A 57,137-nucleotide genomic window follows, 5' to 3' on the forward strand; every position below is an offset into this window, starting at 1 on the left:
CGCGAGCGGGAAAGTGGTCTCCGGCACAGGGGGCGTCTGCTACCTCTACTGGCCCGCGTACCCGACGGCCGGGCAGCGCAAGGCGCTCGCGGCCGTCGGCATCCGCTGAGCGGGCTGTCGCCACCCCGGGGCAGTGACGAACGTCTCTACCCCGGGAGCCCCGTGCGATGGCACCGTGGAACGGTCACCGGGGGGACCGTGCACCGCCACACGACCGAGTGAGTTCCCATGACCCTGCCTGCCACGACCGCCGACGACCCCCGAGCCCTGGCCGAACTCCGCGCCCGCACGGGCGGCCCCAAGGACGTGGGCCCGAAGGTCCTGGAACACGTCCTGGGCTGGACCCTGGTGGTGGTCATCGCGATGCTGGTGACGCAGACGGGCCTGATGTAGCCACTAGTACGCGAGCTCCAGGTCGGCCTTCCAGTGCCGCCGAGGAATGCCGACCAAGCCGTACAGCGCCCGCACCGGTGAGCGGCGGGTCAGCAGAACGACTCCCGCCAGGATGGCGAACACCGGGAGCCCGACCGCCCACCCCGCCAGCCGGACCAGCCCGCTCGCGGCAACCGCGCCGAGGAACGGCAGCCCGTAGACCCCCGCCGCCGCAATGGCCACCGCCAGGACCCGCGGCACCCCCCGGTCCTCGTCCGCCCCCGGCAGCTCCCAGCCCTCCATGAGCCAGCCGATCTCCGTGATCAGCATCGTGCCGATGACGGCGGCCCCCAGGATGAGCAGTGCCAGGAACGTCCCCGACGTCAGGAAGTGCAGCAGATTGTTGATCACGCTGTCCTTCGGCCAGTCCCGCAGCGCCCCGCGGCTCGTCGTGAGCAGCCGCCGGTAGCCGGTCCCGTCCCACCCGTGGACCAGCACCGCGAACAGCAGGAAGTGCGCGCCCACGCTCTGCAGATACGCCCAGTAGCCCGCACCCACCAGCACGAGCGCCTGCGCCACCAGAAATCCCAGCAGCGTCGCGACGACCGTGCCGCCCGCGTAGAGGAGCACGAACCCGGCCCAGATTCCCCGGTGGCCGCCGGCCACCTGCATGGTCGCCCACGACGGGTTCTGCCACATCATGAAAAGACCGGTGGGCACCAGGAGCACGGCCGCGAACAGCACGGTCAGCAGAAGGTAGGGGTTGGCGGCGCGGCTGCGGGTGCGTACCCCCTCCTCGTGCACCGAGCGCTGCCACCACTGGAGCTGGCGGGCCGCCGAGACCGCGAAGGTCGCCCCGGTTCCGTACGCCCAGAAGAGCGCGGCCTGGATCTGGATCACGATGCCCCCAGCGTCAGTCCGTTCGCGACGATGGAATCCGAGGTGACGAGGGCCTGTTCGGCCGTCACGTCGGTCATGAAGACGAAGGGCGGGACGATCGGCGGCACCGGCAGGGTGTTGGGGTCGAAGGTGATGCAGAGCAGCCCTTCGAGGCAGCCGCTGAACTTGGTGAGATAGAGCGTCACATGCCCGCTGAGATCCAACGAGCTGGCTCCCAGGGCGAGTTCGTCGTGGCCGTCGCGGGTGATGAGGCGGTAGTCGGTGAGCGAGGCCGAGTTCATCTTGAGGATCATGACCTTCAGGGAGCCGTGCGCGGTGGGCACGGTCGTCACCCCGGCGAGCAGGAAGCCGTTGGGGGAGAAACGGGTCGTGGTGACCGTCGGCGGCACCGCCGGGGCGGTCACCGAGCCGGGCCGCGGCGCCTGCTCGACGCGGTGCCCGCCGAGCGTGGCAAGGAGGGCGAGCGGCAGGGCCGCGGCGAGCGTGCGCTGGGTGCGTACGTTCGGTACCCGCCGCGTCGCCTCCTCCTTCGGCGTCCAGCCGAACCCCATCGCGCTGCCCGTGATGCCGAGCGCCATCCCGACCAGGAACCCGCCGAGGTTGGTGGCCGCGAAGGAAAGAACCGACAGGATCAGGGCGTTGATCGACACGTAGTGCCGGGTGTGCGGCAGGAACCAGAGGAAGAGTCCGGCCGCGACGAGGGCGAGTCCGATGCCGATCGCGGCGATCCCGCCGAGCCCGAGGCTGACCAGGATGGTCAGCGGCGACAGCGGCACCACGAGCAGTTCGAGACCGCCGAGGACGAGGAAGAGCCCCGCCCAGAACGGCCGCGTCCGCCGCCAGCCCCGTAATGCCCGCCGGGCCTCGGGCAGCGGCAGCCGTTCGTCGAGCGCCACAAACCGCACCCCGTTCTCGCCCGGCTCCCCCCAGGGAGCACGCCGCGTCTCGCCGGTACGGGGCCCCGTCCCCTCACTGGCGCGGGGCCCCGCACCCTGGCCGGTCCGCACGCCGGGACCGGGCCCGGCGTGCGGACCGACGTCGTCGCCCGGCCGAGGGGCTCGCGGACCACCCTGCACCCGGACCGGCGGCAGGGGCGGCGCGGCACCGTCGCGGGGGAGCCTGAGCAGCCCGAGCCGTCTCAGAAGCACTTCTTGCCGCCGATGCTCACATCGACCTTCATCCCCTTCAGCCGGAAGTTGCCGCCGGTCGCCGACCAGGCATGCGACTTCACGCCGTTGACCTCGATGTTCCCGGCCTGCAGCCCGAACTTGCCCGGCTCGCCCTGAACTCCCTTGACCGCGTCGAGGGTCGAGGCGTCCCGGCCGATCTGGGCCGTGCCGAACTGGGCGTCGCCGACCAGGTCCTCGCCGTCGATGACGAGGTTGCTGGCCGTCACCTCGCCCGCGTCGCCGCCCGCCGTCAGCTTGAACACGACGGTGCCGACGGGCGTGCCGACCGCGGCCGACTGGCAGATGTCGCTGAGCTTCGCGTCGCCGATGCCCAGCAGCGCCACCGGGTGGCCCTTGCCGTCGACGGACTTGTCGGTCTGCACGTACGAGGAGAGCCCCGAACTGGTCAGCTTCCCCGACGCGACCTGGAAACTGGTCCCGGAAACCGCGAACGACGCGGCCAGTGCGCCCTCGGCCATCACATTGGCCATGATCCCGACCGCGACGACCGCCGGCAGTGCGACGACCGCGGTCTTCTTCCAGGCGGTTCTGCCTTCGGCCAACGGCCGTTTGGCTGCGCTCACTTGATCCTCCCGTACGACACGTCGTCCAGCGGTGCAGGGGGAGTGCGAATGCAGGTCTGCCATACTGCGGGCATCCTGTGGCAGTTGGAGACTAGGGCCGAATTTGAATAATAGTCAACAGGGCGGTACGACCGAGAGATCCCAGGTCCGCCGCTCCGAACTCATCGCAACGGGCCGGAAGTTGTTCGCCGACACCTCGTACGACGCGCTGTCGATGGACGACATCGCCAAGCACGCCGGGGTCGCCAAGGGCCTGATCTACTACTACTTCAAGTCCAAACGGGGCTACTACCTGGCCATCGTCGAGGACTCCGTCGCGGATCTGGTGTCCCGCGCCGGGAGTGACACCGAGCTGCCCCGCGCCGAACGCGTCCACCGCACCATCGACGGCTACCTCCTGTACGCCCAGCACCACCAGGCCGCGTACCGGACGATCGTCACCGGTGGCGTCGGCTTCGACACCCAGGTGCAGGCCATCCGGGACGCGGTGCGCGAGGAGCTGATCGCCACCATCGCCGAGGGCGCCTACGGCACCCGGGAGATACCGGTGCTCGCCCGGCTCGCGCTGCTCGGCTGGCTGGGCAGCGTGGAGAGCGTCACGCTCGACTGGCTCGCCGCCGTGGAGCCGCCCCGCGACACCGTGCGCGAGCTCCTGGTCCGGATGCTGCGGCGCACCCTGGACACCATCGAGGAGTTCGAGCCGTCCTGCCCTTCTCCGGAGCCGGCCTAGACATGCCGAAGGGGGGCGGGCGGCCTCGCCGCCCGCCCCTCCAACTCCCTTGTTAGTGGATCGACTTGATGAGCTCCCCGTTGCTCGTGTCGCCGCTCAGCTCCCAGAAGAAGGTGCCGCCGAGACCCTGGCTGTTCTTGTAGGCCGTCTTCCCGGCGATGGTGGACGGGGTGTCGTAGCTCCACCAGTTGTTGCCGCAGTAGGCGTACGCCGTCCCCGCGACCGTCCCGTTGGCGGGGCACTTCGTCTTGAGCACCTTGTAGTCCTCGATGCCCTGCTCGTACGTTCCTGCCGCGGGCCCGGTCGCGGTGCCGCCCGGAGCCTTCTGGGTGACGCCTGTCCAGCCGCGCCCGTAGAACCCGATGCCGAGCAGGAGCTTGCCCGACGGGATGCCGAGGCCCTTCAGCTTCCGGATGGCCGCATCCGTGTCGAAGCCCTGCGTGGGGATCCCGCTGTACGAGGTCAGCGGGGAGTGCGGGGCGGTCGGGCCCTGGGCCGCCCAGGCGCCGAAGAAGTCGTACGTCATCGGGTTGTACCAGTCGACGTACTGGGCCGCGCCCGCGTAGTCGGTGGCCTCCATCTTGCCGCCCGCCGAGGCGTCGGCGGTGATGGCGGCGGTCACCAGGCTGGAGCCGCCGAACTTCGAACGCAGCGCAGCCAGCAGGTTCTTGAACGCCTCGCGCCCGCTGGTGTCGCAGGACAGACCGCAGGCGTTGGGGTACTCCCAGTCGATGTCGATGCCGTCGAAGAGGCCCGCCCAGCGCGGGTCCTTGACCAGGCCGTAGCAGGAGTCGGCGAATGCGGCTGGGTTCTTCGCGGCCTCGCCGAACCCGCCCGACCAGGTCCAACCGCCGAACGACCAGAGGACCTTGAGCCCGGGGTGCTTCTTCTTCAGCTCGCGCAGCTGGTTGAAACTGCCCGCGACCGGCTGGTCCCAGGTGTCGGCGGTGCCGTCCACGCTGGAGGCGGCGTCGTACGTCTTCTGATAGTCGGCGTACGCGTCGCCGATGGCGCACTTGCCGCCGGTCACGTTGCCGAACGCGTAGTTGATGTGGGTCAGTTTGGCCGCCGAGCCGGACGTCTCGATGTTCTTGACGTGGTAATTGCGCTGGTAGACGCCCCAGTCGGTGAAGTACCCGACGACCTTGGAACCGGCGGCGGCTGCCTGGGGGACCTGGGGAGCCCTTTCGGGGGAGGCGGTGGCGCTGCCCGCGCCGGCGAGCAGGGTGACGCCGAGCGCGGCGGTGCACACGGCGGCGATCAGGGCCTTGAACTTGGGGCGTGGGGGACGGGGTCCGAGCATCGTGATCTCCTCGTGGGGAGGGGAGAGGGGGGCCGTGCACGACTGCCGTGAGGGTCTCGTTTGACATGAACGCACTAAGACGTGGAACGGAACGCTAGAAGGACTAGACCAGTTCGGTCAATGGTTCGGACCAATTTCGGAGCGCTCGATTCCAGGACGATGCACGGCGCGGAGTCGGCTCGGAGAGCGGGTAAATCGTGATCTTGGGGCCAGTGACGGGACGCGTCCGATCGGGCATACTCACAGCGCCACGGCCGCCCGCCTGCTACTTCCGTGACCCGGAAGGGAAGGCATCGGCCGGAGAGCAGAGTCACCGGCGGCGCCGCCACACCCTGCGCGTGCGTCCGCCGAAGCGCCCGACAGGGAGGAGAGCGCCGCCATGCCCGACCGTGCCCCACAGCCGGTGGAACGACAGCTGCCCACCGAAGAGGCCCGGGACCTTGTCGCCCTTGTGCGCGACATCGTCCAGCGGGAGATCGCGCCTCGGGCCGCCGAGCAGGAGGACGCCGGGTACTTCCCGCGCGAGATCTTCACCCTGCTCTCCGAATCCGGCCTCCTCGGGCTCCCGTACGACTCCGGGTTCGGCGGGGGCGACCAGCCGTACGAGGTCTACCTCCAGGTGCTCGAAGAGCTCGCCTCGGCCCGGCTCACGGTCGGCCTCGGCGTAAGTGTCCACTCGCTCGCCTGCCACGCGCTCGCGGGCTACGGCACCAAGGAGCAGCAGGCCGAGCACCTGCCCGCGATGCTCGGCGGCGGCCTGCTCGGCGCCTACTGCCTCTCGGAGCCTTCGTCGGGATCGGACGCGGCCTCGCTGCGCACCAAGGCCGTGCGCGACGGTGCCGACTGGGTCATCTCCGGCACCAAGGCCTGGATCACCCACGGCGGGATCGCCGACTTCTACACCGTCCTCGCCCGCACCGGCGGCGAGGGTGCCCGCGGCATCACGGCCTTCCTCGTCCCGGGCGACGCCGAGGGGCTGAGCGCGGCGGTTCCCGAGAAGAAGATGGGCATGAAGGGCTCGCCCACCGCCCAGCTCCACTTCGACGGCGTACGCGTCCCCGATGCGCGCCGCATCGGCGAGGAGGGCCAGGGCTTCGCGATCGCGCTGTCCGCGCTCGACTCGGGGCGGCTCGGCATCGCGGCCTGCGCGATCGGCGTCGCCCAGGCCGCCCTCGACGAGGCGCTCGCGTACGCCACCGGGCGCGAGCAGTTCGGCCGGCCCATCGCCGACTTCCAGGGCCTGCGCTTCATGCTGGCCGACATGGCGACCCAGATCGAGGCGGGCCGCGCGCTGTACCTGGCCGCCGCCCGGCTCCGCGACGCGGGGCGCCCCTTCTCCCGCCAGGCGGCGATGGCCAAGCTGTTCTGCACGGACGCGGCGATGAAGGTGACCACGGACGCGGTCCAGGTCCTGGGCGGCTACGGCTACACGGCCGACTTCCCGGTCGAGCGCTTCATGCGTGAGGCGAAGGTCCTGCAGATCGTCGAGGGCACGAACCAGATCCAGCGCATGGTGATCGCCCGCCACCTCGCGGGCCCGGAAACCCGCTGACCCTCCCGGGAGCGGGGGGTGCCGGTGCGGGCCGGGGTGCCCGCCCGCTCAATTCCCCGCGCCCCTGGCCGGGTTGGCCTGTGCGGGGTGCGCATGCGCATGCGCATGCCGTCGGCTTGCCGACGATCGCGGGTGTCGGCCCGCTTCTGGCCTGTCCGGCGTTCGAGGGCGAGCGCCCCCCTTGCGCGGACGGGTGGGGAAGTCCGCCCAGGGGTCCCACCCCCGCTCGGGGTATGGCGAGGCGAGGCGAGCTGACGTACCGTCAGCTTCCGCTGATCCCACGGAGGTTGCCGATGGACCGCCCCATCCCCCTCGACGAGTACCCCATCCACCAGACCCCGCTCTCGATGAAGCACGTCGCGACGGGCGACCGCAACGCCTACGACCGCTGCATCTTCCACGTCTTCGACCACCAGGGCCGCGCCCTGCTCGTCGCGGGCCTCGGCGTCTACCCCAACACCGGGGTGATCGACGCCTACGCCACCCTGCGGGTAGGCGACCGACTGCACGCCGTCCGGGCCTCGGACGCCCTCACCGACGACCGTATGAACCTCGGCGTCGGCCCCCTGCGGATCACCGTCGACACTCCGTTGCGCCGCCTCACACTGCACTGCGCTCCCGATCCTGACGACCCGAATTCACTCTCGTACGAAATCGTCTGGAACGCGGACTTCCCCGCGCTGTGGGAACCCCATCATGTGCAGCGCCGGGGCGACCGGCTCACGCTGGAGGGGCGGCGGTTCGTGCAGGCGGGCCGGTGCACCGGGCTGATCCGCGTCGGCGGCGAGGAGATACCCGTCACGGCGGGGGAGTGGACCGGGACGCGCGACCGCAGTTGGGGGGTGCGCCCGATTCCCGGCGAGGAGGCGGGGCGCGGCGACGAGTACCGGCCCGAGGGCTTCCACTGGCTCTGGGTGCCCGCCCGGTTCGACGACCGGTTCGTCATGGTCATCGCCCAGGAGGACGCCGACGGCTACCGCACCCTCAACGAGGCCGTACTCGTGCGCGAGGGCCACCCCGACGCCCAACTCGGCTGGCCCCAGGCCGACATCACCTACCGACCCGGCACCCGCCACCCCGAACGCGCCGTCATCCACCTCACCGACCAGTCCCGCAAACCCCTCGAACTCGGCGTCGAGATCCTCGCCTCCTCCCCCCTCGCGGTCGGCGCCGGCTACCCGCCCGCCGACGGCTGGCAGCACGGCACCTGGCAGGGCCGCGGCTGGACCGACCGGCAGGTCTACGACCTGTCCGACCCGGCCGCCCACCCCATGGCCGCGTACGGCGTCACCGACCACGCCGCCCGCTTCACCCTCGACGGGCGGACCGGATACGGGATCTTCGAGCACGGCAGCTTCGGCCGCCACGACCCCAGCGGCTTCGCCGACTACACCTCCGTCGCTCCGTGAGAGCCGCCCGAGCCGCCCGTGAAGGGAGCACCGCCATGGCCACCGCGCCACGCCCCCGGACCTCCACCCGCGACCCCGAGGACCTCGGCCGCCGGCTCACCGCCTGGCTGGACGCCCGGCTGCCCGGCGCCCGCGTCACCGACATCCTGGTGCCGTCCTCCAACGGCATGTCGAGCGAGACCCTCCTCTTCGACATCGAGCACCCCGAAACCCCCGTCCGCGCCTGCGCCCTGCGGCTCGCCGCAGACCCCGCCGCCTACACCGTCTTCCCCGTGTACGACATGAGCCGCCAGCACCGCGTCATGCGCCTGGTCGCCGAGCACACCGACGTGCCCGTACCGCGGGTCCGCTGGCTGGAGGAGGACCCGGCGCCGCTCGGCGCGCCGTTCTTCGTGATGGACCGGGCCGAGGGGCTCGTACCGCCGGACGTCATGCCCTATACGTACGAGGGCAATTGGCTGCACGCCGCCACCGACGCCGAACGTGCCCGCCTCCAGGACGCCACCGTCGGCGTCCTCGCCCGGCTGCACGATCAATTCCCTTACCAGGAAGCCGAGTTCCTGCTGCCGGACCGCTTTCCCAAGGGGTCGGCCCTGAGTCGGCACGTCGCCGCCCAACGGGACTACTACGAATGGGTGGTTGACGGAGTTCCGCGCTCACCCCTCATAGAGGCGGCCTTCGACTGGCTCGACGCGCACTGGCCGAAGGACGAGGGCCCGTCGGTCCTCAACTGGGGCGACGCCCGCATCGGAAACATCATTTACGACGGTTTCGAACCGGCGGCCGTCATCGACTGGGAAATGGCTTCCTGCGGCCCCCGCGAGCTCGACCTCGGCTGGACCGTCTATCTGCACCGCTTCTTCCAGGACCTGACGGTGAGTTTCGGCCAGCCCGGCCTCCCGGACTTCCTGCGCCGCGACGACATCGAGCGCCGCTACGCCGAACTCACCGGCCACACCCCGCGCGACATGGAGTTCCACACCCTGTACGCGGCGCTGCGGCACGCGGTGGTCATGCTCCGGATCGCCTATCGCCAGCTGCACTTCGGCGAGGTCGAACCGCCCGCCGACCCGGACGCACTGATCATGCACCGGGACAGCCTGGAGGCCATGGTGCGCGGTACGTACTGGAGTTGAGCGGTCGTCGGCCGGACGCCCCCCTGCGGCGTCCGGCCCGTACGGAAGCTCTGGGCGCTCGGGTCAGGCGGCGCGGCGCATTCCCGGCACGCGCAGCGGGCGCGAGCCCGGGCCGCCGACGTGCGAGAACGGCTGGGTGCGCCAGTCGAGCCCCTGCGGGAGCGTGAGCAGCAGCGCGGTGTCCTGCTCCTGGACGTCGAGCGAATCGTCCGCCGCCTTCGCGTCCGCGGCCGAGCGCCCGGTCCCGGCGCACACCGTCAGGACGAACGGGTTCCACTTGCTCGGGCACAGCGCGTGCTCGGGCAGCTCGTCCTCGTCGGCGAGCAGCGCGATCGGCTGGGCACAGTCCGGGCAGATCACCCGGTACATCTCGAAGGTGTCGTACGCGTCGAGCGCGTCCTCTTCCTCGATCAGGTCGGTGATATCGGCAGGCTCCGGTTCGGTACGTTCACGTTCCATACGTCCGGTGCGCTTGGAATTCTGCATTGGGACACTCCCCCTCGGGTGGGCCGGCATTGCGCCGTGGCCGCGACCAAAGCAAGCACTTCCCGCCAAGTCCCGGCGATAACCGCGCGACCCCCGCCGAGCCGTCCGCAAACCTGTGGCGTTCGTCACATGCCGCCCGCAGATGCCCATTCCGGCGGCGCCCGACTGTGCCGGAGGCGACCCGGGGCATAGGTTGATCGCCATGGAGGAGCTGGACCGTCAAATCGTGGATCTGCTCGTCAAGGACGGGCGGATGAGCTACACCGACCTGGGCAAGGCCACCGGCCTGTCCACCTCGGCGGTGCACCAGCGGGTGCGGCGTCTGGAGCAGCGCGGCGTCATCCGCGGATACGCCGCCGTCGTGGACCCCGAGGCGGTGGGCCTGCCGCTGACCGCGTTCATCTCGGTCAAGCCCTTCGACCCCAGCGCCCCCGACGACATCGCCGAGCGCCTGGCGGGCGTACCCGAGCTGGAGGCCTGCCACAGCGTCGCCGGGGACGAGAACTACATCCTCAAGGTGCGCGTGGCGACCCCGCTGGAGCTGGAGCACCTGCTCACCCGCATTCGCACCCTGGCCGGCGTCTCCACCCGTACGACCGTGGTCCTGTCCACCCCGTACGAGGCGCGTCCGCCGCACATCTAGCCCACCCTGTTCCGGGCCACCCGGTAAGTACCACGGCCCTGTACGAGGCACGGCCGACGCGTATCTAGGCTGTCCTCCATGAGTTCCGCGAGTTCCGCACCCGAAGAGACCGCCCACCGCACCGTCCTGCTGCGCGGCGGCGACGTACACAGCCCCGCCGACCCCTTCGCCACGGCGATGGTCGTCGAGCGCGGACACGTCGCCTGGGTCGGCTCGGAGGGCGCCGCGGACGCCTTCGCCAGTGGGGTGGACGAGGTCGTCGACCTCGAAGGCGCCCTGGTCACCCCCGCGTTCACCGACGCACATGTGCACACCACCGCCACCGGCCTCGCCCTGACCGGCCTCGACCTGTCCTCGGCCCGCACGCTCGCCGAAGCCCTCGACGCCGTACGCGCCCACGCCGCCGCCCGCCCCGGCGACAAGGTGCTGCTCGGCAACGGCTGGGACGCCGCCCGCTGGCCCGAGCGGCGCCACCCCTCGCGCGCCGAACTCGACGCTGCCACCGGCGGCCGCCCCCTCTATCTGCCCCGCATCGACGTCCACTCGGCCGTCGTCACCACCGCCCTGCTCGACCTGGTCCCCGGCGTGCGCGACCTGGCCGGATTCCGCGACGGCGAGCCGCTGACCGGCGCCGCGCACCACGCGGTGCGGGCCGCGGCCCACGGCGCGATCACCCCGCGCCAGCGCTCCGAGGCCCAGCGCGCGGCGCTGCGCAAGGCCGCATCCCTCGGCATCGGCACCCTCCACGAGTGCGGCGGCCCCGACATCTCGGACGAGGACGACTTCACTTCGCTGCTCGCCCTGGCGCGCGACGAGGCAGGACCCCGGGTCTTCGGCTACTGGGCCGAGCGGGTCGCCGGCGCCAAGGACGCCGATCGCATCCGCGAACTCGGCGCGGTCGGCGCGGCCGGTGACCTCTTCGTGGACGGCTCGCTCGGCTCCCACACCGCCTGCCTGCACGCCCCCTACGCCGACGCCCCGCACACCGGGACCGGCCACCTCGACGCGGCCGACGTCGCCGACCATGTGGCCGCCTGCACCGAGGCCGGACTCCAGGCGGGCTTCCACGCCATCGGCGACGCCGCCGTCACCGCGGTCGTCGAGGGCATGCGGGCAGCCGCCGACCGGGTCGGCCTCGCCCGCATCCGCGCCGCCCGGCACCGCGTCGAGCACGCCGAGATGCTCACCCCGCACACCATCGCCGCCTTCGCCGAGCTCGGCCTCACCGCCTCCGTGCAGCCCGCGTTCGACGCGCTGTGGGGCGGCGAGGAGGGCATGTACGCCGAGCGGCTCGGCGCCGAGCGGGCCCGCACCCTCAACCCGTACGCCGCCCTCCTGAGGGCCGGAGTGCCGCTCGCCTTCGGCTCCGACTCTCCGGTGACCCCGCTGGACCCGTGGGGGACCGTCCGCGCGGCCGCCTTCCACCGCACCCTCGAGCACCGCATCTCGGCCCGCGCCGCCTTCACCGCCCACACCCGGGGCGGCTGGCGGGCGCTCGGCCGGGACGACGCGGGCACGCTGGTGCCGGGCGCCCCGGCCGACTACGCCGTCTGGCGCGCGGAGGAGCTCGTGGTCCAGGCCCCGGACGACCGGGTGGCCCGCTGGTCCACCGACCCCCGCTCGGGCACCCCGGGCCTGCCCGACCTCACGCCCGGCACCGCCCTGCCGGTCTGTCTGCGCACCGTGGTGTTCGGACAAACGGTATTCGCGCGTCCGAACGAGTGACATAGGTACATTTCGCACCTTTGGCGGACGCCCGTCACGGCATCGCCACGACCTGCGGATCTTCGGCACTGACCTGGTGATTCGCGGAAACGCCGCAGCTCAAACGGCTGTTGACAGAAAGCGGCGGAAGGCCGGTAGGTTCGGCCGAGTCCACCACAGGACGTCCGACCGGTTGGAACCTCCACGCAGTCGTCGAACGCCGCTGGGTCATGGGGCGGGGTGCCGCACCGGCACACCGCCACTGGGAGCCAGGTTCAGCGCCCGCGCCTCGGGGGCGAGGGAAGGTTTCAGCCGCGAGGGAGTCCCCCCTGCCCCTGCGGGCCCGGGGGAAGGTGCGACCCGGGTGGGGCCCGGACGCTCAGTAGACAACGGCTCTCGGTCGACCCGCAGCCAGCGGGTCCCAGGTCGGCCCGAAGGGCGCCGGGCCCCGGTACCGAGACGCTCCTTCACGACACCGTCCCGACATCCGGCATTCCGGCGGATCCCCGCCGCCATCCGGGCGCATCCGGCACCACGCACCCTCGCGGTACGGGCTGATCACGACCGCTCGCTATGGTGGACCCCTGCGTACGGACAATAAGGGGCAGTAGTGAACGACGGCGGTCAGAGGCGGTACGGCCCGCTGGGCAAGGCCTTGGTGATCATTCCGACCTACAACGAGGCGGAGAACATCAAGCCGATCGTCGCCCGCGTCAGAGCGGCGGTCCCCGAGGCCCACATTCTGGTCGCCGACGACAACAGCCCCGATGGCACGGGCAAGTTCGCGGACGAGATCGCGGCCGAGGACGACCAGGTGCACGTGCTGCACCGCAAGGGCAAGGAGGGCCTGGGCGCGGCCTATCTGGCCGGCTTCCGCTGGGGCATCGAGCACGACTACGGCGTACTCGTCGAAATGGACGCCGACGGCTCCCACCAGCCCGAGGAGCTGCCCCGGCTGCTCACCGCGCTCAAGGGGGCCGACCTGGTGCTCGGCTCGCGCTGGGTGCCCGGCGGGCGGATCGTGAACTGGCCCAAGTACCGCGAGTTCATCTCGCGCGGCGGCTCCACCTACTCCCGGCTGCTCCTCGGCGTCCCGATCCGCGACGTCACCGGCGGCTACCGGGCCTTCCGCCGTGAGACCCTCGAAGGCCTCGGCCTCGACGAGGTCGCCTCGGCCGGCTACTGCTTCCAGGTCGACCTGGCCCGCCGCGCGGTCGGCGCGGGCTTCCACGTGGTCGAGGTGCCCATCACGTTCGTCGAGCGCGAACGCGGCGACTCCAAGATGAGCAACGACATCCTGGTCGAGGCGCTCTGGCGGGTCACCGCCTGGGGCGTCGGCTCTCGCGCCAACAAGCTCCTGGGCCGCAAGCCCTCCTGAGCGGAGACCCGGGGTGTCTTGAGCAGGGCGTACTGATCACCTCCTTACGCCGTCCGGATCGGCTCCCAGGCACACTGGGAGCATGACGACCGGCACTCCGCCTCCGACAGTTCCCAAGCGCTCGCGCGCCCGCACCTTCGTACCCCTGGGGATCGCCGCCTGGCTGGTCCTGGAGATCTGGCTGCTCACCGTGGTGGCCGGCGCCGCCGGCGGGCTCACGGTTCTACTCCTGCTCGTCGGCGGCCTGGTGCTCGGCGGCTACGTGATCAAGCGGGCCGGGCGCCGCGCCTTCCGCAATCTGACGGAGACGTTTCAGCAGCAGCAGTCCGGGGTTGCCCCCGCCGCCAAGCCCGGCAGCGAGGGCAACGCGCTGACCATGCTGGGCGGGCTGCTCCTGATCATCCCCGGCTTCCTCTCGGACGTCCTCGGGCTGCTCTGTCTGCTTCCGCCGGTACGGAAGTCCGTGGCCCGCTTCGCCGAGCGCTCGCTGGAGAAGCGGATGCGGGCGGCCGCTCCCGGCAGCTTCGGCGACGCCTTCCAGCAGGCCCGCATCCACTACCCGGACGGCAAGGTCGTGCCGGGCGAGGTCATCCGCGACGACGGCCCGTCCTCGTACCCGCCGCGTGAGGACCGGGGTCAGCGCCCGCCGCTGACTCCCTGAAGGACGCCGACACCGCAGCAAAGAGCTGAGGGCCGGTCACACCAGGTGGTGTGACCGGCCCTCAGCTCTTAGGCGCTGTATCGCCGAATTGCGCGATCAGGCGGACTTGCGGCTGTCGCGCGGATGCACGGCAATGTTCATGGTGCCGGAACGCAGGACCTCCAGCCTCTCGGCCAGAACCTCCTCCAGTTCCTCGCGGGTGCGCCGCTCCATGAGCATGTCCCAGTGCGTACGCGCGGGCTTGCCCTTCTTCTCTTCAGGACCGTCGCCGTCCACCAGGAGTGCGGGGGCCCCACAGACCTTGCACTCCCACTCCGGCGGGATCTCCGCCTCCACCGAGAAGGGCATCTCAAAGCGATGTCCCTTCTCGCATGCGTACTCCACGGCCTGGCGCGGGGCCAGATCGATGCCGCGGTCGGTCTCGTAGCTGGTCACCACGAGGCGCGTGCCGCGAAGAGCTCGCTCACTCATGAATCGTGCCTCCCGGGCTTGTCGCCCACAGGACAGGTGTCACTGTCGTCGTCATCCGGTCAACGTCCGGTCGGCGGTAAAGATTCCCGTTCTGGGTCATGCGTCGCCGTCGTGCCGCCCCTTGTTGTACCCACCAGTGACCGGTTTGTCACATCTGACAGCAGATGTCACCCAGCGTCTTCACTACTTGAGCACGCAGTAACGGTCCGCCTGGCAGGCCAAAGGCGTACACTACCGGCCTTTCACTTCAACGTCTAAATCCGTGCCGGAACCGGGTTCCCGGCGGCCGCCACGGCGGCCCGCACCGGGACCCTGGCCAGCAGCACGAAGCCGACCACGAAGAAGACCACCAGCGAGATGATCGCATCCCGGTAGCTGCCGGTCAGCTGATACGCGAGACCGAACACCAATGGCCCCAGCCAGCTCAGTCCCCGGTCGCTCATCTCGTAGGCCGAGAAGTATTCGGCCTCCTTGCCGCTCGGCACCATGTGTGAGAAGAGCGACCTCGAAAGTGCCTGGCTGCCGCCGAGCACCGTCCCGATCGCTCCCGCCAGCACGAAGAAGAGCACCGGCTCGCGAGCCGGCAGGAAGAAGCCGACCCCGAGGATCAGCGCCCACACCGCGAGCGAGCCCAGAATCGTCCGCTTCGCGCCGTACGTCTGGGCAAGGCGCCCCATCCCCAGCGCGCCCGCCACCGCCAGGACCTGCACGAGGAGCACGGCCACGATGAGCGTGTTCTGATCCAGGCCGAGTTCCTCGGACCCGTAGACCGAGGCCTGCGAGATCACCGTCTGCACGCCGTCGTTGTAGATCAGATAGGCGGCCAGGAACGCGAGGGTCAGCGGGCGGGCCCGCATGTCCCGCAGCGTGGAGATCAGTTGCCGCCAGCCCGCGCCGACCTTCCCCTCGGCCGCGGCGACGCCGGCCGCCTTGCGGTCGCGCAGCCGCCTCAGCGGCACCAGCGTGAACGCGCCCCACCAGATCCCGGCCGAGGCCAGACAGATCCGTACGGCGGTCGACTCCGACACCCCGAAGCTGTCGTGGCCCGAGTAAAGGATCAGGTTGAGGACGAGGACGCCCGCGCCCGAGGTGTAGCCGAAGGCCCAGCCCCGCGACGAGACCCTGTCGCGTTCCTCAGGGCCCGCGATCTGCGGCAGGTAGGCGTTGTAGAGGACCATCGACACCGAGAGCGAGGCGTTCGCGACGATCAGCAGCACCGCCCCCAGGAGATAGCGGTGCCCGTCCAGGAAGAACATCCCGGCCGTCGCGGCCGCGCCCGTATAGGCGGCGGCCGCCAGGAGCGGCTTCTTGCGGCCGCTGCGGTCGGCCGCGGCGCCCACGACCGGCATCAGGACCACCGCGAGGATCACCGAGGCGGAGACCGCGTACGCGAAGACCGAGCCCGCCCGCACCGGGACGCCCAGCGGATGTACGAACCCGTCGGGGTCCGCCGCCGACTTGGCTGTCGCCGTCAGATACGGACCCAGGAACACCGTGAGCACGCTCGTGGAATACACCGAGCAGGCGAAGTCGTAGAAGTACCAGCCGCGTTGCTCACGCCTGCGGTCGGCCGTGCTCACCGGCTGTTCCGTCCGGCCCGTGATCTCAGAGATTTCAGCGCTCAACCCGCGCCCCCTCGCTCGTCCCCGTACGCGAGCGGTGGCTGCCGGGGCTCAGTGCCAGACTCCCCGGTCGGTCAGTACCGTGCGCAGTGTCTCCAGATGATCGGTCATGATGCCATCCACCCCCAGGTCCAGGAGAGCCCTCATCCGGTCGGGATCGTTGATGGTCCACACATGGACCTGCAGGCCAAGAGCGTGCGCGGTCCGTACGAAGCGCCGGTCCACCACCGGGATGCCGCTCTGGCTCTCGGGAACCTGGGCGCTCACTGCGCCGGTGCGTAGCGGCACGGGGATCCCGTACGAGCGAAGCCGCAGCGCGGCGACCCCGCGCACGCCGTACGAGGTGGCCAGGCGCGGGCCCGCGAGCCGGTGCGCCCTCGCGACGCGGGCCTCCGAGAACGAGCCGACGCAGATCCGGTCCCAGGCGTCGGTGCGGCGGATCAGGTCGATGAGCGGGACGAGCGCGGACTCGGCCTTCAGGTCGACGTTCCAGCGGGCTTCGGGGAAGGCCTCGAGGAGTTCCTCGAACAGCGGCAGCGGCTCGCGGCCGGCCACCCTGGCCTGCTCGACCTCGGCCCAGGGCAGCTCGGCGATCTTTCCCCGGGCGTCGGTGACGCGGTCAAGGGTCGCGTCGTGAAAGGCGACCAGGCGCCCGTCGGCCGTGGTGTGCACATCGGTCTCGAAGTACCGGTAACCGGCCGCGGCAGCCCGCTCGAAGGCGGCCGCGGTGTTCTCGATGCCGTCCGCCGCCCCGCCGCGGTGGGCGAACGGGATCGGCGAGGGATGGTCCAGATAGGGGTGGCGTACGCGAGTCACCGGGGAAGTATCGCGCGCCGGGGTGTCGGCTCCGCGACGGGCGTGCTGCGCGCGGGTGCCGGGGGCGTGACCTCGGGGGCGGGGCCGGACGCGGGCTCCTTCGCCCCTTCGGGGATCGCGAAGAGGCGGAGGAAGAACTGGGCGAGCGGCCCGATGGTCAGCGCGTACAGGACCGTGCCGATGCCGAGCGAGCCGCCGAGCAGGAACCCGGTCGCGACCACGATCACCTCAAGTGACGTACGGACAAGCCGAATCGATCGTCCCGTCACCTTGTGCAGACCCGTCATCAGGCCGTCGCGCGGGCCAGGGCCGAAGCGGGCCGAGATGTAGAGGCCCGTCGCCACGCCGTTGCAGACGGTCGCCGCAGCCATCAGCGGAACCTGTGCGAGCAGACCGTGCACATCCGGGACGACGGCGAGCGTGCCGTCCATGAAGATGCCGATCGCGAAGACATTGGACACGGTGCCGAGCCCCGGCCGCTGCCGGATCGGGATCCACAGGAGCAGCACCGCCGCCCCGACGACGATCGAGACGACGCCGATGGAGAGACCGGTGTGCTCGGCGAGCCCCTGGTGCAGCACCCCCCACGGTTCGAGACCGAGCCCGGCGCGCACGAGCAGCCCCGAGCTGACGCCGTACAAGGCGAGGCCGACGTAGAGCTGCAACAGCCTCCGCGTGAGGTGCGTGGACAAGGTAGTACCCCCTGGGTGGATCCTGTGTAGTGGTAGTGGACTGACTCATGACACTCTGTGGCGGGGAAATGGACCCCGCCCATGGCCAATTCGAGGAAGGTGGACTGACTTCATGGCTCAGTGGACCTCGGCGATCGGGCCCGCCCAGCTCGCCCGTCAGCTCCAGGCACAGCAGCCCCGCCCGGTCGGCGCGGGACTGCGCAAGCCGCCCGCCTACCGGGCGCTGGCCGACGGGATCCGGCTGCTCGTCCTCGAAGGCCGCGTTCCGGCCGCCGCCCGGCTGCCCGCCGAGCGCGAACTGGCCGTCGCCCTGTCGGTGAGCCGCACCACGGTCGCCGCCGCCTACGAGGCGCTGCGCGGCGAGGGCTTCCTCGAATCCCGGCGCGGCGCGGGCAGCTGGACCGCCGTGCCCGCCGGGCATCCGCTGCCCGGCCGCGGCCTGGAGCCACTCCCGCCCGAGTCGCTCGGTTCGATGATCGACCTGGGCTGCGCGGCGCTGCCCGCCCCCGAGCCCTGGCTGACCCGGGGTGTACAGGGCGCGCTCGAAGAGCTTCCGCCGTACGCGCACACCCACGGCGACTACCCGGCGGGACTGCCCGCCCTGCGCCAGATGCTCGCCGACCGCTACACCGCGCGCGGCATCCCCACGATGCCCGAGCAGATCATGGTGACGACAGGGGCGATGGGCGCGATGGACGCCATCTGCCATCTGTTCGCCGGACGCGGTGAACGCATCGCCGTCGAATCACCGTCGTACGCCAACATCCTCCAGCTCATGCGCGAGGCGGGCGCCCGTCTTGTGCCGATCGCCATGGCCGAGGGGCTGACCGGCTGGGACCTGCCGCGCTGGCGCCAGGTGCTGCGCGACGCCGCGCCCCGGCTCGCCTACGTCGTCGCCGACTTCCACAACCCCACGGGCGCGCTCGCCGACGAGGACCAGCGCCGCCAGCTCGTGGACGCGGCCCGCTCGGCCGGCACGGTGCTCGTCGTCGACGAGACGATGAGCGAGCTGTGGCTGGACGAGGACCTCGCCATGCCGCGCCCCGTCTGCACCTTCGACCCGGCCGGGGCCACGGTGCTCACCGTCGGCTCGGCGAGCAAGGCGTTCTGGGCGGGCATGCGCATCGGCTGGGTGCGGGCAGCGCCCGACGTCATCCGCTCGCTGGTCGCCGCCCGCGCGTACGCGGACCTGGGCACGCCGGTCCTCGAGCAGCTCGCCGTCAACTGGCTGATGGCGACGGGGGGTTGGGAGCAGGCGGTCGAGCTCCGCCGCACCCAGGCCCGCGACAACCGCGACGCCCTGGTCGCGGCGGTGCGCCGCGAACTCCCCGACTGGGAGTTCCACGTGCCGCGCGGCGGCCTCACCCTGTGGGTCCGCACGGGCGGCCTGTCGGGCTCCCGCCTCGCGGAGGTCGGCGAACGGGTCGGAGTGCGGGTGCCGTCCGGCCCCCGCTTCGGAGTGGACGGCGCCTTCGAGGGCTACGTACGCCTGCCGTTCACGGTGGGCGGCCCGGTCGCCGAGGAGGCCGCGGTGCGGCTGGCCGCGGCGGCGCGTCTCGTGGAGACGGGCGGCGGGTCGGGCGGTGCGGAGCCGCCTCGGACGTTCGTGGCGTGAGGGACGGCTTCCCGCGTTCAGCCAGGGCTTCCCGCCTTTCCGACGGGGCTTCCTACCCCTCCGCCGGGACCGCTTCCACCGCCGCCTCCCGCGCCGGAAGGAGGTCCAGGACCGCCTGGCGGTGGGCCTCCGTCGTCGCGTCGTCGTACGGGTCCGGCGTGGCCGGGACCTGGAGGCGCAGGACGGGGCCCGTGCCCAGGCGGGCGTAGCCGCGGCCCGGCGGGACGTCGGGGGTGGGGGTGGTGTGCGGCGGGACACCGAGCACCGATTCGACCTGGCCGGGCGAGGCGGGGCCCAGGACCACCCGGGCCCGGGTGTGGGAGCGTACGGGCTCGGACAGGTCGTCCAGGGTGTCGAACTGTTCGGCGACCACGACCGTCACCCCGGCGGCCCGGCCGTGCCGCAGCGGGATCTGGAGCAGGTGCTGGGGGTCGATCCGGCCGTCGGCCGCGGCCAGGTCGCCCAGTGCGCTGGGCCGGTCGAGCAGGATCCACAGCGGGCGCTTGGTGTCCTCGGGTGCCGGGTGGCCCGCCTGGCGCGCCCGGTTCGCGGCGATCAGCCGGCGCTCCGTCTCGTGCGCGGCCCATTCCAGGGTGGCGAGCGCCCCGGCGAGCCCGCACTCGACGGCGAGGACGCCCGAGCGGCCCGCGAGGCAGGCGTACTCACCGGTTCCGCTGCCCTCGACGATCAGCAGATCGCCCTGCTGGAGGACCTGCAGAGCGATGGAGCGGAGCAGCGTCGTGGTGCCCGCGCCGGGCTGGCCGACTACCAGGAGGTGGGGTTCGGTGGAGCGGGGCCCCGTCCGCCAGATCACCGGAGGGGCGTCGTGGCTCTCCTCGCCCGCGGTCACGGGCACCGTCCGCTGCACGGCGTCCGAGTCCGTGAAGCCGAGGACCGTCTCGCCCGGCGAGGTCACGAAGCGCTGGGCCGCGATCGTGGTGGGCAGCGCGTCGAGCACGCTCATGACGAGCTGGTTGCCCTCCTCGTCCCAGGCGAAGTGGTACTCGCGGCCGCGCCCCGACTTGGTGTGCAGAAGCTGTTCGATACGGGCGCGCGCGTCGGCCTCGCTGTCGGTGAAGTACGCCGGGTAGCGCACCTGGAGCCGGGTGAGCCGGCCGTCGTCGTCGAATGCGAACTCGCTGAAGGCCGTCTCCCACTCGCCTCCGTGGGAGTAGAGCGGGTCCGGGTCCTCCGGGACGGAGAAGTACGGCACGAGCGCCTCGTAGAGGGCCTGGAGGCGGGCGAGTTCGGCCTCGTCGGGGCCGGTCTTGACGGCCGGCCTCACACGGCCCTTCCAGCCGGCCGCGCCCATCACCGTGATCAGGGCGAGGAGCGGACCGTACGGGATGAGCGCGACGACCAGGATGACGGCCGCCGTCAGGAACAGCGCGGGACCACGGCGTTCCTTGGGGCTGGCGGCCCATCTGGCGTGCAGGGCGGCGGCGATCAGCCGCAGGCCGCGGCTGATCGTGATGAGCGGATGGAGAACGTCGGCGGCGCTGTCGGTGGCCGTGCGCGCGATCTCGCGGCTGCGAACGAGGGGTGCGCTGCTGCTCAGAATGCGGGGGAGCGGTCGCCGGGCCACATCGTTCTCCTGGAGTTGTGTCCGCGGCGGTGGCCGCGGCCCTGTCTGCCGTCGTACGCAGGACAGCGGGAGATCAGAACTTGATCCCGCCCAGCATGCTGGCCAGGCTCGCGCCTCCGGCGGTGATGCTCGGGGCGATGGCGGTGCCCGCGAGGTAGAAGCCGAAGAGCGCGCACACGAGCGCGTGCGAGGCCTTGAGTCCGTCTTTCTTGAAGAAGAGGAAGCAGATGATTCCGAGCAGCACCACGCCTGAGATGGACAGGATCATTTGGGGATCTCCTGGTCGAGGGGACGGTCACCATGAGTTCTTCCAGGCTCACAGGAAGTATCTATGCGATAAAAGGTGCAAATGGGTGAATTATCGCCGATTTCACTGGGGTGGCGGATATGAAAAGCGGCTCGGAGCGGCACACTGTGCGGCCGCAGGGACGCGAAACGTCACTCGCGGTGATCTTTGCCGCCGTAGGGCCACGTCATGTCCCCCCTCGGGCAGTACCCTGTCGATTCACTCGTACGGCTCTGTCGCCGTGCGGGTTTGTTCCGTTGCCCCTAAGGAGTGTTCGATGAGCGAGGAACTCGATCCCGAGGTGGTCGAGCTGGCGGCCAAGATCTTCGAGCTGGCCCGTCAGGGTGACGCCGAGGCGCTCGCCGCGTACGTCGACGCCGGGGTGCCCGCCAACCTCACCAACGACCGCGGCGACTCCCTCGTGATGCTGGCCGCCTACCACGGGCATGCCGAGGCCGTGGCCGCCCTGCTGGCCCGCGGCGCCGAGGCCGACCGCGCCAACGACCGCGGCCAGACCCCGCTCGCCGGCGCCGTCTTCAAGGGCGAGGACGCCGTGATCAAGGCCCTGCTGGCCGGCGGAGCCGATCCTTCCGCAGGGACGCCCTCCGCGGTCGACACGGCCAGGATGTTCGGCAAGACGGACCTGCTCGCCCTGTTCGGGGCCAACTGAGCGTCCACCAAGCGTTTACGGGGGATCCACCGAAGAGCCCGCTGAGAGGGGCGCCGTAAATGTGGTCGCGATGGCGAAATGGCTGGGTCATCATGACGTCGAACCCCTACATCGGGGGCAGGGTCCCTACATCGGGGACCGCGACGAAAGGCAGGAAGATGGTCTACACCAAGCAGAAGACGGCGGGCGACCCCTCATGTTGCTGCGCGGCCTAGGGCAAGGCACGAATCCCGGTTGCGTCGACAGCTTGATGTGAGGCTATTTCCATGTTCGATCCAGTCATAGCGCCGAGCGGCACGCTGCTCGGTCTGCTGCAGCGGGGCCGCGGCGACGGCACCCTGCACGCGCTGGCCGCCCCGCGCGACGAGGCCCTGGCGGCCCTCAACCACTGCGTTCTGAGCGACCCCCGCCACGACTGGCAGGTCGAGAACCGCTCGCTGTACTACGCGCGCCTCTTCCTGGATCTCGACGGCGGGCTCGACCAGATCGAGCGCCACCTCTTCGGCGCCGAGGACATCCTCGACACCGAGGACTCCAGGACCGGGCTCGCCCTCGCCGTCCTCGGCCACCTCGCCTCGTACGGCAGGAACGACGCGCTCGCGCTGCTCCGCCGCTACGCCGCGGCCGGCTCCAACTGGGCCTGGGCCCTGGACGAGCTCGCGCTGCGCGACGACGACGCGGGCCTGCGCGGCCTCGCCACGTCCGTGCTCGGCCGCTTCCCCGCCACCGCGGAGGGCGACGCGGAGCTCGCCGCCACCGTGCGTGACGCCTACGAGCCGCGCCCCTGGCGGTTGTGGGCCGAGGATCCGCGCGAGAGCGTGGGCGCCCGGGTCCGTGCCGCCCAGGAGACCGGCTCCTTCGACCGCTGGCAGCGCCAGATGCGGCCGTCCGGACCCCGTCCCGGATGGAGCGTGCAGGCCGTCTTCGACTGGGCCGACGAAGGCCTGGAACGCGGCACGGTCCTGCACCTGCCCGCGGCCAGGTGCCTCGGCGCCGTCGCCGGGCCCGAGGACCGGGACGCCATCATCGAGGCGGCCCGCTCCGGCACCGACGGAGCCCGCGGCGCCGCCCTGCACTATCTCGCCGAGTCGCGCGACGCCCGCGTGCTCGACCTGATCGAGGCCGCCGTCTCGGCCGGATCCCGTATCGCCGCCGAAGCCGCCGTCCACGCCTTCGAGCGGATGTGCGGCCCCGAGGCCGTCGACCGGGCCCGCGGCTGGGTCCAGCGCCCCGACGAACTCGGTGCCTCCGCCGCCAGCGTGCTCGCCTCACGCGGCGAGGCCGGCGACGAGAAGCTGGTGCTCGGAGCGCTCCGCGAGACCGTACGTTCCGAAGGCCCCGACGCGCCGCTCCTTCGGGCGCTCGTCGACGGGGCGGGACGGCTCGGCATCTGCTGCGCCGCCCCCGTTCTGCGGCACATCTACCGCGAGACCGCCTCCTCACAGCTGCGCGGCCGCACCGCCCGCGCCCTCGCCGCCACCGACCCGACGTTCGCCACCGGCTTCGCCGTCGAATGCCTGTGGGACTGCGAGGAGACCACCAGAGAAGTGGCCGCCCAGTACGCCGAGCTCGTCGACGCCCGCGTCGCCGAACGGCTGCGCAGGCTCGCCGCCGACCCGGCCGAGGAGGCCGAGGTGCAGAGCGCCATCCACGACCGGCTCGGCCCGGACCCCACGGCCGTGTGACCCACGGCAACCGGAGCAGGCCCGTGCGATCCACGACCGGACCTCCGGATGAGACAACGCTCATGGGACGTTCCCCGGGCGGAAAGATCCAAGTCGGCCGGGCCACTTCCGGCGCGACGACAACACGGGTATGCGTGTCGTCATCGTCACCGAATCCTTCCCGCCCGACGTCAACGGCGTGGCCCACTGCGCCCTGCAGACCGCCCGGCATCTCGCCGCACGCGGTCACCAACCGCTCGTCATAGCCCCGGCCACGGCCACGGGGGAGGGCTCTGACGCGCCGTGCCCCGTCATACGGGTGCCCTCGCTTCCGCTGCCCGGCTATCCAGAGGTCCGCCTCGCGCTGCCCAGCCGCCGGGTCGCCGCCGCGATCGCGGCCCACCGGGCCGACCTCGTCCACCTGGCGAGCCCCTTCGTCCTCGGTGTACGCGGCATGGCCGCCGCGGCCCGCCTGAACGTTCCCGCCGTCGCCGTCTACCAGACCGACCTGGCCGGGTACGCCCGCACCTACATGGGGACCGGCGAAGGCACCGCCTGGCGGCGCCTGCGAGCCGTCCACTCGGCCGCCGACCGCACCCTCGCGCCCTCCACCTCGGCCCTGCGCGACCTGGAGGAACACGGGGTGCGCCGGGTACGGCTCTGGCCGCGCGGCGTCGACACCGACCGCTTCCGGCCGGACAGGCGCGACACCGCCCTGCGCCGCGAACTCGCCCCGCACGGCGAACTGATCGTCGGCTACGTCGGCCGCCTCGCCCCCGAGAAGCAGGTGGAACTCCTCGCGGACGTCTGCGCCCTGGACGGCGTACGCGTCGTCGTCACAGGTGACGGGCCGAGCGGGCCCGCCCTGCGCGCCGCCCTGCCCGGCGCGGTCTTCCTCGGCCGCCGCACAGGGGACGAACTCGCCCGGATCCACGCCTCGTTGGACGTCTTCGCACACACCGGGCCCTACGAGACGTTCTGCCAGACCGTCCAGGAGGCCATGGCGAGCGGAGTGCCCGTGATCGCGCCCGCGGCGGGCGGCCCGCTCGATCTCGTACGCCACGGACGTACGGGCCTCCTGGTGCCGCCGAGGGATGCGGGGGCCGTTCGCGACGCCGTCCTGAAGCTCGCCGATCCGGGGTTGCGAGCCGCCTACGGGCGCGCCGGGCGGGAGGCGGTGCGCGGCCGCACCTGGGCCGCCGTCGGCGATCTGCTCCTGGACCACTACGCCGAGGTGCTCGGCGCACGCGCGGCGGTGGCGGCATGAGCGGCGGTGGCGGCATGGGCGGCCTCAGGATCGTGCGGCTCGCCAACTTCGTCACCCCCGCGTCCGGCGGCCTGCGCACCGCGCTGCGCGAGCTCGGCCGGGGCTATCTGGAGGCCGGGCACGAACCCGTGCTCGTCGTGCCGGGCGGCCGGACGGCGGACGAACTCACCGAGCAGGGGCGGGTGATCACCCTGCCGGGTGTCGTGCTGCCGGGCACCGGCGGCTACCGGGTGCTCGCCGACCGGCGCCGGGTCCGCCGGGTCCTCGAAGACCTGGCGCCCGACCGCATCGAGGTGTCCGACCGCACCACCCTGCGCTGGACCGGGGAGTGGGCGCGCCGGGCCAGGGTCCCCTCGGTGATGGTCTCGCACGAGACGGCCGACGGGGTCCTGCGCACCTGGGGCCTGCCCGAAGCGGTGGCAGGCGGCGCCGCCGACCGGCTCAACAGGCGTACGGGCTGGGCGTTCTCGCGGATCGTGTGCACCACGGAGTGGGCGGAGCGCGAGTTCGTACGGATCGGCGCGCGCAATGTGGTGCGGGCCCCGCTCGGTGTCGATCTCGCGCAGTGCAGGCCCGGGCGGCGCTCGACGGTGCTGCGGGCCCGGCACGCGCGCGGCGCCCGGGTGCTGCTCCTGATGTGCTCGCGGCTCTCCGTCGAGAAGCGGCCGGGCCTCGCCCTGGACGCGCTCGCGGCGCTGCGGCGTACGGGCGTGCGGGCGGCGCTCGTGGTCGCGGGGGACGGCCCCCTGGCGGGGAGCCTGGGGCGCCGGGCGGCCGCGGAACGGCTGCCCGTCGAGTTCCTCGGGCACGTCGCCGACCGCGAAACGCTGGCCGACCTTCAGGCCGCGGCCGACATCTGCCTGGCGCCGGGCCCCGCGGAAACGTTCGGTCTTTCAGCCCTTGAGGCGCTGGCCTGCGGGACCCCGGTCGTGTGCAGCGCGTCGTCGGCCCTGCCCGAGGTCATTGGCGATGCGGGGCTCGCGGCCGGAGGTACGGGTGTGGAATTCGCCGCCGCCGTGAAGGAGTTGCTGGCCAGGCCCGAACCGCGGCGCCGGGCGGACGCTCGGGCGCGGGCCGAACTGTTCGGCTGGGACGCCTCGGTGGCGGCCTTCCTCGCCGCGCACGACGCGCCGCCGGTGCGGTCCGGCACCGTCCGTGCGACGCCGGGGGTGATCGTGTGACCGCCATGGCCCTCGCCGGTGCGGCCCTCGAACTGCCCTTTCAGGGGCTGCGGTTCGCGGCACTGGGCGACTCGCTCACCGAAGGAGTCGGCGATCCGGTGTCCGGCGGCTGGCGCGGCTGGGCCGCGCTGCTCGCCGGTCACCAGCCGGACTGGGAGTTCCGCAATTTCGCCGCCAGCGGAGCCCTCACCCTGGACGTACTTGAGCAACAGGCGCCCAGGGCACTGGAGTTCGCGCCCCACCTCGCCTCGGTCGTCGTCGGCATCAACGACACACTGCGCCGCTCCTTCGACATTCACCGTGTCGCGGTGCGCCTGGACACGGTGTACGGCGGACTCACCGGGCAGGGATCGGCGCTGCTCACCGCCTGTCTGCCCGACCCGGGCGCCATGCTGGGGCTGCCGGGGCCGCTCTCCCGCCCGCTCGCCAGGAGACAGCGGGCCGTCAACGCCGTGGTGCACACCCTGTCCGCGCGGTATGGAGCGGTCCATCTGCACCTCGCCGAGCCCGCCTGGGTCGAGGACCGCGCCCTGTGGAGCGCGGACCGGCTGCATCCCGGCGAGCGAGGGCACCGGCTGATCGCGGCCCGCTGCCACGCGCTGCTCGCCGAGCGCGGCCTGGCACCGGGCGCACCACCCCCGGTCGAACCGGAACAGCCGCCGCCGAGTGCCGCCGCCTCGCTCTTCTGGCTGGCCACCTCGGGCACCGCCTGGCTGGCCCGCCGCTCCACCGACCTGCTGCCCCAGCTGCTCCGCCTGGCCGGCGAGGAACTGCGCCACACGGCGCGGCTCGATCTGCGTGCCGCCGAAGCCCTGACGGCCGCGCTGGCGGCCGTCTCGCCGGGTCAGGGCCGGCCCACCGGCGCGAACCTCAGCGGCGTACCGGGGGCGGCCTGAGCGGCGGCCGCCAGGTCCGGCTCGGGCACGACGCCGATCACCGGATAGCCGCCGGTCGTCGGGTGGTCGGCCAGGAAGACCACCGGCCGTCCGTCCGGCGGCACCTGGACCGCTCCCCACACCATTCCCTCGCTGGGGAGTTCACCCTCCACGGCACGCCGCAGCGCGGGCCCCTCGGTGCGCAGCCCGATGCGGTTGCTCGCCGAGGACACCCGGTAGTGGCCGGCGGCCAGAACGGCCGTGGCGTCCGCCGTGAACCAGTCCGCGCGCGGCCCCGGGCACATGCGCAGCACCAGCTCCCGCGGCACGCCGGGCGCGGGGGCCTCGTCCACGTGCGGGTACGCCGGGGCCGGGCTGCCCAGCGGCAGCGCGGCGCCGTCGCTGAGCAGCGGAGGGCCCAGGCCGGACAGGAGGTCGGTGGAGCGGCTGCCGAGCACCGGCTCGACGGTGATGCCGCCGGCGAACGCCAGGTAGGAGCGCACCCCGTGCGTCGCCGCACCCACCTCGACCACGGCTCCCGGCGGCACCCGCACCGGCGCGCCCCACGCCACCGGCCGGCCGTCCAGGGTGACCGCGCAGGGCGCGCCGGTCACCGCCACGGTGACCGCACAACGAGGGCGTACCGCACACCCGTTGAGGGTCGTTTCGAGCACGGCCGCCCCTATGGCGTTGCCTACCAGGCGGTTGGCAAGTCGGCTCGCGGGCAGATCGAGCGCGCCCGAACGCGGCACCCCGAGGTGCGCGTGGCCGTGTCTCCCTTCGTCCTGTACGGAGGTCAGCGCTCCGGCCCGTACGACGGACAGGGCCCGGTCGGTCATCGCGCCGCCCGGGGCACGAAGCGGACCCGGGTGCCCGGGGTGAGCAGGGCGGCGGGCTCGCGGTGCGGGTCCCACAGGGCGGCGTCCGTACTGCCGATCAGCTGCCAGCCGCCGGGGGAGGGGCGCGGATAGACACCGGTGTACGGGCCCGCGAGCGCCACCGAGCCCGCCGGGACCGAGGTGCGCGGGGTGTCCCGGCGCGGCACGGAGTACTCCTCGCCGAGGCCGGTGAGGTAGGCGAAGCCGGGCGCGAACCCGCAGAAGGCGACCCGGAATTCGGCCGCGGAGTGGATGCGTACCACCTCCTGCTCCGAGACCTCCCACAGGCCCGCGACGTCCGCGAGATCGGGGCCGTCGTAGCGCACGGAGATCTCCACCGTCTCCTGGGCGCCCGCCTCCAAAGGAGGGATGCGCCACGTCGTCAACTGGGCAGCCAGCGCCCGGGGATCGGCGATGCCGTCGAGCAGCACCGTGCGGGCCGCGGGCACGATCTCCCGTACCGGGGGGAGCGTTCCGGCGGCGCGCCGGCGCAGCAGCTCGGCATGCAGGGCCCCGGCCGCCTCGCCGTTCTCCAGCTCGACAAGGAGGGCGTGCTCCCCGACCGGCAGGGTGCGCAGGGGGCTCACGAGAACGCCGCCACCCGGACGCCCGCCGACTCAAGGGCTGAGCGCACCCGGCGGGCCAGGTCCACCGCGCCCGGCGTGTCGCCGTGCAGGCACAGTGAGCCCGCACCGACCGGGACCTGCTCGCCGGACTCGGCCACGACCGTGCCGTCCAGGGCCATCGCGACCGCTCGCGCCACCACGGCGTCCGGGTCGCTGACGACCGCGCCGTCCCGGCCGCGCGGCACCAGGGTGGCGTGCGCGGTGTAGGCGCGGTCCGCGAACGCCTCGGTGACGACGCCGAGCCCGGCCCGCTCGGCCGCCGCGAGCAGTCGCGAACCCGGAAGGCCGAGGACGGGGAGCGCCCCGCCCGCGAGGAGCACCCCCTCGACGACGGCGGCCGCCTGTTGCTCGTCGTGCACGACCCGGTTGTAGAGCGCGCCATGCGGCTTGACGTACGAGACCCGGCTGCCCGCGGCGCGCGCGAAGACCTCCAACGCGCCGATCTGGTAGGCGACTTCGGCCGTCAGCTCATCGGGCGGCACGTCCATGGAGCGGCGGCCGAAGCCCGCCAGGTCGCGGTAGGAGACCTGGGCGCCGATGCGTACGCCGCGCTCCGCCGCCAGGGCGCACACCCGCCGCATGATGGCCGGGTCGCCCGCGTGGAAGCCGCAGGCCACATTGGCGCTGGTGACGACGGACAGAAGGTGTTCGTCGTCGGTCAGGCGCCAGTGTCCGAAGCCCTCGCCGAGGTCGGCATTGAGGTCGATCGACGTCGTCGCGGACCGGGTCATGGGTGCGGGATCTCCTGTTCGGGGTGGTGCGTGGTCCTGTGGTGCAGTCTGCCCCGGGCTGGGCGGGGGCGCTCGGTCAGTGCGGGTCAGGGCCTCCGGTACCGGTCGTCGCGGACGTCGGTGAGGAACATCCGGCCCGGCGCGTGGGTGAGGGCGAACGGCGGCCGGGACGCCGTCACCGCCGCCTGCGGGGTGACCCCGCAGGCCCAGAACACCGGCACGTCGCCCGGCATGGCCTCCACCGGGTCCCCGAAGTCGGGCCGGGACAGGTCCGCGATGCCGAGCGATGCCGGATCGCCCGAGTGCACGGGCGCGCCGTGGACCGCGGGCATCGCCCGTGTCACCCGGCAGGCCGTGCCCACCAGGTGGGACGGGATCGGCCGCATCGACACCACCAGCGGGCCGCTGAGCCGCCCCGCGGGCCGGCAGGCCCGGTTCGTCACGTACATCGAGACGTTGCGGCCCTGCTCGATGTGGCGCAACGGCACGCCCTCCGCGGCCAGTTGGGATTCGAAGGTGAAGCTGCACCCGATGAGGAACGTCACCAGGTCGCCCCGCCAGAAGCTGGTGGCGTCGGCAGGCTCGGCGACGAGTTCGCCGTCCTCCCACACCCGGTAGCGGGGAACTTCCGAGCGGAGATCGGCATGGGGGGCGAGCCGCGTCCTGAAGGAGCCCGGTTCCGTCACGTCGAGGACCGGGCAGGGCTGCGGATTGCGCTCGCAGAACAGCCGTACGTCCTCGGCCCAGTCGGCCGGTACGGAGATCAGGTTCACCTGGGTGTGTCCGGGCGCCCAGCCCGCGGTCGGCACGTCCGTGCCCGAACGGAACAGGGCGCGGGCCTCGCTCGGGGACGTCAATGGCTTCACGGGGTTCACAGCAGCTCCTGGCCGCGCGTCTCGGGCAGTCCGAGCAGGGCCAGTACGGCGATGGCGTAGCCGACCGCGCCGAACACCAGGGCGCCGCCGACTCCCCAGCTGTCGGCGAGGTAGCCGACCAGGGTGGGGAAGAACGCGCCCACGGCACGGCCGGTGTTGTACGTGAAGCCCTGGCCGGTGCCGCGCACGGCCGTCGGGTACAGCTCGCTGAGGAACGAGCCGAAGCCGCTGAAGATCGCTGACATGCAGAAGCCGAGCGGGAAGCCGAGCACCAGAAGGAGGGTGTTCGCCCCGGCCGGAAGGTGTGTGTAGACCAGGATGCAGACGGCCGACAGGACCGCGAACAGGGCGATGGTCTTCTTCCGGCCGAGCCGGTCGGTGAGGTATCCGCCGGTCAGATAGCCGATGAAGGCGCCGGAGATCAGGAACGCCAGGTAGCCGCCGGTGCCGACGACCGTGAGGTGCCGGTCGCTCTTGAGGAAGGTGGGCACCCAGGTGGCGAGCGTGTAGTAGCCGCCCTGGACACCGGCCGAGAGCAGCACCGCGAACAGGGTGGTGCGCAGCAGCGGGCCCCGGAAGATGGCGGCGAAGGTGGCGCCGCCGCTCGTGGTGCGGGCCGTTGCGAGGCGCCGCTCGGTGGCCTGGGGCGCGTCGCTGACGTTGCGGCGTACGTAGACGAGCAGCACGGCCGGGAGCGCACCGGTCCAGAACACCACGCGCCAGGCGGTGTCGGCGTCCACGTACTGGAACACCAGCGTGTACACGACGACGGCGAGCGCCCAGCCCGCCGCCCACGCGCTCTGCACCGCTCCCAGGGTCCGCCCGCGGTGCTTGGCCGAGGCGTACTCGGCGACCAGGATCGCGCCGACCGCCCACTCGCCGCCGAAGCCGAGCCCCTGGAGGGCGCGGAACACCAGCAGCGTCTCGTAGTTGGGCGCGAACCCGCAGAGCACCGTGAAGACCGCGTAGGTGCCGACAGTGATCATCAGCGCCTTGACCCGGCCGATTCGGTCCGCGACCACCCCGGCGAACGCGCCGCCGACGGCCGACACCACTAGCGTCACGGTCGTGAGCAGCCCCGTCTGGCCGGTGTCGAGCCCGAAGTACGCCGAGATCGCGACCATGGTGAGCGGGAGCGTGAAGAAGTCGTACGAGTCGAGGGCATAGCCCCCGAAGGCGCCCCCGAAGGCGCGGCGGCCGGCGGGGCCGAGCGCGCGCAGCCATCCGAACGGGCCGTTGTCGTGCGGGTGTTGACCGTGCTGCGGCTGTGCCTTGGTCGTGCTCATGTGCACCTCGCAGGAGGGGACGAGAGGGCTGCTGAGACCGTGCGGGGCCGGGGTGAGGTCCGGTCGTGGTGGTTGCTTGGGTGCGCGTCCGGGGTGCGGTCCTGGAGGCGGTTCCCTTGTGCGGTGTCGGCGTGCGGTGACGGTATGTGCGTTGCCGGTGTGCGGTTTCCTCAAGGTAGGGGATTGTTGAACGATCCGACAAGAGTCTTGTCGAGACGTTCCTGTTTCCTCACGTGCTCACGTCCTCACGACCTCGCGATGCTTCTACGATGGGCGCACGCGTCGGCGGGAGCGGCCGGCGGGGAGAGAGGGCGCTGTGGCGACAACGGACTCCGGACTCGGCGGGCTTGCCGAGGACCGCGCGCTGCTGGGCCGCACCAGCACGGCGGAGCGGGTCGCGGACATCCTGCGCAGCCGGATCGCGGAAGGCTTCTTCCCTCCGGGGGAGCGCCTCGCGGAGGACGCCATCGGCAAGGCACTCGGAGTCTCGCGCAACACCCTGCGCGAGGCGTTCCGGCTGCTCACCCATGAGCGGCTCCTGGTCCATGAACTCAATCGCGGGGTCTTCGTCCGGGTGCTCGCCGTCGAGGACGTCGCCGACATCTACCGCACGAGGCGCCTGGTCGAATGCGCCGTCGTCCAGGGGCTCGGCGAGCCGCCCTACCGCCTCGAAGGGCTCGACGCGGCCGTCTCGGGCGGCGAACGCGCGGCCGAGCAGGGCGACTGGCAGGGCGTCTCCACCGCCAACATCCACTTCCACCGCGCACTCGTGGGCCTCGCGGGCAGCGCCCGCACCGACGAGCTGATGCGCGGCGTCCTGGCCGAACTCCGCCTGGCCTTCCACGTGGTGGACGACCCGCGCCGCCTCCACCAGCCCTACCTCGTACGCAACCGGGAGATCCTGGAGGCGCTGCGCGCGGGCGAGCGGACGCGGGCCATGTGGCTGCTCGCCGGCTACCTCGACGACTCGCGCGCCCAGCTCGTCGAGGCGTACGGGAAACTGGTCGCGGACGCCCTCGCCTAGCCGCGGCCGGGGGCCGTGGGCAGCGGGCTGATCTGCGCCGTTTCGACCGTTGTCAGTGCGAGGACCTAATCTGTCCACCGTGACTTCGCCTGCCTCGACGGAACCCGTTCCGCCCCAGCTCAGCGCGGCGGCGCGCCCCGCACCGGGCCCGGCCGCCGACGAGGGGCTCGCGCGGCGGCTGCGCGCGCTGGCGTGCACCGCGCCGCTGCACGACCTCGACGTGCGCAAGGCCAACCTCGCGGGCGAGTACTCGGTGTACGCGATGGCCGAGGTGGCGCTCGCCTCCATCGACCTCGTCACGCTGAACATGGACTTCGACACGGGCGCCGACCACGAGCAGATCGTGGCCCGGCTCATCCCGCGCGTCGCCGCCCAGGCACCGGCCCGGCCCGCCTCCGAGCACGAGCGGGTGGCCCGTTGGGTCCTGGAGAACCTGATCAACGTGGGCAGCGTGGACCGGGGCTTCCGCGCGGTGTACGGCACGTTCAACCCGGACGGGGTCTACGTCCGCCGGGACTACGACTTCAAGCTCCTCGAAGAGGTCCCGGGGTACGGGGGCGCGGTCTATCTGCGCACCACCGACGAGGCCGTCAACGTCCTGGTCGGCGCCCTCGACACCGACGTCACCAGCGCCCAGATCGCGGCCGAGGTCAAGCTGGAGGTCCTGATCAGCCGCGGCCGCCTGGCCGACGCCCAGCTCGCCGCCGAACAGGCCCGCTACCGCACGGTGCAGTACGCGGAGACGCTGCGGCGCACCCTGGAGGCCACGCGGCGCAACGTGCGCGCGGTCGACTGGCTCAACGCGGTGCCGGACATGATCGCCGAGGCCCTCGACCACGTCGCCGACCGCTACCGGCACGAGAACGCGATCCTCACCAACATCCGCAAGGCCCGCGACGAGGCGGAGGACCCCGAGCACAAGCGCCGCGCCGCCGAGCTCGTCGACATCGTCAAGGACTGCATCCGCCGCCACACCCAGCTCCAGTCCCGCCTCCTGGAGGCGGGCCCGCTGTTCCGTGCCGAACAGGACCGCCAGGCCTTCGCCCGCCCGGCCGCCCGCGCCGGCCTCGACCTGTACGGCCAGCTGGTCGCCCCGCTGCTGCCGCTCCCGGTGGCCGACGCGATCCGGGTCACCGACGCCTTCTTCGCGCGCGGGACCGGTCTGCGCACACCGGTGTCCGTACGGGTCGGCGACCTCGTGGACATACTGCTCACGCCGCCCATGGAGCGCGAGCACCTCGGCGCTGAGATGCCCGAGCCGGACCTCGTCGCCACCCCCGACGACAGCCGGTTCAGCGAGGAGCAGCTCGCCGCCGCCATGGAACTGCTCGACCTGGAGCACGACGCCCCGCGCCGCCTCTCGGGCCTGCTGGCCGAGGCCCGCCGCCTCGACCCCGAACTGCCGTACCTGGTGGCCCTGTTGGCAGTCCACGCGGCGAGCCCGCCGGTGGGCACGGCATACCGCCAGGGCGAAGAACGCCTCCTGTTCGCCGTGGACGACGGCACCCAGCTGGACGACCCGGAGTTCGGCGGGGCGGACCTGATCGTGGGCACGGCGCTGCTGGACGCGGCGGGGATGGCGGCGGGCCGGACGGAGGCGGCGTGACATGTCAGCCCCGGGCCACCCCCGGCCCCGGGGCTCTGCCCCGGACCTCGTTCGCGCCTGAAGGGCGCTCGTTCTCAGTCGCCGGACGGGCCGGGAACGGCGCTCGGCCCGTACTTCCAGCCTCTCCGGCTTTTGAGGAGCGGGGTCCGGGGCGGGGCCCCAGGACCACCGGCCCGCACCTGGTCATCCACCCCCGGAGGGTCTCGGGCAGGTGCGGGGCGGGGTGGAAGCCCGCCGCAGCCGCCCACCCCGCCGCACCCGGCAACGTACGCACCAAGGAGACAACCCCGTGACCGACCACCACCCCGAGCCCGCGTTCGGCGACGCCGCCGAGGCCCCGGCGCCCGCCGCGACCGGCACGGGCGGCGAACCCCGGGCCACTGCCCCTGCACCCGGTACTGGTGGCGAGCCGCGGGCCACTCCCACCGCATCCGGCACCGGGGGTGAGCCCAGGGTCACCCCCGCCGATGCCGCCGACGCCGCGCGGCTCGTCGCCTTCGGCCTGCAGCCCAAGCTGCTCCCGGCCAGGGACGCCGAGTACAGCGAGCTGCTGCGCAGGCACCGCGAGGACCCCGCGTTCGCCCGGCTCGCGGACGCCGTCGCGGCCGGCCTCGGCCTGATCGTCCTGGAGGTGTCGCCCCGCGCCGGCATGGCCGTGACGGCCGCCGAGGACTCGGTATTCGCCGTCCGCATGGGCGACTACGCGCGCCGCGCCGCCGCCCCCGACTCGGCCGACCGCTTCCTGCACGGCCTGGCCCATCTCGCCGTGGCCGCCATGGCGTTCCCCCGGCCCGAGGACCTCGCCGACGACGGCTACATCGGGCGGATCACCGTCAACGGAGTGGACGCCTTCGTGCGGCAGGCCTGCCGCCGCCTGGAGGAGCGGGCCGAGGAGGCCGGCGAGAACACCGACCCCGAGAGCGGCGCCCCGGGCCTGGAGGCCGCCTGGCGGATCTACGCGCGGCGCAGCTCCACCGGCGCCACCAAGGATGCGCGCCGGCTCGCCGGTTCGACCACCGGCATCGTCGCCAAGGCCGTCGCCTTCCTCACCGAATCCGGCTTCCTCCAGCGCACCGGCGACGACGCGGGCGGCGCCTACCGCACCACCGCCCGCTACCAGTTGCAGGTCCGCGACATGGCGGGCAGCGCCGCCCTGTCCGAGCTGATCGAGCTCGGCGTGGTCGCGGTCACCGACGGCGGCGCCACCCTGCTCCCGCCGACCGACGCCGACGACCTGGAACTGGTGGCCGACGCCGGGCTTCCGTTCCACTCCTGACCCCGCCTCCCACCCCCACCACCACGAGAGTCCGCCGACATGTACGAGCTGTCCCGGGTCCGCCTCTACTCCATCGGGCCTGCCGGTGCGCGCTATGCCGACACCGTGCTTGACCTGCGGGGAGTCGGCGCCCCCGTGCCCCACCCGGCCCCCGCGCAGGCCGAGTTCTTCGAGGACGAGCCGGTCGGCCCGCCGCGCCGCCCGGCGCCCGCGGGCGTGCTCTTCCTGGAGAACGGCGGAGGCAAGTCCGTACTGCTCAAGCTGATCTTCTCGGTGATGCTGCCCGGCCACCGCAACACGCTGGGCGGCGCGAGCTCCGGCGTGCTGCGCAAGTTCCTGCTCGCCGACGACTGCGGGCACGTCGCCCTGGAGTGGCAGCACACCCTCACCGGCGAGCTCGTCGTGGTGGGCAAGGTCAGCGAATGGCGCGGCCGCCAGGTCTCCAACGACCCGCGCAAGTTCGCCGAGGCCTGGTACTCGTTCCGGCCGGGCCCGGGGCTCAGCCTGGACTCGCTGCCGGTCGCCGAGTCCAGTGCGATGCGGCGTTCCGCTGAAGGCGCCTCGGGAGCCCAGGGCCGCCGCCGCACCATGAAGGGCTTCCGCGACGCCATCACCGAGGCGACCAAGGCGTACCCGCACCTGGAGGTGTACTGGGAGGAGATCCACGACCGCTGGAACGAACACCTCGGCGACCTGGGTCTGGACCCCGAACTCTTCCGCTACCAGCGGGAGATGAACGCCGACGAGGGCGAGGCCGCGGGCCTGTTCGCGGTCAAGAAGGACTCCGACTTCACCGACCTGCTCCTTCGCGCCGTCACCGACACCCGCGACACCGACGGCCTCGCCGACCTGGTCAGCGGCTTCGGTAACAAGCTGGGCCGCCGCGCCGAACTCACCGCCGAACGCGACTTCACCGCGGGCTCGGTGGACCTCCTGAACCGGATCGTCGAAGCCGCCGAGACGCGCGCGCGGGCCCGCGACATCCACGCCGGCGCCGAGCGCCGCACCCGCACCCTCGCCCGCCGCCTCTCCGCCCGCGCCGCCGCCGAGCGCGGCCGCGCCACCGACCTCGCCCAGCAGGTCACCGCCGCCGCCCACCACGTCACCCTCGCCGAGCAGGCGCGCGGCCGCAGCTCCCTGATCGCCTCCGAACTCGCCTACCGGCACGCCTCGTTGGCGCTCGCCGTCGCCGAGAAGGCGGCCACCGCGCAGCGCCGCGAACTGGCCGACGCCCGCACCCTGCACTCCGCCTGGCAGGCCGCCGAGGCGGTCCTGCGCCACCGCGCCGCCGCCGACCGCTCGGCCCGCGTCGCCGCCGCCATCCAGGAAGCCGAACGGGACGCGGCCCCCGCCCTCGCCGCCCGCGCCAAGGCCGCCGCCGATCTCGTACGGGCCCTGCACGCGGCCGCCGAGGACGGCGAGCGCGTCGCGGCCGAGGAGGAAGAGCGCTCCGCCGGCCTCCAGGAAGCGGGCGAGGCCGCCCACCGCGATGCCACCGCCGCCGCGACCGAGGCCCAGCGCGCCCGCAGCGAGGCCGGGCACCTGCGCCAGCGCCTGGCGGAGGTCGAGCAGGAGACCGCCGAGGCCGTACGCGCCGGATGGCTCGACGACAGCGCGCCCGACGCCGACCCGGCCCGCGCCGCGCTCGCCGCCAGCGACGCCGAGAAGACCGCGGTGGCCGGCTGGGACGCGGCCCGCGAAGCCGCCCGCGCCGCAGCCGACCGGGCCCGCGAGGCCGCCTCCGTCGAGGCCCGCGCCGAACTGGCCGCGGCCCGCGCCGAGGACGCGGCCCGCGCCGCCGAGAACGCCTACGAAGCCGAGCGCCGGGCCGCCGAATCGCTCGCCGCCGAAGAACGCCTGGCCGAACTGCTCAGCCTGCCCGCATCCGCCGGCGGCGTGCCCGAGCCCCGCAGGCACGACGGCGATGACGCTCAAAGCCCGCTCGGCGCCGAGGAGTTGGACCGCAGCGCGGACGACCTGCGCGCCCTCCTCGACCAGAACATCGCCTCCGCCGAGCGCCAGCTCTTCGAACTGCGCACCGCCGCCGCCGACGACGCGCGCATCCTCGGCGCGCTCGGCGACGGGGGGCTGCTTCCGCCCAGCCCCGACGTGCTCGCCACCGTCGAATACCTCGGCGAGCACGGCATCCCCGCGCTGCCCGGCTGGCGCTACCTGGCCCAGGCCGTGGCCCCCGCCGACCACGCCGCCGTGCTCGCGGCCCGCCCCGAGCTCGTCGACGGCGTGGTGATCACCGACCCCGCCTCGCACGCCCGGGCCCGCGAGGCCCTCGCGAGCGCCGCGCTGCTGCCGCGCTCCGCGGTGGCCGTCGGCACAACTGCCGCACTGCTCGCGCCCGTTCCGGCCGCGGACTCGGGCGGCGACAGCGGAATCTTCCTCGTGCCGCCGAACCCGGCCATGCACGACGAGGGCGCCGCCGACGAGGAGCGCCAGACGCTGCGCGCCCGCGCCACCGCCCGGGACGAGGAGATCCGTACGCTGGCCGCCCGGCTCACCGGCGACCGCTCGCTCGCCGCCCGCATCGGATCCTGGCGCGCCGACTGCCCGCCCGGCATGCTCGCCGAGCTCGCCACCGCCGCCCACGGCGCCCGCGAGGCCGCCAAGGAGGCGGCACAGGAACTGACCGAGGCCCGCACCGTACGGGCCGAGGCGGACGAGGCGGCCGCCGACACCGCGCAGGTACGCGACGAACGGCAGGAGGCCGCCCAGCGTGCCCGGCGCGCCGCCGACGCGCTCGCCGGACTCGCCTACCGGCTGCGCGAGCGGGCCGGCTGGCAGGTCAAGCTCCGCGAACTCGCCGACGACGCCGCCGAGTCGGAGGCCCGCGCCCAGACGTTCCTGGAGCGCGCCAAGGCCGCCGACGAGGACCGCCGTGCCGCCCAGCGCGCCGCCGACGACGCCCACCGCACCTCCCGTGCGCTGCGCGCCGAGCGCGCCGAGATCGCGGGCGCCCCCGAAACCCTGCCGGAGCCCGACGAGGACGCCCCGCGCGCAGCCCTGCCGGCCCTGCGCGAGGCCTACCGCGCCGCGTCCCAGTTGTACGAGAAGGTCGGCGTCGGCGCCGACCTGCGCGCCGAGCAGGCCCGCGCCGAGAGCGACGAAAGCGCCGCCCTCGCCGAACTCGACCGACTCACCAACAAGGTGCGCACCCGCGCCGCCACCCTCCTCGAAGGCACCGACGGCGCCGACGGCCCCTCCCGCCAGGCGGCCGCCGCCCGCGCCGAGTCGCTCGTGCAGATGCTGGAGACCCGGGCATCCGCGGCGAGCGAGCAGCTCGGCCGGCTGCGCGGCGAGGCCGAACGCCTGGCACCCGCCGACGGCGAGACGCACACCGAGCTCCCCGAGGACCAGGTGCCCGCCGACGCCGAGCAGGCCCAGGCCCTGCTGCGTACCGCGACCACCGAACTCGCCGCGCGCACCGACGAGTTGGACACCTCCCGCGCCGCCCACGCCGAACTGCTCACCGCCCACCGCGCCGCCGAGGACGCGGCCGGCGGCTTCGACGAGACGGCCGCGCTCCTTCGCGACTTGCTGCGGGACAACAGCCAGGGCCCGGACGAGGACAGCGCTCCCGAGCCGTACCCGGGCAGCCTGGAGGAGGCCCGGCAGTCCGCCGCCGAGACGCGCCGCTCGCTGCGCGGCTGCTCCGGCGACCTCTCGGCCGCCGACTCCGCGGTCCGTGAGGCGTCCGACATCCTGGTGCGGCACGCCAACGCCACCCGCTACGAGCAGGTCCGCACCCCGGCCCGCCAGCAGATCCGCGAACTGCCCGCTGCCTCGCTGCCCGAGCACGCCGCCGCCTGGGCCGCCGCCTTCGAACCCCGGCTGCGCGTCCTGACCGATGAGCTGGAGCAGCTGGAGCGCAACCGCGACTCCATCGTCGACCGGCTGCGCGGCCTGGTGGAGTCCGCGCTCACCACGCTCCGCTCCGCCCAGCGCCTCTCTCAGCTCCCCGAAGGCCTCGGCGAATGGTCCGGGCAGGAGTTCCTGCGGATCCGCTTCGACGAGCCCGACCAGGCCACGCTCACCGAACGGCTCGGCGAGGTCATCGACGAGGCCACCCGCGCCGCCGTCAAGAAGAACTCCGACCTGCGCAGGGACGGCATGTCCCTGCTCCTTCGCGGAGTGCAGGCGGCCCTGGAGCCGCGCGGCATCTCCGTGGAGATCCTCAAGCCGGACGCGGTGCTGCGCGCCGAGCGCGTGCCCGTCGGTCAGATGGGCGACGTGTTCTCCGGTGGCCAGCTGCTCACCGCCGCGATCGCCCTGTACTGCACGATGGCGGCACTGCGCAGCAACGACCGTGGCCGCGACAAGCACCGGCACGCCGGGACGCTCTTCCTCGACAACCCGATCGGCCGCGCCAACGCGACGTACCTCCTGGAGCTCCAGCGGGCCGTGTCCGACGCGCTCGGTGTCCAACTCCTCTACACGACAGGCCTGTTCGACACGACCGCGCTCGCCGAGTTCCCCCTGGTGATCCGGCTGCGCAACGACGCGGACCTCAGGGCGGGCCTGAAGTACATCAGTGTCGAGGAGCACCTGCGGCCCGGCCTGCCCCAGCAGGACACCTCGGGCGAGACCGTGCACGGCGAGATCACCGCGACGCGCATGTTCAAGAAGCCCGCCTGACAGGGAAGTTGAGGCACACGGCGCGGCACACCAGGCCGGATGCCGTGGCGGGCGGGCGGGCGGCTCAGGCTCGGGACAACCGCTGTCCCGAGCCGTCCGCGGACCGTATTCGCGCCGCCCGCTCGGCCGTGCGGGCAGCCCGCCGGGCCCGGCGGCGCTCCTTGCGCAGCTTGCGCGCCGTGCTGCTGGGCATCGACACCACGCCGTTGCGCTGGTTCCACACCTGGCGGGTGACCCAGACGTCCAGCACCCCCCAGGTGGCGAGCACTGTGCTCCCGACGCTGCTGAGCACCATCGGGAAGGCGAGCCACGAACCGGCCAGCGTGCACAGGAAGGCGACCATCGCCTGTATCAAGGTCGCCGCGACGATGATGACCGCGCGCACCGCCGCGATGCGGACCGGGTCGGGCAGCCGCGGACGCACGGCAGGTTCCTCGACCCACAACGGCTGCTGCTCAACGCTCATGCCTTCATTCCTCCCCACCCGCGGGCCCCCGATGCCCCCGCAGACGCCCCCGCAACAGACACTCCCACACCAGACATCCCGTAACAGACCTCCCGCACAGACAGACGAACGGAACTCCCCGAAGATTCCCGGGATTTGCCCGGAACGCAGAATTCCAGCCATCTGCCATCGTGGTCGAAAAGCCGCCATGACGGGTGCCCCCGGCCACGGGGCGGGTCGTCATCTCCCGGAATACCAGGACAACTCATGATCACCGTTCGTGACGGCGGCCGAAAATCGTCCGGACGTGCCTTCGAGTTGTCTGTGTGTCAGTAGTAGGCTCACGCCGTTTGTTGACGGTTGATCTGGGGGAGGCCATGCGCTTTCGCGGGAAGTCCATCCGCAGGAAGATCGTGGCGTTGCTGCTCGTGCCGCTCATCTCCCTTACCGCGCTGTGGGGGTTCTCCACCTATCTCACCGGCCGGCAGGCCAACGAGCTGATGGACGTGGCGAACATCGTCAAGAAGGTCGGCTACCCCATCGAGGACACGGTCCGTGTCCTCCAGCAGGAGCGCCGCCAGACCCTCGTCTACCTCGCCGACGAACGCCCCTCCGAAGCCCTCGCCGCGCTGCGCAGCCGCCGCTCGGCCACCGACACCGCCATGGCCCAGATCCGGGCAGCAGCACAGGACTCGGACGTCCGCGGCGACCTCCAGCCCGTCGCCAAGGCCCGCCTCAAGTCCGTGCTCGACGGCTTCGACTCCACGGCCTCGCTGCGCCAGTCCATCGACCAGGGCAGCTTCGACCGGCAGCAGGCGCTGGAGTTCTACAACCGCCTCATCGACCCCTGCTACAGCTTTCTCATGAATCTCCACGCCCTGGAGAACGTGGAGATGGACAAGCAGGGCCGGGCCCTCGTCGGCATCACCCGGGCCCGCGAGATGCTGTCGCGCGAGGACGCCCTCGTCGCCTCGTCCCTCATCACGCCGAAGACGACGGCTCCCGAACTGCGCCGGATCTCCGACCTGGTGGCCAACCGGCAGCTGCTCTACGACACCAACCTGGAGATCCTGCCAGCCTCCGAACGCGACGTCTTCGAGCAGTACTGGCGCGGCCCCGACACCGAGGCCCTGCGCACCGCCGAAGCCGCCATCGTCGATGCCGGGCCCGCCAAGGACCCCCGGCACATCGACGCCGCCCGCTGGCAGCAGGCCGCAACCCCCGTCCTCGACCACCTCGCCCAGATGGGCACCGAGGCAGGCAACCGCTACCAGGACCGGGTCGAGCCGGTCGCCTTCAACGTACTGATCAAGGCGGGGCTCGCCGGGGTGCTCGGCTTCCTCGCCCTGCTGATCTCGCTGTTCATGTCGGTACGCATCGGCCGCGAGCTGATCCGCGACCTCACCCGCCTCCGCAAGGAGGCGCACGAGGTCTCCGGCGTGCGGCTGCCGAGCGTGATGCGCCGTCTCGCCGCCGGTGAACAGGTCGACGTCGAGACCGAGGCGCCGCGCCTCGACTACGAACGCGACGAGGTCGGCCAGGTCGGCCAGGCCCTCAACACCCTGCAGCGCGCCGCCGTCGAGGCCGCCGTCAAGCAGGCCGACATGCGCCGCGGCGTCTCCGAGGTGTTCGTCAACCTCGCACGACGCAACCAGGTGCTCCTGCATCGTCAGTTGACGCTCCTGGACACCATGGAGCGGCGCACCGAGGACACCGACGAGCTAGCCGATCTCTTCCGCCTCGACCACCTCACCACCCGCATGCGCCGGCACGCCGAAGGCCTGGTGATCCTGTCCGGCGCGGCCCCCTCCCGCCAGTGGCGCAAGCCCGTCCAGCTCATGGACGTCGTACGGGCCGCGGTCGCCGAGGTCGAGGACTACGAGCGCATCGAGGTGCGCAGGCTGCCCCGGCTCGGCGTCGGCGGCCCGGCCGTCGCCGACCTCACCCACCTCATCGCCGAACTCCTGGAGAACGCCACGGTGTTCTCGCCCCCGCACACCGCCGTCCAGGTGCACGGAGAGCGGGTCGCCAACGGCTTCACCCTGGAGATCCACGACCGAGGCCTCGGCATGGCTCCCGAGATGCTCCTCGACGCGAACCTGCGGCTCGCCGAGACCCCCGAGTTCGAGCTCTCCGACACCGACCGGCTCGGCCTGTTCGTGGTCAGCCGGCTCGCCCAGCGCCAGAACGTACGGGTCTCGCTCCAGCCGTCTCCGTACGGAGGCACCACCGCGGTCGTGTTCATCCCGGCGACTCTGCTCACCGACGCGCCCGACACCGAGGGCACCGGGTTCCGGCTCGACCGCAAGGCTGCCAAGGGCGACGGCAACAGAGTTCCGGACGCCCCGCGCCGCGCGCTCTCCCCGCTGCCCGTCGGCATTCCCGGCCAGTCGGTCCTGGACGGCCCGGTCGAACTGGAGCCCCCGCTCGACCCGTTGGGTCTGGAGGCGCCCTCCGTGCTCGAAGCGCCTGCGGGCCTCGACGAGATCGAGGCCTCACGCAGCGGGCTGCTGCGCTCCGCCCGCCGGGCCCCCGAGCCGGCCGACGACCGCCAGCAGCACCAGCAGGCCGCCGACGAGGGCGAGGAGCAGGGCCCCGTGCCGCTGCCGCGCCGCCATCGGGTGCCGACCCTGGTCAGTGACAACGGCCGCCGCGTGGACGGCCCCGGGCGCGGCCACCCGGCCCCCGAGCCGGACCCGGCTCCCGAGGGGGACCGCACGTTCGGCAACCGGCTGCCCGAGCGCCGTACGCCCCAGCCGCCGCGCTCCTCGACTCCCCAGCCCCCGCAGCACCTTCGGCCCGCGCCGCAGCCGTCAGGGCTGACGCCGGTGAAGCCCGCGGGCCTCTCCGAGCCGCCCGCGTCGGGGCCCGCCAACCCGGCCGACCTGCCGGGCGCGCCCAGCTCCGCACCGTCCTGGGGCAGCCTTCCCGGAGCACAGCGGCCCGAGGACGAGACCCCGCTCGGCGGGCTGCCCCGCCGGGTCCGCCAGGCCAGCCTGGCTCCCCAGCTCAAGGACGCACCCGACGGCCGGCACCCCGCGCCCGAGCCCGAGGACGGGCCCGAGCCGGAGCGCGACGCCGACGAGGTGCGCGACCGCATGGCCGCACTGCAGCGCGGCTGGCAGCGCGGCCGCCGCCAGAACGCCGCATCGGACACCGCGGAAGGACCGTCCGCACCTGCCCGAGGCGACACCGCACGACGAACCACACCGGAGGGGGACGGTCGATGACCGCGCCACAGGACTCAGCCGCAGCACGCAACGCAGGGAGCGGTTCCGGCGAACTCAACTGGCTTCTCGACGAGCTGGTCGACCGCGTCGGCTCCATCCGCAAGGCCCTGGTGCTCTCCAGCGACGGCCTCGCCACCGGAACCTCGCGCGGCCTCACCCGCGAGGACGGCGAGCACCTGGCCGCCGTGGCCTCCGGCTTCCACAGCCTCGCCAAGGGCGTCGGCCGCCACTTCGAGGCGGGCAAGGTCCGCCAGACCGTCGTCGAGCTCGACGACGCCTTCCTCTTCGTGACGGCCGCCGGCGACGGCAGCTGTCTGGCCGTGCTGTCCGACGCCGACTCCGACGTCGGCCAGGTCGCGTACGAGATGACACTGATGGTCAAGCGGGTCGGCGCCCATCTGACCACCGCACCACGGACCGGCCTGCACACCGGAGGGTGAGTGGGGAACGTCATGAGCGGGGGGACGCGATGAGTGACGCAGACCAGCGGGCCCAGGAGCAGTCGCAGAGCCACGCGGCGGCCCCCGGGCGGCCGCACCACTGGTTCGACGACGACGCGGGACCGGTGGTGCGTCCGTACGCCATGACGCGCGGCCGCACCACCAGCGCCGGCCAGCACCGTCTCGACCTGATCGCTGTGGTCGTCCCGGAACCCGCGGCCGACGACCCGGGCCGCGACCAGACGCTCTCACCCGAGCACGTGGAGATCGTCGAACGCTGCGGCGACTCCCCGCAGTCGATCGCCGAACTCGCGGCCGGACTCGACCTCCCCGTCGGGGTGGTGAGGGTCCTGGTCGGCGATCTCGTCGCCGACGCCCTGGTGCATGTAACCCGACCCGTTCCTCCGGCCGAGCTGCCGGACGAGTCCCTTCTCCGCGAGGTGATCAATGGCCTTCGGGCGCTCTAGCCGCAGGAAGCGGCACGTCGATCCGGTGACGCTCAAGATCCTCGTCGCCGGCGGCTTCGGCGTCGGCAAGACCACCCTGGTCGGCGCGGTGAGCGAGATCCGGCCACTGCGCACCGAGGAACGTCTCAGTGAGGCGGGCCGCCCGGTCGACGACCTCGCGGGTGTGGAGGGCAAGAGCACCACCACGGTGGCCATGGACTTCGGGCGCATCACGCTCCGCGAGGACCTGGTGCTGTACCTCTTCGGCACCCCGGGCCAGGACCGGTTCTGGTTCCTCTGGGACGAGCTGGCGCAGGGGGCGCTGGGCGCGGTCGTCCTCGCCGACACCCGCCGTCTGGAGGACTGCTTCGCCGGCATCGACTACTTCGAACGGCGTGGCATCCCGTTCACCGTCGCCGTCAACTGCTTCGACGACGCGGCCCGCTACCCGGTCGACACGGTGCGCGCGGCCCTCGACCTCGACCCCGAGGTGCCGCTCCTGATGTGCGACGCGCGGGTCCGCGAGTCCGTCAAGGAGATCCTCGTCGGCGTGGTCGAGCACGCCATGGCGATGTCCGCGAAGTCCCGCCAGCCCGCCACCACTTGAGGCCTCGCGCACGCGTGCAGCGCGGCCCGTACCCCCACCGACCGGGGTACGGGCCGCGCGTTCGTGGGAGCCTACTGGCCGCCCTCCTCGTGCCAGCCGAGGCTGCGCTCCACCGCCTTGCGCCAGTTGGCGTACTCGCGCTCGCGGACCTGGCCCTCCATACGCGGAGACCATTCCACATCGCGCTGCCAGTGCGCCTTGAGTTCGTCGAGGTCCGACCACACCCCGGTGGCGAGCCCGGCCGCGTACGCCGCCCCCAGACACGTCGTCTCGGACACCTTGGGGCGGATCACGGGGACCCCGAGCACATCCGCCTGATGCTGCATCAGAAGGTTGTTGGCGGTCATGCCGCCGTCCACCTTGAGCGTCGTGATCTGCACTCCAGAGTCCTGGTACATGGCGTCCACGACCTCGCGGGTCTGCCAGCTCGTCGCCTCCAGGACGGCGCGCGCGAGGTGCGCCTTCGTGACGTACCGGGTCAACCCCGTGATGACACCCCGCGCATCGGAGCGCCAGTAGGGCGCGAAGAGCCCGGAGAAGGCGGGCACGATGTAGGCCCCGCCGTTGTCGTCGACGCTCGCCGCGAGGGCTTCGATCTCGTCGGCGCTGCGGATGATGCCGAGCTGGTCGCGGAACCACTGCACCAGGGCTCCGGTGATGGCGATCGAGCCCTCCAGGCAGTAGACGGGCGCCTGTTCACCGATCTTGTAGCCGACGGTGGTGATCAGCCCGCTCTTCGAAGGGACCGGCCGGGCGCCGGTGTTGAGGAGCAGGAAGCTTCCCGTCCCGTACGTGTTCTTCGCGGTTCCCGTGTCGTAGCAGGCCTGTCCGAAAATCGCCGCTTGCTGGTCGCCGAGCGCAGAGGCGACGGGAACGCCCGCCACTTGGCCGATGGCGGTTCCGTAAACCTCCGCCGAGGACCGGATCTCCGGAAGTATCGCGCGGGGCACGTTCATCGCGGCGAGGATCTCGGGGTCCCATTGCAGGGTCTCCAGGTTCATCAGCATCGTGCGCGAGGCGTTGGTGACGTCCGTGACGTGCACTCCGCCCGACGTGCCGCCGGTCAGGTTCCAGATCAGCCAGGAGTCGATCGTCCCGAACGCGATCTCGCCGCGTTCGGCGCGCGTCCGCAGCCCCGGGACGTTGTCGAGCAGCCAGGCCGCCTTGGGTCCCGAGAAGTAGCTCGCGAGCGGCAGCCCGGTGGCCTCGCGGAACCGGTCCTGTCCGTCGGTGGCGCCCAGTTCGTGGCAGAGCGCGGAGGTCCGGGTGTCCTGCCAGACGATCGCGTTGTGCACGGGCTTGCCGGTCGCCCGGTCCCAGAGGACCGTCGTCTCGCGCTGATTGGTGATGCCGAGCGCGCTGAGCTGCTCGGCGCGCAGCCCGGCCCTGGCGAGCGCGCCCGCCACCACGGCCTGCACCTTGGACCAGATCTCGGTGGCGTCGTGCTCCACCCAGCCGGGCTTGGGGAAGATCTGCCGGTGCTCACGCTGGTCGACGGCGACGATCGCCCCGTCCTGGTTGAAGATGATGCAGCGGCTGGAGGTGGTCCCCTGGTCGATCGCGGCGACGAACCTGTCCGTCATGGCTACCCCTAGTTCTGAAGGCTGCGGGTCAGAAGGCTGCGTGGTGGATGAGGCCGCCCAGCGCCCCGCCGATCAGCGGCCCGACCACCGGGATCCAGGCGTAACTCCAGTCGGATGTGCCCTTGTTGGGGATCGGCAGCAGGGCGTGGACGATACGCGGGCCGAGGTCGCGTGCCGGGTTGATGGCGTACCCCGTCGGGCCGCCGAGCGAGAGCCCGATGCCGACCACGAGCAGCGCCACCACGAGCACCGTGACGCCGGACTCGCCGAGCCCCTTGGTGTTGCCGAAGGAGAGCACCGGCAGCACGAGCCCGATGGTCGCGATGATCTCGGTCACCAGATTGGCGACGGGGTTCCTGATTTCGGGAATCGTGGAGAAGATGCCGAGCGTCGCCAGCGCGTCGTCCTTGTCGGCGTTGGCCTGGAACTGCGCGAAGTAGGCGAGATAGGCGAGTACGGCGCCGAGCAGTGCGCCCGTCATCTCGCCGCACAGGTAGATCCACACCTTGTCCCAGCTGCCGGTGTCGATCGCGATGCCGATGGTGACGGCCGGGTTCAGCTGGCCGCCCGAGAGCGGCCCGGCCGTGTACGCCCCGGCCAGCACGCCGAAGCCCCAGCCGAAGGCGATGACGACCCAGCCGGCCGCTCTCGCCTTGGAGTGCTTGAGGGTGACGGCGGCACACACCCCGGCCCCGAACAGGACCAGGATCGATGTGCCGAGCACTTCACCGACGAATATGTCCCCGTTGCTCATCGCGGCTCCTTGGCCCTCGCCCGGGGTGTGCCCCGGTCTCCGTGCACGGTGCGCGTGTCCCCTGGCGGCAAGGCCGGCCGAGGGGCGAACCCGGACGCCGGCCGGCGTCGCGTCGAGCGTGCCCCTTCGGCGGAATTCACCCGTGGCGGCGGCGCCGGACAGCCACGCGCCTGCTGCGCGGCCGGGAGCCGGAATACGGCGTTGCCGAGAGACAACCGGAAGTTTTCACCGGCCGTGATGGGCCGTCAAGGTCGCCGACAGCATGGACTGTTGGCGTACGGAGCGGAGAATACGGGAGGGTACGTTCCGGATGCCCGATACATATCCGGGTGATCGGGCATGTCGGTTCAGTGCACCGCCACCACCGAGGAGCCGTGTCCGAAAAGGCCCTGATTCGCGGTGATTCCGACCCGGGCTCCAGCGACCTGCCGGGCTCCCGCCGTCCCCCTCAACTGCCAGGTGAGCTCGCATACCTGGGCGATGGCCTGGGCGGGCACAGCCTCCCCGAACGACGCCAATCCGCCACTCGCATTGACCGGGATCCGCCCCCCGAGCGCGGTCGCCCCGTCCCGCACGAGCTTGGCCCCTTCGCCTGTGCCGCACAGCCCGAGGTCCTCGTACCACTCCAGCTCAAGCGCGGTGGACAGGTCGTACACCTCGGCCAGCGACAGCTCCTCGGGCCCGATGCCCGCCTCCTCGTACGCGGCCCGTGCGATGGACGCCCGGAACGAGTGCGGGGAGGGTTCGACGGCGGCCGCCGAGTCCGTCGCGATGTCGGGCAGGTCGAGCACCGCCTTGGGGTAGGTGGGGGTGACCGTGGAGACCGCGCGGATGCGGACCGGGTCGGTGGCGCCGTGCCGACGGGCGAAGTCCATGCTGGTCAGGACCAGCGCCGCGGCGCCGTCCGAGGTGGCGCAGATGTCGAGCAGCCGCAGCGGGTCGGCGACGACGGCCGAGGCGGCGACCTCCTCGGCGCTCACGGCCTTGCGGTAGCGGGCGTTCGGATTGAGCGCTCCGGCCGCCGCGTTCTTCACCTTGACCTGCGCGAAGTCCTCGACGGTGTCGCCGTGCAGCGCCATGCGGCGGCGGGCGTACAGGCCGAAGTAGGCGGGGTTGGTCGCGCCGAGCACCCGGAAGCGCAGCCAGTCCGGGTCGTCGTGGCGGTCGCCCCCGGCCGGCGCGAAGAACCCCTTCGGCGCGGCATCGGCCCCCACCACGAGCACCGCGTCCGCCATCCCTGCCAGGATCTGCGCCCGCGCCGTGTTGATCGCCTGCGCACCGGAGGCGCAGGCCGCGTACACGCTGGTTACGCGCGCGCCCTGCCAGCCGAGCGCCTGCGCGAAGGTCGCCCCCGCCACATAGCCGGGGTAGCCGCCGCGCACGGTGTCCGCGCCGACCACGGAGCGCACGTCCGTCCAGTCGACCCCGGCATCGGCGAGCGCGGCCCGGGCCGCGACCGTCCCGTACTCGACGAAACTCCGTCCCCACTTGCCCCACGGGTGCATTCCCGCACCCAGGACCGCGATGTCGCCGCTCACTACGCCACCTCCACGGGCCGCCAGTGCCAGGTCGTCCAGGTGGTCACCGCATCCTCGTTGAGCATGCCGGGCGCCACCTCGACCTCCATTCCGACCGCCAGATCGGTGGTGCTCACCCCGGGCGCGGCCTGGCCGAGCACGACCATCCGCTCGGCCGCCAGCTCGACGGCGACCAGGACATAGGGCTCCCACTCCACATGGGGGTCGGACACATACGGTGCGGGCGGCCGGTAGCGGCCGTCGGTGTACGACCACACATGGCCCCGCCGGGAGAGTGGCACCTCCTCCAGCTCGCCGCCCTCGCACCCGGGATTGCGGCAGAAGGAGTCCTCGCGCGGAAAGAAGACGGAGGAGCAGGCGGCGCACCGGGTGCCGAGCAGCCGGAAATCCGGCTCCTCCGCGTCCGTGAACCATCCCGCGACCACAGGCGTGCGCGTGCGTGCGACTGTCAAGTCCCCTCCCGACATTCACTTCTGACGGAACGTCAGAAGTGTGCCACGGGCAACCGGAGTTGGGGAGGGGCGGTCGGGTCCTGCCCCGGGCTCAGCGGTTCTCGGCCAGCCACTTGGCGGCGATCTCGCCGAGCTCACGGTCGCGCCCGGCCAGCATCATCGAGATCATCTGCCGGTCCCCGCGCAGCGACCACCAGGGGTGCCCGAAGGTCGCCGGGTTGTTCCTCTCGATGAACCAGTGCGCGGGCCAGGCCGTTCCGTACCCGATGAGCGGCAGGGCGAGCGCGTACCGCTTCCGCCCGCGCGCGAGCCCGTAGGCGGTGATCGCGAGCCCGGTGAGGGTGCCCGTCAGATGCACCCAGCGGGTGGCGGCCCTGGAGTGCATCGCCACGTAGTAGGGCCAGAACTCCTCGTACGAATCGAACGTGGGCTTCGGCGCGTCGGACGTGGGCTTCGTCGTGTTCGTCATGCGGCAGAACCTAATCGCTCTTCGGAGAACCGGATACGGCTGCTTCGCGTCCGAGAAGACAGAGCGGGCGCCCGGGACCCACGGGGGTGGCCCCGGCCGCCCGCTCGGTCCTCAAGCGGAACCAGGTGCCGCAGGCATCCATCCTGGCCGTGACGGAGTGACCGGCCGAACCGGAATTCAGTGCCCGGCCACGGACCGCCACGCCACGGGGAAATCGAAGTACGTGTCGGGGAAGGTCTCCGGCTGATACGTGAAGTGCCACCACTCCTCGGGCAGATTGACGAAGCCCTGCGCCGCGAGCGTGCTCTTCAGGAACTGCCGATTCGCCCGCTGTGCGCCCTGGATGCGCGGGTCGTCGGTGTGCGCCAGGGTGTCGAAGCAGTCGAAACCGGTCCCCATGTCGACGGAGTTGTCGGGGAAGCGATCGTTCTTCGGCGCGTAGCAGGGCACGAGCGGCTGGCCCGGGTGGTAGGGCCGGGTGGGCAGAGCGGGCAGCTTCACGAGGGTGAGATCCATCGTGCTGCCCCGGCTGTGCCCGGACTTCTCGGCGATGTACCCGTCCGCGAACAGCCTCGACTTGTCGACGCGCGGATAGAACTCGGCCTTCATCCGCTCGTCGTCCAGGTCCTTCGCCCAGCGCACGAAGTGGTCGACGGCCCGCTGCGGCCGGTAGCAGTCGTACACCTTCAGGGAGTAGCCCTGCCGCAGCAGCTTCAGCTGCGCCCGGTGCAGCGCCTCGGCGGCCGGCCGGGTCAGGATGCACAGCGGCTGCCGGTATCCGTCGATCGGCTCACCCACGAAGTCGTGCGGGGTGATGTAGCGCATCTCCTGAATGATCGAGGGGTCGACGGAACTCAGCGCCACGAACACCTCGGGCGCCTTCGGCTCCGGCTCCGCCCGGGCGGTGGGGGAGAGGGCGGCGACGGTGAGCAGCGCGGCAGCTCCGGCGGCGAGCCCGCGCAGCATCCGCAACGCCCGCGACGGCGTTCGCCGGGAGGCCCTGGAGGTGGTGTCCTGTCGTTCGGCATGTCGTGTCATGTGCACACCCTCTATCAGGTCAACTGGTGGGCAGGATAGGCCGGTTGGTCCTGGGCTCTCGGTTCGAAAACGGGCATCGACTAGAGTCCGCGGGTGACCGCGACCCCGAACCCGCCCCTCAACGACTCCCACTGCGCTGCGTGCGGAGCACCGTACGCCGCCGCGGACGGCGCCTGGCCTCGCGGCTGTACGGCCTGCGGCACGGTCGCGTACCGCAATCCGCTCCCCGTCGCGATCGCGCTCCTGCCGGTTGTCGACGCACGCGGCACCGGCCTCGTCGTCATCACCCGCACCATCGAGCCGCAACTGGGCGGCCTGGCCCTGCCCGGTGGCTTCATCGACCTCGGCGAGACCTGGCAGGACGCCGTCGTACGCGAACTCAAGGAGGAGACCGGCATCGAGGCCCCGGTCGGCGAGGTCCGCCTCGCGGACGCCCTGAGCTCCCCCGAACACCTCCTGCTGTTCGGCCTGTTGCCGTCCCGCCCGGCCGAGGCCCTGCCGCCCCGGCGGCCCACCGACGAGACCGAGGGCTGGGAACTGCTGCGTGAACCGGCCGAGTTGACGTTTCCGCTGCATACGGAGGCGGTGCGGAAGTGGTTCGCGGGGGAGTACCGCTGAGCGCTCCGCGGGGGTGCGGGTATGCGACTGCGGGCCGTCGGGGCTGGTCGCGCACTTCTCCGCGCTCCTTCGGGGCGCGCCACCCCGCCCGGCGCGGGCGGCTCAGCGCACCGCCCCCCGCACCCGCACCGGGTATCCGACCGCACCGCTCGCCCCGCCGTCGACCGGCTCCACCACCACCCGGCCGTTGGCGACCCGGGTCGAGAATCGCTCGACCTTCGCCGGCTCCCAGCCGTCCCCCGCGTCCCGCACCACGATCCCGCCCCCGGTACGCCCGGCGGCCGGCGCCCACACCTCGAGCTCCAGGCCGCCTCCGTCGCCCCGCACCGGGATCACCGAACCGGCCCGGGCGAGGACCGGGATCCGGGACAGGGGGGCGTTGAGGAGCACCGTGCCCGGGCCGACATGGGCCTCGCCGGTCGTGGTGTCGTACCAGCGCCCGCGCGGCAGGCGCACCGCCCGCCGGTCGGCGCCGCGCTCCAGGACCGGGGCCACGAGCAGCGCATCGCCGAGCAGGAACGAGTCCTCGCAGTCGCGCAGCGCCCGGTCGCCCGGCACGCCCCACCACACCGGGCGCACATAGGGCGCCCCGGTCATCCGCGCCAAGTGGGCCAGCGTCACGAAGTAAGGGTGCAGCCGCTGCCGTTCGGCCAGCGCCGCCCGCGCGCTCTCCAGGATCTTCGGGCCGAACTCCCAGGGCTCCCGCCGCCCCGCCCACTTCGCCGCATGCGTACGGAACAGGGGCAGCCAGGCACCCAGCTGGAACCAGCGCAGATACAGCTCGGGCGAGGGGCTGCCGGTGAAGCCGCCCACGTCGGGGCCCGAATACGGCACGCCGCACAGGCCGAGCCCCAGCACCAGGGACAGCGAGGCACGCAGCCCGGGCCAGCCGGTCGCCACATCGCCGGACCAGGTGCCGCCGTAGCGCTGCATACCGGCCCAGCCGGAGCGCGAGAAGAGGAACGGCCGCTCGTCGGGGCGCAGCCGGCGCAGCCCCTCGTACCCGGCGCGAGCCATGGTGAGGCCGTACACATTGTGGGCCTCGCGGTGATCGCCACCGCGGCCGTCCAGGTCGTGCCGCGCGGACCGGGGCAGCGTCGGATCCCCGAAGGGCGCGAACGCCACCGGCTCGTTCATGTCGTGCCACACCCCGGCGAAGCCCTGGTCGAGCCGCTCCTGGTAGAGCCCGCCCCACCAGGAGCGAGCCTTGGGGTCGGTGAAGTCCGGATAGGCGCACTCGCCGGGCCACACCTCGCCGTGCACCTCGTGGCCGTGGGCGTCCTGGACGAAGGCCCCGGCGGCCAGGCCGCTCTCGTACACCGGATTCCCGCGCTCCGCCTTGACCGCCGGGTCGACGATCGAGACCAGCCGCACCCCCTCCTCCGCGAGGTCCTTGGCGAGGCGCGGCACATCCGGGAAGGCGTCGCGGTCGACCGTGAAGACCTGGTGGGCGTCGTAGTGGTCGATGTCCAGATGCAGTGCCGACAGCGGCAGACCGCGCTCGGTGTACCCGCCGACGATCCGCCGCACCTCGCGTTCGCTGCCGAACCCCCAGCGCGCGTGCTGGGGGCCGAGCGCCCACGACGGCGGCAGCGCGGGCGCGCCCGTCAGCGCCGTCCAGCCCTGGAGCACCCGGGCCGGGGTACCCGCCACCACCCAGCAGCGCAGCGGTCCTCCCTCCATCCGCAACTCGCTCGCTCCCGGCCGGTCGTGCCCGGACCCCGCTCCCTCCTCGCCCTCGCGCAGCACCACCCGCCCGTCCCACGTGCTGTCATAGAACGCGAGGTGGGTCCCCGCGTCCGCCACCACCAGCTGCACGGGCATCGTGATGTACAGCGGATCGTCACCCGGGGCGAACCCGCCCCCGGGGTCGGTGTTCCACAGCCGGTACGCCCCGTCCCGCAGCCGGGGCCCGTGCGCCCGCCCGCCCAGGCCGAAGAACCGTGCGTCGGCGGCCACTTCGGACCGCTGCATCCAGCGGGCAGGTCCGCCGCCGACCGGTTCCCACCAGCGCGGCGGCAGCTCGCGCCGCAGCACGACCCCGCCCGGTGTGCTCACCTCCACCGCCCCGTGCCGGGAGATGACCACGGTCAGCCGCTCGGACACGACCCGCCAGCCGCCCTCCTTGTCCGGCTCGAGGACCGCCCGCGGATCCGGCGCGGGCGCCCGGCCGCCCAGGGCGTACGACGGCTCCGGCCCCGCTCCGTCCCAGCCCCAGAACACCGCGCCGCCCACCGCGACCCGCACCTCCAGCTCGGAACGCGCGAACCGCACCACCCCGCCGCCGGCGCGTGGCTCGGCCTCGATGACCGCCCCCGGCACCCGGGCCCGCTCCGGCCCGCGCGCGGGCAGGTCCCGCGCGTCCGCCCGGCGCCGCCGCAGGGCCGAGCGCATCGCCCGCAGCCCCCGCACCGAACCGACCGCCTTCACCGAGCGCACCAGGTCATCGCCGTTCATGCAGCTCACCCTGCCACCCGGACGGCCCTGCGTGCGGTTCGTTCAACTGCCGTTCACCCGTGGTGGCGCCACATGCCTGGGCATCCGACTATGGGTGGGGGACCCTGGTGCGGAAGACGATCACATGGCATCGTCCCTGTCAGCCGCCTCACGCGCACACCCCTTCGCGTGTGCGCGGGAAACACGCACATCACGCGTTACAGCCCGGGAGCCGACCCATGACCTCAGCAGCGAACCCCGCTCCGCAGCCCGTGCCCTTGTGGCAGCCGGACTCCGACCGCATCGCCGCCGCGCGGATCACCCGCTTCCAGGCCTGGGCGGCCGAGCGCTACGGGGCACCGGCCGAGGGCGGGTACCCGGCTCTCCACCGCTGGTCGGTGGCCGAACTCGACACCTTCTGGCAAGCCGTCGCAGACTGGTTCGACATCCGCTTCTCCTCCCCATACGCAGCTGTCCTTGCTGATCGAACGATGCCCGGCGCGCAGTGGTTCCCGGGGGCCACCCTGAACTACGCGGAACACGCGCTGCGCACCGCCGAGGACCCCGCGCGGGCAGGCGACCCGGCCCTCCTGCACGTCGACGAGACGCATTCACCGGTCGAGATCAGCTGGTCCGCACTCAGGGCCCAAGTCGGCTCGCTGGCCGCCCAGTTGCGTGCCCTCGGCGTACGACCCGGCGACCGGGTCAGCGGCTATCTGCCCAACGTCCCGCAGGCGGTCACCGCGCTGCTCGCCTCGGCCGCCGTCGGCGCCGTCTGGACCTCGTGCGCCCCCGACTTCGGCGCCCGCAGCGTCCTCGACCGCTTCCAGCAGGTCGAGCCGGTCGTCCTGTTCACCGTCGACGGCTACCGCTACGGCGGCAAGGAACACGACCGCACGGACGTCGTCGCGGAACTGCGCCGCGAACTGCCCACCCTGCGCGCCGTCGTGCACATCCCGCTGCTCGGGACACCCGCCCCCGAGGGCACCCTCGAATGGTCCGCGCTCACCTCGGACGAGGTGGAGCCCGTCTTCGAGCAGGTGCCCTTCGACCACCCCCTGTGGGTGCTCTACTCCTCCGGCACGACGGGCCTGCCCAAGGCGATCGTGCAGTCCCAGGGCGGCATCCTCCTGGAGCACTTCAAGCAGCTCGGACTGCACTGCGACCTCGGCCCCGAGGACCGTTTCTTCTGGTACACCTCCACCGGCTGGATGATGTGGAACTTCCTCGTCTCCGGCCTGCTCACCGGCACCACCGTCGTCCTGTACGACGGCAGCCCCGGCTACCCCGACACGGGCGCCCAGTGGGGCGTGGCGGAGCGCACCGGCGCCACCCTGTTCGGCACGTCGGCCGCGTACGTCATGGCCTGCCGCAAGGCCGAGGTGCATCCGGGGCGCGACTTCGACCTGTCCCGCGTCAAGGGCGTCGCGACCACCGGTTCGCCGCTGCCGCCCGACGGGTTCCGCTGGCTCCACGACGAGGTGCGCGAGGACCTGTGGATCGCCTCGGTCAGCGGCGGCACCGACGTCTGCTCCTGCTTCGCGGGAGCGGTCCCCACGCTGCCCGTGCACATCGGCGAGCTCCAGGCACCCTGCCTCGGTACCGACCTCCAGGCCTGGGACGCGCAGGGCCGGCCCGTCATCGGCGAGGTCGGCGAACTCGTCGTCACCAACCCGATGCCCTCGATGCCGATCCGGTTCTGGAACGACCCCGACGGCAGCCGTTACCGCGACAGCTATTTCGACATGTTCCCGGGCGTATGGCGTCACGGCGACTGGATCACCATCACCGACCACGGCTCGGTGATCATCCACGGCCGCTCCGACTCGACCCTCAACCGTCAAGGCGTGCGCATGGGTTCGGCCGACATCTATGAGGTCGTCGAGCGCCTTCCGGAGGTCCGCGAGTCCCTCGTCATCGGCCTGGAAGAGCCGGACGGCGGCTACTGGATGCCCCTGTTCGTGCACCTCGCCGAGGGCGCCGTCCTGGACGAGGCACTCCGTACGAAGATCAAGCAGGCGATCCGGGAGCAGCTCTCGCCCCGTCATGTCCCCGACGAGATCATCGAGGCGCCGGGCGTCCCGCACACCCTCACGGGCAAGCGCATCGAGGTCCCCGTGAAGCGCCTCCTCCAAGGCACGGCGCTCGACAAGGCTGTCAACCCCGGCTCGGTCGACAACCTCGACCTGCTGCGCTTCTACGAGGACATCGCCCGCAAGCGCGGCTGATCACCCCCCGTAGGTGGCCTCGGACTCGCCGAGCACATCGGCGAAGTCCGAGGCCAGCCGCGCCGCCTCAGAAGTGTCCAGACCTGCCACCGTGATGCGTACGCCGGGAGCCGAGGCCATCCGGAAGCGGGCTCCGGCCGCCACCCACCAGCCGCGCGTACGCAGCCCGTTGACGACGGCCGACTCGTCGCGGACCGGAACCCACACATTCATCCCGCTCGCCCCGTGCGCCGGAATCCCGCGCCGGACCAGCTCCTTGACGAATGCCGTACGCCGCTCCCCATAGGTGGCCTCCGCCCGCGTCACCAGTAGCTGAGCCGACGGGTCGTCCAGCAAGGTCAGCACGGCCGCCTGCAGCAGATGACTCACCCACCCGGAGGTGAGCAGCAGCCGCCCGTCGTGCCGCGCCAGCGTCACCGGGTCACACGCGGTGGCCGCCCACCGCAGGTCCGTGCCCAGGTACTTGGTCACGGTCCGCACCTGTGCCCACCGCGAAAGTCCGCCCTCCGTAAGAGAGTTGAGCTCCGCACCCGCGATCTCGGCGGCATGGTCGTTCTCGATCACCAGCACCTCGGGGGCCTGCCGCAGCACCTCGACCAGCTCGTCGCGCCGCGCCGGGGAGAAGCAGCCGCCGTACGGATTCTGTGCCCGGGGACTGCACACGACGGCCCGAGCTCCGGCGCGCAGCGCCTCGCGCAGCTCCTTGGGGCGCATGCCCTCGTCGTCCACGGCGACCGCGATCGTGCGCAGCCCCATGGCGTGCAGCAGGTCGAGCAGATGGTGGTACCCGGGATCCTCCATCGCCACCGCGTCCCCGGGCCGCAACTCCGTGGTCAGCAGCCGCGCGATGCAGTCGAGCGCCCCATGGGCGAACGTCACGCACTCGGACGGCACCCCGTCACCCTCGAACCACGCGCGCACCCGGTCCTCCAGCTGTGGCAGCCGTGGTGTGGACCGGTGCGAGCGGGGCCCCGTCGACGGTGCGACGAGCCCCGGAAGATCCGGCAGGAAAGCGGAGTCGGGATGCCCGCCCGCCAAGTCCCGCAGCCCTTCGGGGACTTTGGGCGGCCTCCGGGAAGCGACGGCGGGCTCCGGGGCCACCACGGTTCCGCCGCGCCCACGGGTCACGACCA

Annotated in this window: 51 protein-coding genes (2 of these 51 running past the window's edge); 26 read left to right on the plus strand and 25 right to left on the minus strand. The window is 72.4% G+C overall.

The window, feature by feature from the left end; translation table 11 throughout:
• Together IE206_RS13110 and IE206_RS13115 are read left to right on the plus strand one after the other, a co-directional pair.
• On the plus strand, positions 1 to 109 hold the 3' portion of the coding sequence (locus IE206_RS13110; RefSeq protein WP_189962269.1) for a C39 family peptidase. It extends 1,256 nt beyond the left edge of the window; only the last 109 of its 1,365 coding nucleotides appear in the window; its start codon lies beyond the left edge, outside the window; it ends in the stop codon at positions 107 to 109.
• A gap of 119 nt (positions 110 to 228) precedes the next feature.
• Positions 229 to 393: an SCO1431 family membrane protein gene (locus tag IE206_RS13115; RefSeq protein ID WP_189962270.1), complete on the plus strand. Its 165-nt coding sequence runs from the start codon at positions 229 to 231 to the stop codon at positions 391 to 393.
• 3 nt (positions 394 to 396) lie between these two features.
• On the opposite strand, the gene IE206_RS43145 is transcribed toward IE206_RS13115, so the two are convergent.
• The 3 genes from IE206_RS43145 to IE206_RS13130 form a co-directional block, all read right to left on the minus strand.
• Positions 397 to 1,272, minus strand: coding sequence for a hypothetical protein (locus IE206_RS43145; RefSeq protein ID WP_189962271.1), 876 nt, complete (start codon positions 1,270 to 1,272; stop codon positions 397 to 399).
• Positions 1,269 to 2,168: a DUF6114 domain-containing protein gene (locus IE206_RS13125; protein ID WP_226598732.1), complete on the minus strand. Its 900-nt coding sequence runs from the start codon at positions 2,166 to 2,168 to the stop codon at positions 1,269 to 1,271. The genes IE206_RS43145 and IE206_RS13125 overlap by 4 nt, the downstream gene beginning before the upstream one ends.
• A 242-nt stretch (positions 2,169 to 2,410) precedes the next feature.
• Complete coding sequence (locus tag IE206_RS13130) at positions 2,411 to 3,025, minus strand: DUF6230 family protein (RefSeq protein ID WP_189962273.1); 615 nt, start codon at positions 3,023 to 3,025, stop codon at positions 2,411 to 2,413.
• Positions 3,026 to 3,128: 103 nt separating this feature from the next.
• Between IE206_RS13130 and IE206_RS13135 the strand changes: the two genes are divergently transcribed.
• Complete coding sequence (locus IE206_RS13135) at positions 3,129 to 3,755, plus strand: TetR/AcrR family transcriptional regulator (protein ID WP_189962274.1); 627 nt, start codon at positions 3,129 to 3,131, stop codon at positions 3,753 to 3,755.
• Between the two features lie 52 nt (positions 3,756 to 3,807).
• Here the strand turns inward: IE206_RS13135 and IE206_RS13140 are convergent, their stop codons facing one another.
• Positions 3,808 to 5,058, minus strand: a complete 1,251-nt coding sequence (locus IE206_RS13140; RefSeq protein ID WP_189962275.1) for a glycoside hydrolase family 18 protein — start codon at positions 5,056 to 5,058, stop codon at positions 3,808 to 3,810.
• A gap of 379 nt (positions 5,059 to 5,437) precedes the next feature.
• Between IE206_RS13140 and IE206_RS13145 the strand changes: the two genes are divergently transcribed.
• The 3 genes from IE206_RS13145 to IE206_RS13155 all read left to right on the plus strand — a co-directional run bounded on the left by IE206_RS13145 (position 5,438) and on the right by IE206_RS13155 (position 9,155).
• Positions 5,438 to 6,610, plus strand: a complete 1,173-nt coding sequence (locus tag IE206_RS13145) for an acyl-CoA dehydrogenase family protein (RefSeq protein WP_189962276.1) — start codon at positions 5,438 to 5,440, stop codon at positions 6,608 to 6,610.
• A 293-nt stretch (positions 6,611 to 6,903) separates the two neighbouring features.
• Positions 6,904 to 8,019 (plus strand): Rv3169 family protein, encoded by a 1,116-nt coding sequence (locus IE206_RS13150; protein WP_373300909.1) that lies wholly within the window; start codon positions 6,904 to 6,906, stop codon positions 8,017 to 8,019.
• Between the two features lie 35 nt (positions 8,020 to 8,054).
• On the plus strand, positions 8,055 to 9,155 hold the full coding sequence (locus IE206_RS13155) for a phosphotransferase family protein (protein WP_189962278.1): 1,101 nt from the start codon (positions 8,055 to 8,057) through the stop codon (positions 9,153 to 9,155).
• Between the two features lie 63 nt (positions 9,156 to 9,218).
• Here IE206_RS13155 and IE206_RS13160 read toward each other — a convergent pair whose 3' ends face one another.
• A complete protein-coding gene (locus tag IE206_RS13160) occupies positions 9,219 to 9,641 on the minus strand; it encodes a hypothetical protein (RefSeq protein WP_189962279.1) in 423 nt (140 codons plus the stop codon).
• A 202-nt stretch (positions 9,642 to 9,843) separates the two neighbouring features.
• Between IE206_RS13160 and IE206_RS13165 the strand changes: the two genes are divergently transcribed.
• The 4 genes from IE206_RS13165 (at position 9,844) to fxsA (ending at position 14,027) form a co-directional block, all read left to right on the plus strand.
• On the plus strand, positions 9,844 to 10,284 hold the full coding sequence (locus tag IE206_RS13165) for an Lrp/AsnC family transcriptional regulator (RefSeq protein WP_053724457.1): 441 nt from the start codon (positions 9,844 to 9,846) through the stop codon (positions 10,282 to 10,284).
• 78 nt (positions 10,285 to 10,362) lie between these two features.
• The gene (locus IE206_RS13170; RefSeq protein ID WP_189962280.1) at positions 10,363 to 12,009 is read left to right on the plus strand and encodes an amidohydrolase; all 1,647 of its coding nucleotides are present in this window, start codon (positions 10,363 to 10,365) and stop codon (positions 12,007 to 12,009) included.
• Positions 12,010 to 12,598: 589 nt separating this feature from the next.
• Positions 12,599 to 13,366: a polyprenol monophosphomannose synthase gene (locus IE206_RS13175; RefSeq protein ID WP_114038095.1), complete on the plus strand. Its 768-nt coding sequence runs from the start codon at positions 12,599 to 12,601 to the stop codon at positions 13,364 to 13,366.
• Positions 13,367 to 13,448: 82 nt separating this feature from the next.
• Positions 13,449 to 14,027: an FxsA family membrane protein gene (gene fxsA, locus IE206_RS13180; RefSeq protein WP_189962281.1), complete on the plus strand. Its 579-nt coding sequence runs from the start codon at positions 13,449 to 13,451 to the stop codon at positions 14,025 to 14,027.
• A gap of 96 nt (positions 14,028 to 14,123) precedes the next feature.
• Here the strand turns inward: fxsA and IE206_RS13185 are convergent, their stop codons facing one another.
• The 4 genes from IE206_RS13185 to yczE form a co-directional block, all read right to left on the minus strand.
• Positions 14,124 to 14,498 (minus strand): RNA polymerase-binding protein RbpA, encoded by a 375-nt coding sequence (locus tag IE206_RS13185; protein WP_053724453.1) that lies wholly within the window; start codon positions 14,496 to 14,498, stop codon positions 14,124 to 14,126.
• 254 nt (positions 14,499 to 14,752) lie between these two features.
• Positions 14,753 to 16,123: an MFS transporter gene (locus IE206_RS13190; RefSeq protein WP_189962282.1), complete on the minus strand. Its 1,371-nt coding sequence runs from the start codon at positions 16,121 to 16,123 to the stop codon at positions 14,753 to 14,755.
• Positions 16,124 to 16,171: 48 nt separating this feature from the next.
• A complete protein-coding gene (locus IE206_RS13195; protein ID WP_189962283.1) occupies positions 16,172 to 16,936 on the minus strand; it encodes a glycerophosphodiester phosphodiesterase family protein in 765 nt (254 codons plus the stop codon).
• Positions 16,933 to 17,628, minus strand: coding sequence for a membrane protein YczE (gene yczE, locus IE206_RS13200; RefSeq protein ID WP_226598730.1), 696 nt, complete (start codon positions 17,626 to 17,628; stop codon positions 16,933 to 16,935). Before yczE ends, IE206_RS13195 begins: the two co-directional genes overlap by 4 nt.
• 112 nt (positions 17,629 to 17,740) lie before the next feature.
• Between yczE and IE206_RS13205 the strand changes: the two genes are divergently transcribed.
• Positions 17,741 to 19,243, plus strand: a complete 1,503-nt coding sequence (locus tag IE206_RS13205) for an SCO1417 family PLP biosynthesis transcription factor (protein ID WP_189962284.1) — start codon at positions 17,741 to 17,743, stop codon at positions 19,241 to 19,243.
• Positions 19,244 to 19,295: 52 nt separating this feature from the next.
• Here IE206_RS13205 and IE206_RS13210 read toward each other — a convergent pair whose 3' ends face one another.
• Together IE206_RS13210 and IE206_RS13215 are read right to left on the minus strand one after the other, a co-directional pair.
• Positions 19,296 to 20,828: a P-loop NTPase family protein gene (locus IE206_RS13210; protein WP_189962285.1), complete on the minus strand. Its 1,533-nt coding sequence runs from the start codon at positions 20,826 to 20,828 to the stop codon at positions 19,296 to 19,298.
• Between the two features lie 73 nt (positions 20,829 to 20,901).
• On the minus strand, positions 20,902 to 21,096 hold the full coding sequence (locus IE206_RS13215; RefSeq protein WP_189962286.1) for a hypothetical protein: 195 nt from the start codon (positions 21,094 to 21,096) through the stop codon (positions 20,902 to 20,904).
• Positions 21,097 to 21,391: 295 nt separating this feature from the next.
• Between IE206_RS13215 and IE206_RS13220 the strand changes: the two genes are divergently transcribed.
• From IE206_RS13220 to IE206_RS13240, 5 genes are all read left to right on the plus strand, one after another.
• Positions 21,392 to 21,784 (plus strand): ankyrin repeat domain-containing protein, encoded by a 393-nt coding sequence (locus tag IE206_RS13220; RefSeq protein WP_189962287.1) that lies wholly within the window; start codon positions 21,392 to 21,394, stop codon positions 21,782 to 21,784.
• A gap of 266 nt (positions 21,785 to 22,050) precedes the next feature.
• Entirely contained in the window at positions 22,051 to 23,469 is a 1,419-nt protein-coding gene (locus IE206_RS13225; RefSeq protein WP_189962288.1) for a Mic19 family protein, read from the plus strand.
• A gap of 130 nt (positions 23,470 to 23,599) precedes the next feature.
• The gene (locus IE206_RS13230) at positions 23,600 to 24,715 is read left to right on the plus strand and encodes a glycosyltransferase family 4 protein (RefSeq protein WP_189962289.1); all 1,116 of its coding nucleotides are present in this window, start codon (positions 23,600 to 23,602) and stop codon (positions 24,713 to 24,715) included.
• A gap of 14 nt (positions 24,716 to 24,729) precedes the next feature.
• Positions 24,730 to 25,896 (plus strand): glycosyltransferase, encoded by a 1,167-nt coding sequence (locus IE206_RS13235; RefSeq protein WP_189962340.1) that lies wholly within the window; start codon positions 24,730 to 24,732, stop codon positions 25,894 to 25,896.
• A gap of 5 nt (positions 25,897 to 25,901) precedes the next feature.
• Positions 25,902 to 26,792 carry an SGNH/GDSL hydrolase family protein gene (locus IE206_RS13240; protein WP_189962341.1) on the plus strand — a complete coding sequence of 297 codons (891 nt, stop codon included), beginning with the start codon at positions 25,902 to 25,904 and terminating at the stop codon, positions 26,790 to 26,792.
• Here IE206_RS13240 and IE206_RS13245 read toward each other — a convergent pair.
• The 5 genes from IE206_RS13245 to IE206_RS13265 all read right to left on the minus strand — a co-directional run bounded on the left by IE206_RS13245 (position 26,741) and on the right by IE206_RS13265 (position 31,167).
• Entirely contained in the window at positions 26,741 to 27,610 is an 870-nt protein-coding gene (locus tag IE206_RS13245; RefSeq protein WP_189962290.1) for a 5-oxoprolinase subunit C family protein, read from the minus strand. The two genes, IE206_RS13240 and IE206_RS13245, sit on opposite strands and share 52 nt — an antisense overlap.
• Positions 27,607 to 28,227: a 5-oxoprolinase subunit PxpB gene (gene pxpB / locus IE206_RS13250; protein WP_189962342.1), complete on the minus strand. Its 621-nt coding sequence runs from the start codon at positions 28,225 to 28,227 to the stop codon at positions 27,607 to 27,609. The genes IE206_RS13245 and pxpB overlap by 4 nt, the downstream gene beginning before the upstream one ends.
• Before the next feature lie 5 nt (positions 28,228 to 28,232).
• Complete coding sequence (locus tag IE206_RS13255) at positions 28,233 to 29,006, minus strand: LamB/YcsF family protein (protein ID WP_189962291.1); 774 nt, start codon at positions 29,004 to 29,006, stop codon at positions 28,233 to 28,235.
• Positions 29,007 to 29,092: 86 nt separating this feature from the next.
• A complete protein-coding gene (locus tag IE206_RS13260) occupies positions 29,093 to 29,881 on the minus strand; it encodes a putative hydro-lyase (RefSeq protein WP_189962292.1) in 789 nt (262 codons plus the stop codon).
• Entirely contained in the window at positions 29,878 to 31,167 is a 1,290-nt protein-coding gene (locus tag IE206_RS13265; protein ID WP_189962293.1) for an MFS transporter, read from the minus strand. Before IE206_RS13265 ends, IE206_RS13260 begins: the two co-directional genes overlap by 4 nt.
• Before the next feature lie 316 nt (positions 31,168 to 31,483).
• Between IE206_RS13265 and IE206_RS13270 the strand changes: the two genes are divergently transcribed.
• The 4 genes from IE206_RS13270 to IE206_RS13285 all read left to right on the plus strand — a co-directional run bounded on the left by IE206_RS13270 (position 31,484) and on the right by IE206_RS13285 (position 39,720).
• Entirely contained in the window at positions 31,484 to 32,191 is a 708-nt protein-coding gene (locus tag IE206_RS13270; RefSeq protein ID WP_189962294.1) for a GntR family transcriptional regulator, read from the plus strand.
• Positions 32,192 to 32,270: 79 nt separating this feature from the next.
• Positions 32,271 to 33,797, plus strand: coding sequence for a hypothetical protein (locus IE206_RS13275; protein WP_189962295.1), 1,527 nt, complete (start codon positions 32,271 to 32,273; stop codon positions 33,795 to 33,797).
• A 289-nt stretch (positions 33,798 to 34,086) separates the two neighbouring features.
• Positions 34,087 to 35,073 (plus strand): hypothetical protein, encoded by a 987-nt coding sequence (locus IE206_RS13280; RefSeq protein ID WP_226598728.1) that lies wholly within the window; start codon positions 34,087 to 34,089, stop codon positions 35,071 to 35,073.
• 39 nt (positions 35,074 to 35,112) lie between these two features.
• Entirely contained in the window at positions 35,113 to 39,720 is a 4,608-nt protein-coding gene (locus tag IE206_RS13285) for a coiled-coil domain-containing protein (RefSeq protein ID WP_189962296.1), read from the plus strand.
• A gap of 64 nt (positions 39,721 to 39,784) precedes the next feature.
• Here IE206_RS13285 and IE206_RS13290 read toward each other — a convergent pair whose 3' ends face one another.
• Positions 39,785 to 40,219 (minus strand): hypothetical protein, encoded by a 435-nt coding sequence (locus IE206_RS13290; protein WP_373300913.1) that lies wholly within the window; start codon positions 40,217 to 40,219, stop codon positions 39,785 to 39,787.
• A gap of 323 nt (positions 40,220 to 40,542) precedes the next feature.
• Between IE206_RS13290 and IE206_RS13295 the strand changes: the two genes are divergently transcribed.
• From IE206_RS13295 to IE206_RS13310, 4 genes are read left to right on the plus strand one after another with little or no spacing between them, the layout of a single operon-like run.
• The gene (locus tag IE206_RS13295) at positions 40,543 to 43,395 is read left to right on the plus strand and encodes a nitrate- and nitrite sensing domain-containing protein (protein WP_189962298.1); all 2,853 of its coding nucleotides are present in this window, start codon (positions 40,543 to 40,545) and stop codon (positions 43,393 to 43,395) included.
• Positions 43,392 to 43,835, plus strand: coding sequence for a roadblock/LC7 domain-containing protein (locus IE206_RS13300; protein ID WP_189962299.1), 444 nt, complete (start codon positions 43,392 to 43,394; stop codon positions 43,833 to 43,835). The genes IE206_RS13295 and IE206_RS13300 overlap by 4 nt, the downstream gene beginning before the upstream one ends.
• A gap of 29 nt (positions 43,836 to 43,864) precedes the next feature.
• Positions 43,865 to 44,302 carry a DUF742 domain-containing protein gene (locus tag IE206_RS13305; RefSeq protein ID WP_189962300.1) on the plus strand — a complete coding sequence of 146 codons (438 nt, stop codon included), beginning with the start codon at positions 43,865 to 43,867 and terminating at the stop codon, positions 44,300 to 44,302.
• On the plus strand, positions 44,283 to 44,888 hold the full coding sequence (locus tag IE206_RS13310; RefSeq protein ID WP_053724432.1) for a GTP-binding protein: 606 nt from the start codon (positions 44,283 to 44,285) through the stop codon (positions 44,886 to 44,888). Before IE206_RS13305 ends, IE206_RS13310 begins: the two co-directional genes overlap by 20 nt.
• 71 nt (positions 44,889 to 44,959) lie before the next feature.
• Here IE206_RS13310 and glpK read toward each other — a convergent pair whose 3' ends face one another.
• From glpK to IE206_RS13340, 6 genes are all read right to left on the minus strand, one after another.
• On the minus strand, positions 44,960 to 46,471 hold the full coding sequence (gene glpK, locus IE206_RS13315) for a glycerol kinase GlpK (protein ID WP_189962301.1): 1,512 nt from the start codon (positions 46,469 to 46,471) through the stop codon (positions 44,960 to 44,962).
• A gap of 28 nt (positions 46,472 to 46,499) precedes the next feature.
• Complete coding sequence (locus IE206_RS13320) at positions 46,500 to 47,225, minus strand: MIP/aquaporin family protein (protein ID WP_189962302.1); 726 nt, start codon at positions 47,223 to 47,225, stop codon at positions 46,500 to 46,502.
• Between the two features lie 347 nt (positions 47,226 to 47,572).
• On the minus strand, positions 47,573 to 48,763 hold the full coding sequence (locus IE206_RS13325; protein WP_189962303.1) for a lipid-transfer protein: 1,191 nt from the start codon (positions 48,761 to 48,763) through the stop codon (positions 47,573 to 47,575).
• The gene (locus tag IE206_RS13330) at positions 48,763 to 49,188 is read right to left on the minus strand and encodes a Zn-ribbon domain-containing OB-fold protein (RefSeq protein WP_189962343.1); all 426 of its coding nucleotides are present in this window, start codon (positions 49,186 to 49,188) and stop codon (positions 48,763 to 48,765) included. The genes IE206_RS13325 and IE206_RS13330 overlap by 1 nt, the downstream gene beginning before the upstream one ends.
• Before the next feature lie 118 nt (positions 49,189 to 49,306).
• Entirely contained in the window at positions 49,307 to 49,684 is a 378-nt protein-coding gene (locus IE206_RS13335) for an Mpo1-like protein (protein WP_189962304.1), read from the minus strand.
• A 177-nt stretch (positions 49,685 to 49,861) separates the two neighbouring features.
• Positions 49,862 to 50,650: a M15 family metallopeptidase gene (locus IE206_RS13340; RefSeq protein ID WP_189962344.1), complete on the minus strand. Its 789-nt coding sequence runs from the start codon at positions 50,648 to 50,650 to the stop codon at positions 49,862 to 49,864.
• A gap of 165 nt (positions 50,651 to 50,815) precedes the next feature.
• Between IE206_RS13340 and IE206_RS13345 the strand changes: the two genes are divergently transcribed.
• Positions 50,816 to 51,340: an NUDIX domain-containing protein gene (locus IE206_RS13345; RefSeq protein ID WP_189962305.1), complete on the plus strand. Its 525-nt coding sequence runs from the start codon at positions 50,816 to 50,818 to the stop codon at positions 51,338 to 51,340.
• 102 nt (positions 51,341 to 51,442) lie between these two features.
• On the opposite strand, the gene IE206_RS13350 is transcribed toward IE206_RS13345, so the two are convergent.
• Complete coding sequence (locus IE206_RS13350; protein ID WP_189962306.1) at positions 51,443 to 53,797, minus strand: glycoside hydrolase family 31 protein; 2,355 nt, start codon at positions 53,795 to 53,797, stop codon at positions 51,443 to 51,445.
• A 218-nt stretch (positions 53,798 to 54,015) separates the two neighbouring features.
• On the opposite strand from IE206_RS13350, the gene IE206_RS13355 reads away from it, so the two are divergent.
• Positions 54,016 to 56,004 (plus strand): acetoacetate--CoA ligase, encoded by a 1,989-nt coding sequence (locus IE206_RS13355; RefSeq protein WP_189962307.1) that lies wholly within the window; start codon positions 54,016 to 54,018, stop codon positions 56,002 to 56,004.
• Here the strand turns inward: IE206_RS13355 and IE206_RS13360 are convergent, their stop codons facing one another.
• On the minus strand, positions 56,005 to 57,137 hold the 3' portion of the coding sequence (locus IE206_RS13360; RefSeq protein WP_226598727.1) for an aminotransferase class I/II-fold pyridoxal phosphate-dependent enzyme. It continues 187 nt past the right edge of the window; 1,133 of the gene's 1,320 nt are visible here — the last part of the coding sequence; its start codon lies off the right edge, out of view — the gene reads right to left on this strand; it ends in the stop codon at positions 56,005 to 56,007.

The sequence above is a fragment of the Streptomyces violascens genome, assembly GCF_014649955.1.
Taxonomy (GTDB): Bacteria; Actinomycetota; Actinomycetes; order Streptomycetales; family Streptomycetaceae; genus Streptomyces; species Streptomyces violascens.

Excerpts from the sequence above, each read along its gene's own strand:
- IE206_RS13115 (WP_189962270.1), top strand. The coding sequence starts at position 229 with ATGACCCTGCCTGCCACGACCGCCGACGACCCCCGAGCCCTGGCCGAA.
- IE206_RS13140 (WP_189962275.1), bottom strand. The coding sequence starts at position 5,058 with ATGCTCGGACCCCGTCCCCCACGCCCCAAGTTCAAGGCCCTGATCGCC.
- IE206_RS13145 (WP_189962276.1), top strand. The coding sequence starts at position 5,438 with ATGCCCGACCGTGCCCCACAGCCGGTGGAACGACAGCTGCCCACCGAA.
- IE206_RS13150 (WP_373300909.1), top strand. The coding sequence starts at position 6,904 with ATGGACCGCCCCATCCCCCTCGACGAGTACCCCATCCACCAGACCCCG.
- IE206_RS13155 (WP_189962278.1), top strand. The coding sequence starts at position 8,055 with ATGGCCACCGCGCCACGCCCCCGGACCTCCACCCGCGACCCCGAGGAC.
- IE206_RS13160 (WP_189962279.1), bottom strand. The coding sequence starts at position 9,641 with ATGCAGAATTCCAAGCGCACCGGACGTATGGAACGTGAACGTACCGAA.
- IE206_RS13165 (WP_053724457.1), top strand. The coding sequence starts at position 9,844 with ATGGAGGAGCTGGACCGTCAAATCGTGGATCTGCTCGTCAAGGACGGG.
- IE206_RS13170 (WP_189962280.1), top strand. The coding sequence starts at position 10,363 with ATGAGTTCCGCGAGTTCCGCACCCGAAGAGACCGCCCACCGCACCGTC.
- fxsA (WP_189962281.1), top strand. The coding sequence starts at position 13,449 with ATGACGACCGGCACTCCGCCTCCGACAGTTCCCAAGCGCTCGCGCGCC.
- IE206_RS13185 (WP_053724453.1), bottom strand. The coding sequence starts at position 14,498 with ATGAGTGAGCGAGCTCTTCGCGGCACGCGCCTCGTGGTGACCAGCTAC.
- IE206_RS13205 (WP_189962284.1), top strand. The coding sequence starts at position 17,741 with ATGGCTCAGTGGACCTCGGCGATCGGGCCCGCCCAGCTCGCCCGTCAG.
- IE206_RS13215 (WP_189962286.1), bottom strand. The coding sequence starts at position 21,096 with ATGATCCTGTCCATCTCAGGCGTGGTGCTGCTCGGAATCATCTGCTTC.
- IE206_RS13220 (WP_189962287.1), top strand. The coding sequence starts at position 21,392 with ATGAGCGAGGAACTCGATCCCGAGGTGGTCGAGCTGGCGGCCAAGATC.
- IE206_RS13225 (WP_189962288.1), top strand. The coding sequence starts at position 22,051 with ATGTTCGATCCAGTCATAGCGCCGAGCGGCACGCTGCTCGGTCTGCTG.
- IE206_RS13230 (WP_189962289.1), top strand. The coding sequence starts at position 23,600 with ATGCGTGTCGTCATCGTCACCGAATCCTTCCCGCCCGACGTCAACGGC.
- IE206_RS13235 (WP_189962340.1), top strand. The coding sequence starts at position 24,730 with ATGGGCGGCCTCAGGATCGTGCGGCTCGCCAACTTCGTCACCCCCGCG.
- IE206_RS13240 (WP_189962341.1), top strand. The coding sequence starts at position 25,902 with ATGGCCCTCGCCGGTGCGGCCCTCGAACTGCCCTTTCAGGGGCTGCGG.
- IE206_RS13245 (WP_189962290.1), bottom strand. The coding sequence starts at position 27,610 with ATGACCGACCGGGCCCTGTCCGTCGTACGGGCCGGAGCGCTGACCTCC.
- IE206_RS13255 (WP_189962291.1), bottom strand. The coding sequence starts at position 29,006 with ATGACCCGGTCCGCGACGACGTCGATCGACCTCAATGCCGACCTCGGC.
- IE206_RS13265 (WP_189962293.1), bottom strand. The coding sequence starts at position 31,167 with ATGAGCACGACCAAGGCACAGCCGCAGCACGGTCAACACCCGCACGAC.
- IE206_RS13285 (WP_189962296.1), top strand. The coding sequence starts at position 35,113 with ATGTACGAGCTGTCCCGGGTCCGCCTCTACTCCATCGGGCCTGCCGGT.
- IE206_RS13295 (WP_189962298.1), top strand. The coding sequence starts at position 40,543 with ATGCGCTTTCGCGGGAAGTCCATCCGCAGGAAGATCGTGGCGTTGCTG.
- IE206_RS13300 (WP_189962299.1), top strand. The coding sequence starts at position 43,392 with ATGACCGCGCCACAGGACTCAGCCGCAGCACGCAACGCAGGGAGCGGT.
- IE206_RS13305 (WP_189962300.1), top strand. The coding sequence starts at position 43,865 with ATGAGTGACGCAGACCAGCGGGCCCAGGAGCAGTCGCAGAGCCACGCG.
- IE206_RS13310 (WP_053724432.1), top strand. The coding sequence starts at position 44,283 with ATGGCCTTCGGGCGCTCTAGCCGCAGGAAGCGGCACGTCGATCCGGTG.
- glpK (WP_189962301.1), bottom strand. The coding sequence starts at position 46,471 with ATGACGGACAGGTTCGTCGCCGCGATCGACCAGGGGACCACCTCCAGC.
- IE206_RS13320 (WP_189962302.1), bottom strand. The coding sequence starts at position 47,225 with ATGAGCAACGGGGACATATTCGTCGGTGAAGTGCTCGGCACATCGATC.
- IE206_RS13335 (WP_189962304.1), bottom strand. The coding sequence starts at position 49,684 with ATGACGAACACGACGAAGCCCACGTCCGACGCGCCGAAGCCCACGTTC.
- IE206_RS13340 (WP_189962344.1), bottom strand. The coding sequence starts at position 50,650 with ATGCTGCGCGGGCTCGCCGCCGGAGCTGCCGCGCTGCTCACCGTCGCC.
- IE206_RS13350 (WP_189962306.1), bottom strand. The coding sequence starts at position 53,797 with ATGAACGGCGATGACCTGGTGCGCTCGGTGAAGGCGGTCGGTTCGGTG.
- IE206_RS13355 (WP_189962307.1), top strand. The coding sequence starts at position 54,016 with ATGACCTCAGCAGCGAACCCCGCTCCGCAGCCCGTGCCCTTGTGGCAG.